Raw genomic sequence first — 54,814 nt, forward strand, 5'->3', positions numbered from 1 at the left:
GAACCGGTTGGTCGGCATCCTGCACGGCTGCCTCAAAACCGGCACCCTCTACGACGAGACGACCGCCTGGTCGCATCACGCCGAGAACGTCGCGGCTTGACATTTCAGCTCCTGGGATGTCTTTCAGCCTTTTACGCCGCCCGCGGTGAGCCCCGCGAGGATGTGCCGCTGGAACGCGAGGAACAGCGCGACCATCGGCAGGCTCGCCAGCACGAGGCCGGCGAGCAGGAGGTTGATCGGGGTGTCGGGGGCGAAGCGCTGCAGTGCCACGCTGAGCGTCTGCTTCGCCGGGTCGGGGAACACGAGCAGCGGCCAGATGAAGTCCTTCCAGGCCGCGACGACCGCGAAGATCGAGACGACGGCGAGGATGGGCCGCGAGATCGGCAGGATGACGCGGGTGAGGGTGGTCCACGTGCTCGCGCCGTCGATCCTGGCCGCTTCCAGCAGTTCTTCCGGGATCTGGTCGAAGAACCGCTTGAGCAGGTAGACGTTGAGCGCGTTCGCCGCGAACGGAAGCCAGATGCCGGCCGGGTTGTTGAGCAGGCCGAGGTCGACGAGCGTGAGGTAGACGGGGACCAGCAAAGCCGTCGCGGGGAGCATCAGCGTGGCGAGCATCAGGCCGAGGATCAGCCTGCCGCCCCAGGGCTTCAGCTTGCTGAGCGCGTACGCCGCGGGCACGATCACAGCCATCTGCACGGCCCACGCGCCGATCGCGACGACGAACGTGTTGAGGAAGAAACGGCCGAGGTCCATGTAGTTCCAGGCGTCGGCGTACGCGCCGGGTTCCCACGTCTCCGGCAGGATCGTCGGAGGTTGCCGCGCCAGTTCCGCCGGTGGCTTGAACGCGCCGAGCAGCACCCAGAAGAGCGGGAGCAGGAACGCCGCGGTGAACAGGACCAGCGTGCCGGCGAGGACGACCCAGTAGGCGGGGCCGCTTCCCTTCGTGAGAGTCCTCATGCGTCGGCCTTCCTGGTGAGCTTGAGGTAGAGGAAGGAGAAGACGCTCAGCACGGCGAAGAGGATCAGGCTCATCGCGCTCGCGGTGCCGAAGTCGTTGTAGTAGAAGGCGTACCGGTAGAGCAGGAGCAGCACGGTGACCGTCGACTCCTCCGGTCCGCCGCCGGTCATGACGAACGGCTCGGTGAAGATCTGCATCGTCGCGACGACCTGCAACAGCAGGAGCATCAGGATCACGAACTTGGTCTGCGGGATCGTGACGTGCCAGATCTTCTTGAGGATGCCCGCGCCGTCGAGGTCCGCGGCCTCGTACAGCTCACCGGGGATGGTCTGCAGCGCGGCCAGGTAGATCAGCGTGGCAGAGCCCATGTTCGCCCACGTGATCACCAGGACGAGGCTGATCATGCTGGTGCTGCTGGAGTCCAGCCATTGTGACGTCGGCAGGCCGAGTCCTCTGAGGACCGAGTTGAACAGGCCGGGCCCGGGGTCGTAGAACCACTTCCACAGCAGGGCGGTCACGACCGGCGGCAGCATCACCGGCAGGTAGACCAGCAGCCGGAAGTAGCCCTTGGCGTGCCGCAGCTCGTTGAGCACCACGGCGGTGAAGAACGGGACGCCGAAACCGATCACCAGCGCCAGAACCGTGAAGTAGAAGGTGTTGCGCCACGCCACCGCGAACAGCGGGTCCGCGAAGAGCCTCTCGAAGTTCTCCCAGCCGACCCAGTCGGGGCTCGTGACGAAGTTGACCTGCTGGAAGCTCAGGACCACCCCGCGCACGACGGGCCACCAGGAGAACACCGCGAAGACGACCAATGCGGCACTCAGAAAGCCGTACGCGGTGACGTGGCGCCGCACTCACTTCACCTGCGCCAGCACAGCGTTGACCTTGGTCTCGGCGTCCTTGAGCAACACCGCGTGGTCAGCGTCCTTGTTCGTCAGCGTCGCCTGCACGACGGCGTCGAGAATCGCGTAAACCTGTTGCGCCTGCGGCGGTTCGAGCGTGCCCTTGGTCTTCTCCGAACCATCCACATAGGCCTGGAAGTTCTGCACCGGCATCGTGGCGTACTTGCCCTTGAGCTCTTCCTGCTTCTTCCGCGGCTCACCGGTCCAGATGTCGGCGATCGGCGGGATCGGCAGGCCCACGGGCTGCCCGCGGTCCTTGTAGCGCTGCAGGTTCTGCTCGAGCCGGTCGGGGTTCAGGTACTTCCACTGGATCCACTTCAGCCCGGCCTTGATCTTCTCGGGCGAGGCCTTGGGGTTGATCATGTACCCCTCGCCGCCGAGCAGCGTGCCCTTCTGCTCGGGGATCGCCGCCAGCCCGTAGTCCTCGTACTTCCCCTTGAACTGGTTGACGATCGCGGCGACGTTGTCCGGCGCGGCGAGGTACATGCCGAGCTGTCCCGCGCCCATCATGTTCTGCACGTCGCCGATCTCCAGGAGCTGCTTCTCGCCCATGGAGTTGTCGTCCCAGCGCATCTCCTTGAGGCGGCGCAGGACTTCCCTGCCCTTGTCGTTGTTGAAGTCGGCCTTGTAGGTGTCGCCGTCCTTGCGCGCGATGTCACCGCCGACGGACTTCATCCACGTGGTGAAGTGCCAGCCGCCCTGGTTGCTCTTGCTGTACTCGGCGAACCCGGTGACCCCGGCGTCCTTGAGCTTCTTGGCGGCCGCGCGGACCTCGTCCCAGGTCTTCGGCGGTGAGTTGGGGTCCAGGCCGGCCTTGGTGAAGTTGGCCCGGCTGTAGAGCAGGCCCATCGTGTAGTTGGCGGTGGGCAGCCCGTAGACCTTGCCGTCGGCCGTGAAGACGTCCTTGAGCTCCTGCTTGAGGTCGCCGTAGTGCGGCACGTCCTTGACGTAGCCGGTGAGATCGGCGGCCTGCTTCCTGGCGATGAGCGCCGCGGGATCGGTGAAGTAGACGTAGAACACGTCCTCCAATTGCCCGCCGGCGAGCTTGGCGGAGAACGTCTTCGGGTCCATGAACCCCTCGTGCGGCACGAGGTCGATGTCCGGGTTCTGCTTCTCGAACTCCGCCACGTCCTCGTCGAAGACCTTGCGGTCGAACGCCTGGGTCTGCGGTGGCTGGCCGTTCACGTTGACGACGACCTTGCCGCCCGGCTCGGTCGTGGAACCGCTCCCACAGCCAGCGACCAGGACACAGCCCAGCAGCACGGCAGCGGACTTCTTCATGGTGGGGCCGCCCTTCTCGCGAGCGCGTCGATGTGACGGCGACCATAAGTCGTCGTTACATCTCAACGCAATATCTAGATGAAAACTCGCAAGAAGCCGACTGCCCTCGCTACCGCGCCGGCGCGCTGGACGCCCTCACCACCAACTCGGGCTCGAACAACAACTCGTCCGGCGCCACGGCGTTGCCGGAGATCTGGTTGGCCAGCAACTCCACCGCAGCCCGCCCCATAGCCTCAATGGGTTGCCGCACAGTCGTAAGCGGCGGATCAGTGCAGGTCATGAAGGCCGAATCGTCGTACCCGATGATCGACACGTCCTTGGGTACGTCCAGGCCGGCCCGCCGGACCGCCCGAATTGCCCCCAACGCCAGCGGGTCACTCGCGCAGATGATCGCCGTAACCCCGCGCTGCACGAGCTTGGTCGCCGCCGCCTGCCCACCTTCAAGGCTGAACATGGCGTGCTCGACATCAGCCCCGCCACACTTCTCGATCGCCTGCAGCTTGCGCTGGCTCGGCACGTGGTCCGGCGGCCCGAGCACGACCCCGATCCGCTTGTGCCCCAGCGAGACCAGGTGCCCGTACGCCTGCTCCACCGCCACCGCGTCATCGCACGAAACCCGCGGAAACGCCAGGTCGTCGATGGCCGCGTTGACCAGCACCGCAGGCAGCTTCCGCGCCATCATCTGCTGGTAGTGCCCATGACTCGCGTCCTTCTGCGCGTACAGCCCACCCGCGAACACGATCCCCGAAACGTGCTGCTCAAGCAGCAGCTCCAGGTACTCCGCCTCGGTCACCCCACCTGCGGTCCGTGTGCAAAGCACGGGCGTGAACCCCCGCTGCGCCAGCGCGTTGCCCACGACATCCGCAAACGCGGGAAAGATCGGGTTCTGCAGCTCGGGCAACACCAGCCCGACAAGCCGCGCCCGCTCACCCCGCAGCTGCGTAGGCCGCTCGTATCCCAGCACGTCAAGCGCGGTGAGCACGGCACTGCGCGTGGCGTCCGAGACGCCGGGCTTGCCGTTCAGCACCCGGCTGACGGTGGCCTCGCTGACCCCGACCTTGGCCGCGACCTCGGCCAGCCTCCGTTGCGTCATGACGCAAGTGTACGCAAGTTCTTGCGCTGGCTTGCGTACCGGATCGCCGGAACGACTTGAACAGTTCGCCCCGCGACAATGGACAGCCGCCGAAGGGGAGGGGAGGCCCTTGCGTTCCCGCGTGCTGATCTACTTCGTCACCCTCCTCGCCACCATCGCCCTGATCAACACCCCGGTACCCCGCATCGTCGTGTCCGCGGTCCTCACCCCCGAGGCGGGTGAGGCGGTGGCCCGCAGCCTCACCTCCATCACCAAGGACCTCGTCCTGGTTCTGCTCATCTCGCTCTACTTCGAGTGGGTCCGCACGAGAGAGCAGGGCGAACTGCTGCGAGGCATCGACCGCAAGCTGGACCTGATGCAGGAAGACGCGCGAACCGCGACCGCACCGGCCATCCGCAAGCTCGTGCTGGACACGACGCCGCCGGAGGAGCTCGTGCGGACCGCGCTCGACCGCCACATCCCGCACTCGGCCGACAAGTCCTCGTTCGTGTCGATGCTTCTCTCCGCGAGCCGACCCCACCACGACGTTTCCGTGACCCTGCGGGTCGATCGTGTGGAGGAAGGCGTGCTGCACGTCAGCTCGCGGTACGAGCTGATGATGCCGCACGGCCCGGTCATGGTCGCCGCGACCTCATCGCCGGTGCACGCGGCGGCGCTCGCCTCTTCGAGTCCAGAGCTGTTCGAGGTCGTCACGTTGCCGAGGTCGACGCCCTTCGAGGAAGCCGTGAGGATCTTCGGGGAACGGCTCGAGTGCTACGTGGAGCCGGCGCAGGGAGCTGTCAGGAGAGCGCACTTCCGCAAGGTGCCGTCCAGTGCGCTGCGCAAACACATCTCGTTGCCGATCGGGATGGTGCCCTCCGACGTGTCTCTCTTCATCGCGGACCTCAGTCAGGAGAGCACGGAGATGGTTCATGTCCGCCACTACTACCGATGGACGCAAACCATTGGTGAGCACTTCCTCTTCTGGTCTGCCAGCAGACCGATGTTCGTGCGGACCATCACGATGGACCTCAGGGAGCTGGTGCAGGGAAACCAGCGGGAGGTGTTCGTCCAGCCCTTTCTCGACACCGTCGACTCCCTCGTGCTCGACGCCAAGGACGGCCATCTCATGCTGCGACTTGACCGTTGGCTCGTGCGGGGACAGGGCGTGGTCGCGATCTGGTGACCTAGTTCTGGGCTTCCCGCCACAACAACGCCACCCCGTGCCCGGGAAGCAACCACGACTGGACGTCCAGGTCGCCGAGCTCCCCGGCTTCCAGCCACTGTGCGGAAGTCGTCGCGGACCGGAAGGTGAAGGGCATGACCCGGAACTCGTGCCTGGGGGAGTGATCGACCGCCAGGCCGGTGGCGTCGAAGCTGATCTTGTCCACAAAGGATGGATAGGGCGACTGCCAGTAGCAGAAGCCGTCGTTGGCGCGCTGCAAAGTGCGCGACCACACGGTGAGCCCGCAGATCGCGCGGACCACGTGGTCGTCGGCGATGCCGCTGAGGTCGCATTCGAAGATCCGCAGATCGCTCATGTGGTCGAGCGGGCTGAGCTTGCGCATCGGGCCCGTGGACTCGCGGAAGAACGTCAGGTAGTTGGCCCACTGGTCGAACTTCACCTCGACCGGTGGGATCTGGCTCGGCTCTGCCGAGCGGCGCTGGCCCTCGTGGTCGATGTAGTCGATGGCGATCTGGGTGGAGTGGCGGAGGTCGTCGACCGAGTCGAGGAACAGCGACGAGTCCGGGATGAAGTAGGACTCGAAGAGGGGATAGCGGCATGCGGCGCTGATGGTGTCGCGCAGCAGGGCGTTCGAGGTGGCGAAGATGACGAAGCGGTCGACGGGAACGCTGTTCCGGAACTGGTACCGCTGTGTCGTCATGAAGTGGTAGGTCTTCGTGTCGATGCCTTGCAGTTCGAGCTTCACCGTGGTGCTGGTGCTGATCGTCAGGTCGTCACCGCGCGGTCGCATGCCGTCGCCGCCGAGGACACCTGCCACCACGTCGTCGTTCGCGGTGTTCGGGCCGTAGACCGACGAGAGGAACGTGCGCAGCACCTCGGAAGGCAGCAGGTGTTCGACGATTCCCGGCCCGGAGATCCGCCCGATCTCCGCGACAAGGCGCTTGTGCAGGAACAACTCGTACGAACCGAGCAGGAAGCCCGCCAACGCCGGCAACGGCCACAGCACCACCAGAACGTCGTGCAACACGCTTCGCGACGTGGGTTGCCACAGCAGTACAACGGTCAGATCAACAGCTGCGGCGACCAGCAGCAGGATCGCGACGACCAGCGCTTGTTTGTGCCTGCGCGCCGCCACCACCTGGTCGCCGCCCCCTCAACTCCACCGACTGTCCATACATGGTGGGAGTGATGCCGGATCAGCGCCAGACCCTTTCGGTGCATGCCGTATCAGCGGGTCTTGTTCCAGATCGGGTTGTCCGACACCCCCACGTAGGTGCTGAGGGTGGCTCTCTGCTGGGACTCGTCGGTGGCGAGGTCGTTGTACAGGCCCAGCAAATGCGTGGTCATGGCGCTTTTCGCGCCCACCTCGTCGTGCCTGCGCAGGAACCAGATCACCTGCTCGTGTTCGTTCGCTGAACGGTTGTGCACCTCTCGGGACGGATGCGAGTGCCGCTTGCAGTCCTGCAGACCCGGCACGAGTACCTGGTACATGTTCTCCAGCAGCTCGTTGTGCGACGCGCGAACCAGAGCCGAGTGGAACTCCTCGTCCGACTCGATCACTTCCTGCATGTCGTCGACGGGTGCGCGCTGGTAGCGGCGGTTCAGCTTGGCCAGCTCGTCCAGCTCACCGTCGCCGGCGCGAACCGCGGCCAGGCTCGCGGCCGTGGTCTCCAGTGCGATCCGCACTTCCAGCAGGTCGGTCTGGGAGAACTGGCGGGCGGCGAGCCTGCCCTCGAGGTGCTCCTCGACGGCTGCCAGGTCGGTGCGGCGCACGTACCAGCCGAGGCCGCGGCGCACCTCGACGATGCCCTGCAGCTGCAGTCGCTGCAGAGCTGTACGCAGCGAGGACCGGGCGACATCCAGTTTGCGGGCCAGCTCCGGTTCGGTGGGGAGGCGGTCACCCGCCTTGAGGGTGCCGCCGATGATCTGCTCTCGGAGCTTCTGCTCGATCAGCTCCGGCAGAGGCCGTCGCGAATCGGGCGAGAGCGACCAGCTCTCTCCGAGATGTGCGTCGTCGGCGGGCATTGGATCAGTTTAGGCCTATCGCAGTCTGGTTGCAACTTGTCTGGCAACCTGGCTACCGTTGACAGACAACCTACAACGCGGGATTCTTTTCTCAGGCGAGACGCCTGGGACCGCCCACACCCGGGAGTCCGTACTCGCCTAGTCGGGAGGGAACGAGATGTCTGCAGGGAGTGCACTCGGAATCGCCGCCGCCGTCGCAGTTGCCGTCACCGCGATCGGCTGGCGCACCGTACTCACGATGATCGCGGTCTCGGTCGTCGCGCTTGCCGTCGTCGGCTTCGTGAACGTCACCAGCATCATGTTCGGCTGATGAACAGACCCAGCAACAACCCGGTGCCCGGCCCGCGTCCCGCCCGACGCAGGCCGGGCACCGGTCTTTTTGGGGGTGTTTCTCGGCTGTACGGGCCGGCGAGCGCTATGGTTCCGCGCCTCCACCGCGTCGGGTTACGTGAACACGGGGTCTTCGATGTTGGCTTCAGCTACGCACGTTTTGCACGCACGCCTCGCGCCGGCCGAAGCGCTGGTCGACGAACGGCGCACGCTCTACCGGCTGGCGGTCGGTCTGTTCGCACCGGGCACGAGGTTGTCCGACAACCTCGCCGACCATCCGATCGTCCGCTACGAGATCGGCCGGGCGCTGGCAGGACATGATGGTCTGGATCCCGCGCGATTGCGCGAGGCCGCCGAGATGCGAGTGCGCGACGTGGGCGTCGCGATAGCGGCGGATGCGCGCGCCGCCGACGTGCTCGAGGCACCGCTGCGGATCGTCGCCCCGCCCGGCACGTCGCCCCGGCCGCTCACGGAGGCCGATGGCGAGCGCTTCGACACGGCTGTCGGCGTGGTGGCGGACGGTGTCCGCCTGCTCAGGCGGCTCGCGCCCGCGATGGCCGACGACCTGCTCGCCCACGTCTCGATGCTGGCCGTGCTCAAGGCGGAGACGTCCGGCGGTGTCGTGTCGGCGTCGTCGCGCTACGTCCCCGGTGTCGTGCTGATCGACGAGCCGTCTGCCCCGATCGAGGTGGCAGAGGCGCTCGTGCACGAGGGCGCACACGAGAAGTTCTTCGACCTGGCGATCACGCGTGAGTTCCTCGACGCGAGCGCCGAGGACGCGGAGTACTTCGAGACGTCGTGGTCACACGCCCGGTGGCCGTTGGAGCAGACGTTCGCGGCCTGGCACGCCTACAGCTGCCTCGCCCAGTTCTACCTCCTGCGCGGAACCGAGCAGCTCGGTCCGCACTCCCTGCTGCCCAAGGCGCGGGAGCGAGCCGCGGAGATCGGTGACTGGCTGCTCGCTCACGAGGGCGATCTGCGTGCGGACGCGCGCTGGCTTCTGCGCGCGCTAACAGGTGAACCTGCTGTTGAGGTAGAAGAACAGCCGTTGAAGGATGTGGCAGTATCTCGCGAGATTTCCAAGGGTGACTGTTTCAGTGTTCTGCCGGACGTGACCTGCCAACGGGCGCGGAGTGGGCGCGTTGTGGTGGGGCGAGCGACGCAACCGCCCACCATCTTCTGGCTCGCCCCGGACGCAAGCTGGGTTGTCGATCGACTGCGTCACGATGGAACGCCGATATCGTTCGAGCTCATGCTGTCGGATGCGATCAAGGAATGGGCGGTGGATCCTGCAACGGCGGGGCAACGACTTGGGGTCGCGCTCGATTCGCTCCTCATGAGCTCGATCATCCAATCCAATTCGTGAGAGCAAATTCCACGTCAAGAGGCAACTGATGACGATCTCGCACCAGCCGTTCCGTCAGCCGCGGCGCTCGCAGGCCGCGGGCGGGCCGCTCCCGCAGCTGCCGACGGGCGTGGGATCGACGGCAGGCCGGCCGGTGGTTCCCGTTGACTGGTTCAGGCGTATGCCGAACGGCGGAACGATCTACCTCAAGCGTGCTGCGTTGATCTGAGTCGAACAGCCCCAACAGGCGTCGGACCTCGGCGCTTCGTTTGCTATGCCCTGAAGGGGCCGCGCCTGGGACAAGCCGCGCCCGGATGATTTTACGGACCGAGCTAGCTCTGGTCGGAGAAGCTCTCGCTTGAATTGAGAGATCTGCTCAGGTCCGGCTATTCCTGGTGGCGTGGCCCCGTGTTGACGGTTTCGATGCAGTAAACATGCAGGTGAGGGCGTGTTGCGGCCCGATGTAGACTTCCGCATCCCGGTCGACCGGCTTGTGCATATGCCAGTCCGACATGATCGATATCGTTCGAGCATGTTTCAAGAAATCGGGCATCACTGGTTCGGCACCGTGCTGTGGGGAGTCGTGTCTGCGAATGCTCCGGTTGCCCATGCGCCCCTTCGAGCTCCGCTTGTCGAGAAGGAATCATGACCACTCCGAATCAGCCTGGTGTCAGGTGGTGTCCGCGATGAGCACTCATCAAGGAGGTCTCGATCATGAAGACGCCGGCGTGGGCTTCAGCATCCGCGTGGAGGCGCCGCACCGCGGCCTCCGCGACCGGGTCGACGAAGTTCTGGCGGACGAGCGCCGAGCGGACGCTCTGTGCTGGCTGGCGGGCGCCGAGGTCGTCCTCAGCTTCAAAGGAGCGCTGCGAGTCAAGCTGTACCTGTGCCGGAGATGGTCCGAGTGTCGACCCGGCAGGTCTTGACGATCTTGTTGGCAAGCCCGTTCTGGCCGTAGGAGTTCTCGGCTGAATGGGAAACCGGTTCAGTTTCTACTATTCCAGGCGCAGCGTGTCGCGCCTAGGATGGCCGTCGGGAACAGCGGTTCGCCTCATTGAGCCTCTGTCGCGGCCTCGCGCGTTCTCCGTCCTTTGTGGAGTCGACGGCCGAGCATCACGCTTCCGTGGTCTCGATGTGGTGAACGTGCAGCTGAGAGAGCTTGCGGTCCGATGTAGACTGCCGCATCCCGGATGGCCGGGACACGTGCTGACTCATCAGTTGCACGGCCGGTGGGCGGGACTCGATATCTTCGACTCGACGCACACGCGGGCCTTGCTCTGGTGCAGTGCGCCACCATTAATGACCACTATCGTTCGAGCACGCACCTTCAGGCATCCGGGAATGGCAGGTCGTCGGCGCCGTGTTGTGGGGAGTCGAGACCGCGAGAATGCTCCGGTTGCCCGTGCGTTCCCTCGAGCTCCCCACGTCGAGAAGGAACCATGACCACCCCGAACCAGCCCATTCGCCGGCCGCTGTCCCCTCAGGATGCCGGCGTCGTTGTTCCCCACCTCCCCACCGGTGTGGGTCCGGTGATCGGTCAGCCGGTCACCTCCGTTGACTGGTTCCGGCGCATGCCGAACGGCGGCACGGTGTTCCTGCGACCTGCCGAGGTCGAGCAGAACGACTGAGTCTCGTTCTCCTGTGTTGCCGAAGGGGCCGGTTCGCCGGCCCCTTCGGCGTTTGGTCGTTCGGGCATGCAACTTCACAGGCGTATAACAACTAGGCCACAGGGCGTACCGAACACCCCTTGATCCCCCGTTAGGGGGACATCGATGGTCTTAGATCGCGGCATCCCGCCGATACCCCAACGGAGTAACACCATGCGCCTGACGCCCCTGAGAAGAGCCGGCCTGCTCGCTGCCGCCGCTGTGGCCGCTGTGGCCACGCTCGCCCTGACGAGCACCGCTTCCGCTCAAGGACCCACCACGGACGACGAGCGCGCGACTCCGTTCACCAAGAACGTCGACATCAACCACCCCGAGGCCTGCACCGTTGGCGGGCTGACCGGGGAGACGATCCACCCCAACAAGTTCACCTACACCGGTGGCGACAACGAGCTGCACCTCAACATCACGGGTGTGCCTGAGGGCATCACGGTCACGGGTGTGGTCGTCAAGGGCGGGCCCAACTTCAACGTCTACCTCGCCGACAAGCTCGGCGCGCTGCCGTGGAACAAGCTGCGCGCGCCGTTCAACGAGGGTGGTCAGCAGCCGGCGATCAGCCACTGGTACGGCTGCGGCGTCAAGAAGGACACGACGACCACCACGACGACGACGACCACCACCACGACCACCAAGACGACGACTTCGAGCTCGACGACGTCCTCCAGCCCTGCCGAGACGACGACGACCTCCTCGGAGGCCCCGGCCACCACGACCACCACGGTCGCTGCGGCCGCGCCCGCGGGCAACGACCTGGCGTCGACCGGTTTCGGTTCCGCCTGGCTGGTCGGGCTCGGTGCGGCGCTGCTGGCCGCCGGTGCCGCCGTGCTGCTGGTGCTGCGCAGGCGCCGCGCCTAAGAGTTCTCAATCAGCACGCCCCAGAGCGTGCCGAAGTTGACGCGGATTTCGACGTGGAACTCCACGTCCTCCGGAGCCGCCCCGCCGCCGTAGATCTCCACGGCGCGCTGGGCGGCTTCCGGGCCTTTGGCGCCCGCCAGGCAGGCCAGGTCCCATGCGACGGGGCCGCGCCAGGTGTCCTCGAAGTCGTTCCACACCGGGCCGGACGGCGTCATCAGCACGTTGCCGTGGTGCGGGTCGCCGTGCAGCGGTTGGACGTCGCGGTGGTGCGCGTCCCAGCGCGTCAGCAGCTCGGTGTGGCGTTCGCGGAACGGTTCCAGGCCGGGCACGCCCAGGCCCTCCAGGTACGCGAGTGCGTGCTCCGTGTCGTCCAGAGGGCCGCGCGTAGGCAGTGGGCCGTCGTACAGCCGTAGCTCGGCGTGCAGCTCAGGCAGCAGCTTGAGGACGTCCAGGCGGGTCAGCTCCGCCGAAGGGTCGTGCGGGACGTAGGTGCTGAACGCCAGCACGAAGCCATCCCACTCATGAGGCCCGGCAGGCAGTTCGGCGGACGGCGTCACAACGGGGACGCCGCGTGAGGCCAGGAACGCCGACACGGACAGGTCGCGGGCGAAGTGGTCGGCAACGGACGGGCGCACCAGGGCCGTGCGCGCGGCGATCCTGGCCACGACCGGGGCCGGGCGGAGGTGCACGATGATGTTGCTGCCGTCTTTCAACACGGTCGGGTCCGTGCAGGCCACGCCGTGAGTGGCGGCCAACGACACGGCGGCGCGCACGGCCGCTGAGGTGCTCATGTCCCGAGGGTCACATCAACCCTGGGGGAGCAGCGACTCCATTTCCGCGATCTCCTTCTCCTGCGCGGTGATCACGTCCTGCGCCAGCTTGCGGGTCTCGGGGTCCGTGCCGGCGGACAGGTGCTTGCGGGCCATCTCCACGGCGCCGCGGTGGTGCTGGATCATCAGCGAGAGCCACTGGCGGTCGAACTCCGTGCCCTCCAGGTCGGAGAGGTTGCCCAGCTCGACCATGCCGTGGTTCTCCGGGTGGTCGTGTGAGGAATGGCTCTCCGCCTTGACGGGTGCGCTCCACTCGCGCAGCCAGCCGTTCATGCGGTCGATCTCGGGCTGCTGCGCCTTCGAGATGCGTGCCGCCAGGTTGATCACGTGGGGGTTCTCGGTGCGGGAGGCGACCAGTTCGGACATCTCCAGCGCCTGCTCGTGGTGCGGGACCATGCCCTGGGCGAACGCGACGTCCGCGGAGTTGTGCGTGGCGGGGGAGCCACAGGCGGTCAGCAGGACCGCGGCGAGAGCGACCATTCGGAGCACGGCGGCAGGATACGTGTGACCTGCGCTACGCCGCTGGCCACCGGCCATGGCCCACCCGAATGGAGCTGATCGGCTCCGTCTAATATCCGGTGAGTTTCCCGAACGACTGGTCCCACCAAGGCCTGGAGGCACCGTGACGGCCGTAGCCCCGCAGCCGATCGCAACGCGTCCTTATCCGACGCGCACTGCGGTCAAGGGGTCCTTCCTGCTGCGGATGTTCCGCACCACGGACCACAAGCAAATCGGCATCATGTACCTGGTCACCTCGTTCGCCTTCTTCATGGTCGGCGGCGCGATGGCCATGCTGATGCGGACCGAGCTGGCCCGGCCTGGCATGCAGTTCCTGAGCCAGGAGCAGTTCAACCAGCTGTTCACGATGCACGGCACCGTGATGCTGCTGCTGTACGCGACCCCGATCGTCTTCGGTTTCGCGAACTTCGTGCTCCCGCTGCAGATCGGCTCGCCCGACGTGGCGTTCCCCCGGCTCAACGCGTTCTCGTACTGGCTGTACCTCTTCGGCGGCCTGATCGTGATGGCGGGCTTCATCACCCCCGGTGGTGCGGCTGACTTCGGCTGGTTCGCCTACACGCCGCTGAGCAACGCCATCCACTCGCCGGGTGTCGGCGCCGACCTGTGGATCTCCGGCCTGGTGGTCGGTGGTCTCGGCACCATCCTCGGCGCGGTGAACATGATCACCACCGTGGTCTGCCTGCGCGCGCCCGGCATGACGATGTTCCGGATGCCGATCTTCACCTGGAACATCCTGGTGACGTCGGTGCTGGTGCTGCTCGCGTTCCCGATCCTCACCGCGGCGCTGCTCGGCCTGCTCGCCGACCGCCACCTCGGCGCCCACGTGTTCGACCCGGCCAACGGCGGCGTGATCCTGTGGCAGCACCTCTTCTGGTTCTTCGGTCACCCCGAGGTCTACATCGTCGCGCTGCCGTTCTTCGGCATCGTGTCGGAGATCTTCCCGGTGTTCAGCCGCAAGCCGATCTTCGGTTACAACGGCCTGGTCTACGCGACGCTCGGCATCGCGGCCCTGTCCGTCGCCGTGTGGGCGCACCACATGTACGCGACCGGCGCGGTGCTGCTGCCGTTCTTCGCCTTCATGACGTTCCTCATCGCGGTCCCGACCGGTGTGAAGTTCTTCAACTGGATCGGCACGATGTGGAAGGGCCAGCTGACGTTCGAGACGCCCATGCTCTTCAGCATCGGCTTCATCGTCACGTTCCTCTTCGGTGGTCTGTCCGGCATCCTGCTGGCCGCGCCCGCGATCGACTTCCACGTGTCGGACACGTACTTCGTCGTCGCGCACTTCCACTACGTGCTCTACGGCACGATCGTGTTCGCGACCTTCGCCGGCATCTACTTCTGGTTCCCGAAGATCACCGGCCGGTTCATGGACGAGCCGCTCGGCAAGCTGCACTTCTGGACGACGTTCATCGGCTTCCACGCGACGTTCCTCGTCCAGCACTGGCTGGGCAACGAGGGCATGCCGCGCCGGTACGCCGACTACCTCGCCTCCGACGGCTTCACGACGCTCAACGTGATCTCGACGATCGGTGCCTACATCCTGGGCGCGTCGACGCTGCCGTTCATCTGGAACGTCTTCCGGTCCTACCGCTTCGGTGAGGTCGTCACGGCGGACGACCCGTGGGGCTACGGCAACTCGCTCGAGTGGGCCACCTCGTCCCCGCCGCCGCGGCACAACTTCACCGAGCTGCCCCGGATCCGTTCCGAGCGCCCGGCGTTCGAGCTGCACTACCCGCACATGATCGAGCGCATCCGGAACGAGGGTCACGTGACCTTCACCGGCAAGACGATCCCGCACAAGGACGCGAAGCCCGCTCCGTCGGAGCTCGCGGCGTCCGCGATCAAGTCGGGGACGGCCTCCGAAAAGGACGACTCGGACCACAAGTAACCTGCACTTCACAGGTTCAACGACGAGCCCCGGCTGCTGCGACGCGGTCGGGGCTCGCCGCGTTCTACGAGGAGACGACGACGTGAAAACGCCCGTGCTCATCACCGTGACCGGTCCGGACAAGCCCGGCGTCTCCTCCGTGCTCTTCGCCGTGCTGACCAGGCACGGCGTTGAGGTGCTCGACGTGGAGCAGGTCGTGATCCGGGGACGGCTGGTGCTCGGCGCGCTGGTCTCGACCGACCACGACCCGGAGGGCCTGCAGGAGTCCGTCGAGCAGGCCATGGCCACCGTCTCGATGCACGTCGAGATCGAGATCGGCGCCGACTCGAAGCGCACGGCGCGCCTGGAGTCGTCGCACGTGCTGATCGTGCTGGGCCGTCCGGTGACCGCGAAGGCGTTCACCGAGGTCGCGCGCCGGCTCGCGTCGCTCGGCGTCAACATCGACGCGATCCGCGGCGTGGCCGACTACCCCGTCACAGGCCTTGAACTGCGCGTTTCAGTCGCCGACGACACGCTGGAGAACGACGCGGAGCTGCGGTCGGCGCTCGCGGACGTGTCGGTCCGGGTGGGCCTCGACATCGCGGTCGAGCGGGCGGGCCTGACCCGCCGGGCGAAGCGCCTGGTCGTGTTCGACGTCGACTCCACGCTCATCCAGGGCGAGGTCATCGAGATGCTGGCCGCGCACGTCGGGTGCGAGGAGCAGGTGCGCGAGATCACCGACGCGGCGATGCGCGGCGAGCTCGACTTCGCCGAGTCGCTGCGGCGCCGGGTCGCCCTGCTGGAAGGCCTGGACGCGAAGGTGCTGGACGAGGTCGGGGCGTCGCTGGAGCTCACGCCCGGTGCGCGCACGACGGTCCGGACGCTGAAGCGCCTCGGTTTCTACACCGGTGTCGTGTCCGGCGGCTTCACGTCGGTGATCACGGGCCTCGCCGACGAGCTCCAGCTGGACTTCTGCGCGGCGAACACCCTGGAGATCGTGGACGGCAAGCTCACCGGCCGCGTCGTCGGCGACATCGTGGACCGGCCGGGCAAGGCGGTGGCGCTGCGCCGCTTCGCCGAGGAGGTCGGTGTGTCGCTGGCGCAGTGCGTGGCGGTCGGCGACGGCGCGAACGACATCGACATGCTCAGCGCGGCGGGCCTCGGCATCGCGTTCAACGCCAAGCCGGCGCTGCGCGAGGTGGCCGACACCGCGCTGTCGCACCCGTTCCTGGACGCGGTGCTGTTCATCCTCGGCGTCACGAGGGCCGAGGTGGAGGCCGCGGACGCCGCGGACGGCCTGGAGCTGACCCGGCCGTGATGATCCTCGACCTGATCGCCTCCCGGAACTACGCGGAGGAGTCCGAGGTCCGCGCGATGCCGATGGTGTTGCGCATCGAACGGACGTCGCCACCCTCCAGGACGGCGTTGCTCGAAGCCGCGGCCGCTTCGGCGGTCGCGGTGTGTCTCGACCCACGCGCCGACGTCGGCGGTGAGTGGCACGAGGCCGTGCGCGCGTGGGTGTCCGGGCGCATTCGCAAGGTGTCTCGGCGGGCCCGTGGCGTGCAGTGGGACGCGGTACAGGAGCTGCCGGGCGTGACGATCACCGTGGACGGCGCGTCGGTCCGCTCGCTGCTGCCCGTGCTGGTGTCCGAGACGCCGCGCGAGGTCGCGAAACTGCAGATCTCCGGCTCTGACCTGCCCGAGGACGAGCCGGGGCCGGTGCCGGAGGGTGCCCGGCTGCTGTACGTGAACCCGCGCGTCGAGATGTCCGCCGGCAAGCTCGCGGCTCAAGTGGGGCACGCGTCGATGCTGCTGGCGCCGCGGCTGTCGGAGGACGAGCTGAAGGCGTGGGCATCGCTGGACTACCGGTGCGCTGTGCGGACGCCGTCCGTGGCCGAGTGGGACGCGCTGGTGCACACCGGTGACGTCGTCGCGGTGCGGGACGCCGGTTTCACCGAGGTCGAGCCGGGCACGACGACCGTGCTCGCTGTTTAAGACCGGTCTTTTCGGGTAAATCCGCCCTTCGTGGGCTTACTCGACGTGCTCGACGCGCGGCTCGGTGACGGGCTGGAGAACGTGCTTTGCTCCCACCACGCCCGAAGACTTCGGAAGCTGGGCTGGGGAGAGGTCCTGGACGGCAACGGCACGGGGTGGTTCACCCCTCGCCGGACCGTCCAGCACGGCAACAAGATCGAGATCCTGATCGATGGCGCCACCGCGTTTCCCGCTGTGGCGGAAGCGATCGAGAACGCCCAGAAGTACGTCCACATAGCGAACTGGCACGCCTCCCCGGACTTCCAGCTGACCCGCGAGCCGGGCGCGCCGCAGTTGCGCGAGCTGCTCTCGGCCGCGGCGGAACGGGTTCCGGTGCGCGTGCTGCTGTGGGCGGGCCCGCCGTTCCCGTTCTTCGAGCCGACGCGCAAGCGGGCCGCGGCGGCGCAGAAGGCGTTCCTGGAGTGCGGTGCCGTCCGATGTGAGCTCGACGCCCGCGAACGAACCCTGCACTGCCACCACGAGAAGATCGTGATCGTCGACGACGTGGCGTTCGTCGGCGGTCTCGACATGACGGCGGTGGAAGGCGACCGGCACGACTCGCCGGAGCACCCACCGCGTGACCTCGGCTGGCACGACCACGTGGCCCGGATGGAGGGACCGGTGGTGGCCGAGGTGGCGGCTCACTTCGCCGCGCGGTGGCTCGAGATCGCGGGGGAGACCCTGCCCGCTCCCGAGGTGCCGCCGGAGGCCGGATCGTCGTCGGTGCAGCTGGTGCGGACGATCCCCGAGCGGACCTACGGCTTCGCTCCGCACGGCGACTTCACCCTGCTCGACTCGTACCTGCGGGCGCTGCGCTCGGCCAAGTCGCTGATCTACGTGGAGAACCAGTTCCTGTGGTCACCGGAGATCACCGAGGTGCTGATCGAGAAGCTGCGGAACCCGCCGACGCCGGAGTTCCGGATGGTGCTGTTGCTGCCGCAGAAACCCAGCAACGGCGCCGACACCACCCGCGGGCAGCTCGGCCGGTTGATCGACGTGGACACCGAGAAGCGGCTCGTCGCGGCAACGCTCGTCTCGCACGGTGACGCGCCGGTCTACGTGCACGCCAAGCTGTCCATTGTGGATGACCAGTGGCTCTCCATCGGGTCGGCGAACCTCAACGAGCACTCTTTGTTCAACGACACCGAGGTCAACGTGGTGACCGATGACGCAGAGGTGGCGCGTTCGACGCGGCTGCGGTTGTGGGCGGAGCACCTGGGCGCCGACGTGTCGGGTCCGGTGGACGACGTCGTGGACAAGGTCTGGCGGCCCGCTTTGAAGGGGCCCTCGCGGGTGATGGAGCTGCCAGGGGTGTCACGGCGCGCAGGAAGGCTGCAAGGACCGTTACGCGGATTGCTGGTCGACGGCTGATCTCTGGGTCTAGTTTGGCGACGTGGCCAACGAGGTGACGATCCCGCTGCTGCCGTGCGCCTCCATCGACGAGGTCGCCGAGTTCTACGTCATGCTCGGGTTCACCGTCACGTATCGGCAGTACCGGCCGAACGCGTACCTCACCGTGCGGCGTGAGGAGATCAACCTCCACTTCTTCGGCATCCCGGGCTACGAACCGGAACGCTCGTACAGCTCGTGCCTGATCCAGGCGGAGGACCCGCGCGAGCTGTACGAGGCGTTCGCGCACGGTATGCGCGCGGTGTACGGGAAGGTGCTGCTCACCGGCATCCCGCGGATGACGCGCCCGCGCCGGGACGGGTTCCTGGTGGTCGACCCCGGTGGCAACTGGGTCAGGGTCGTGCCGGCGGTGCGGGAGCGGGAGCAGACGCGCAACGGGCTGACGCGGGCGTTGCGCAACGCCGTGACGCTGGCCGGGTCGCACGGGGCGGAGCGGCAGGCGTTGAAGATCCTCGAAGGGGCGTTGGCGCGTGAGGTGCACGCCTCGGAGGAGGAGCGGGCGTCGGCGCTGGAGTTCCGCGCCGAACTGATGGAACGGCTCGGACTGCGTTCCTAGGCCGGTTGCTTGATGCTTTCGATGATCCGGGCGAAGCCCTCCTTGCCGTGGCCCGCGTCGATCTGTCGCTGGATGAGCTGCTGGACCATGCCGATCACCTCGGTGCTGATGCCCTGGTCGGCGCTGGCGGCAACGATGTGGGTCAGATCGGAGAACTCCAGGCTCTGTTGCCCCTCGACGGTGTAGTCCCCGCCGTCGATGACCGCGGCGTACCCCTCGAAGCCACCGGTCATCGCGGTCAGCCACGGCGCGGCGGCCTTGCCGAACTCGGTCGCCGTGATGCCTGCCGGGGCGACCATGGCGGCGCCGTGCAGGAAGCCGGCGAACATGACGTACATGCCGGAGAGCAGGGCGAGGTCGTACAGGGACGCGAGCCCGGCGTCCTCACCGAAGTAGGTGCTGGTTCCCCACAGGTCGAGCAACGCCCTGTGCTCGTGGAAGACCTCGGCCGATCCGCTGTAGAGGATCGACGACTCCGGCCGGCCGATCATGTGCGGCACGGCCATGATGCCGCCGTCCAGATACGCGATCCCGGCGTCGGCCGCCCAGACGGCCGACTGGCGGGACTGGGCCGGGGTCGTCGTGGTCACGTTGATCAGGGCTCGTCCGGCGAGGTCGCCGGCGAGCGGATCGAGCACCTCGTGCACCGATGCGTCGTCCAGCAGGCAGGCGATCACCACCTGGCTGTCCCGGACCGCGTCGCCGGCCGTGGCCGCGGCCTTGCCGCCGAGCGCGACGAGACCGTCCGCCTTGCCCGGTGAACGGTTCCAGACCGTGGTCGGGTAGCCCGCCTCGATCAGTGCGGCGGCGAGGGCGCTCCCCATCGCTCCCAGCCCGAGAACGCTCACCTGGACGCTGTTTTCCACTGCCATTTTCCGGATTCCCTCTCGTGTTGATCGTTCGTTGGAATCCTCTGCGGTGCGGATGACGTTGACCAGTACGGACTATTTAGTGGGGTACTCACTCGCGAGTAAGCGGCTCTTGGGGGTTCGGATGGCAGCACGACGTGGTCCCTACATCTGCGGCATCGACGCCGCGATGGACGTGGTCTCCGGCAAGTGGAAGTCGTTGATCCTGTGGGAGTTGCACCACCACGGCACCCGCCGGTTCGCCGAGCTTCGGCGCGGTCTGCCGGGCGTCAGCGAGAAGATGCTGATCCAGCATCTGCGGGAGATGGAGGAAGACGGCCTCGTGCACCGCGAGGTGTACGCCGAGGTGCCGCCGAAGGTCGAGTACTCCCTGACGGAGCACGGGGTCTCGCTCAACGCCGCTCTGGCCGCACTGGGGGCGTGGGGCTCCGAACGCATCCGGCGGATCGGGGCGGAGAAGGTCCTCGTGGACGTTGCCACGGCTTAATCTATATAGGTAGTATTGGTGGCGTGGAGCCACTGCAACGCATCGGCAAGGCCACCGTCGACGTGCTCGAGGTGCTGCTCGGCACCGACGAGCCGCGCTGGGGCTTGGAGATCATCAAGCTCACCGGTCGGCCGTCGGGCAGCGTCTACCCGTTGCTGGATCGGCTGGAGCGGGCCGGCTGGGTCACGTCGTCGTGGGATGACGACGCGGAACGGCGTGGGCCGCGGCGGCGGATGTACCGGCTGACGCCGGAAGGTGCTGCCGAGGCTCGGCGGGTCGTCGCGCGGGCCGCTCCGGCGCCGCGTCTGGTGCCGAGGGCGGCGCAATGAGGGCGGCACTGGCGTTGGTGCGGTTCGCGGCGGCGGTCGTTGGTGATGACCGCTATCGCGAGCAGTGGGAAGCGGATGTTGTTGGGGCGCACGAACTCGGCATGTCGCCGTTGAGGATGGCGTTCGGAGCTCTGCGCGCTGTTGTCGCCATACCGTCGAAAGGGGTTGCTGTGGCTGGAATTGGGCCGTTGGGCATCGCGTTGAAGCACGCGCAGACGCCGCGTGGGCGAGTGCTCGCGATCGCCGTGGTGTCGGCGTTGTTGTTGCTCGGCGGAGTCGCGATGCTGTTCGCATGAGCAAATAGCTCGGTGTCGTTTCGGCGGAGGCGGGCTTAGCTTCAGGCGGTGGCGAACGAACTGACGATTCCGGCCCTGCCCTGTCCCGACATCGACGAGATCGCGTCGTTCTACGAGATGCTCGGCTTCGAGATCACCTATCGGCAGACGCGGCCGAACCCGTACGTCGCGGTGCGGCGTGAAGACATCAATCTGCACTTCTTCGGCATGGACGGCTACGACCCGGCGCAGTCGTACAGCACGTGCCTGATCATCGTGCCGGACACGAGCGAGCTGTTCGAGGCGTTCGCGGCGGGAATGCGTGCTGTGCACGGGAAGTTGCTCATCTCCGGCATTCCGCGGATGACCCGGCCCCGGTTGCGCAACGACAGGTACACCGGGTTCACGGTCATCGATCCCGGTGGTAACTGGATCCGGATCAACCGCGCGACCCAGGAACCCGAGGCGACGACCAAACTGGCCAAGGCCATGGAGGACGCCGCCCGGCAGGCGGACGCGCGCGGCAACGAACGCCAGGCGTTGAAGATCCTCGAAGGTGCTCTCAAACGCGCTGACGGTTCCGAGGCGGAACTGCAGGAAGCCCAGCAGTTCCGCGAGGAGCTGATCGAACGGGTCAACGCGTCTGTTTCTAACGAGTCTGGGCCGCGTCCAGGCGCTTGAGTGCGGCGCGGACCACCTCGGGGTCGTACGTTGTCCAGAACGGGGGGAGTGAGGCCCTGAGGAAGCCGCCGTAGCGGGCCGTGGCCAGCCTGGGATCCAGGATGGCCACCACGCCCTTGTCCGACATCGACCGCAGCAACCGGCCGGCTCCCTGGGCGAGCAGCAGGGCCGCGTGGGTCGCCGCGACCGTCAGGAAGCCGTTGCCTCCGCGCGAGTTGATGGCTTTCTGGCGCGCGGAGGCCAGCGGGTCGTCCGGGCGCGGGAACGGGATCCTGTCCATGATCACGAGCTGCAGCGACGGGCCGGGCACGTCCACGCCCTGCCACAACGACAGCGTGCCGAACAGGCACGTGCGCTCGTCCTCGGAGAACTTCTTGACCAGCAGGCCCGTCGCGTCGTCGCCCTGGCACAGGATCGGGAAGTCGAGCTTGTCCCGCAACGCGTCCGTGGCCGCCTTGGCCGCCCGCGTCGACGAGAACAGGCCGAGTGCCCTGCCTCCCGCCGCGTTCACCAGTCCCTCGATCTCGTCGAGGTACTCGGGCGGCAGCCCGTCACGGCCCGGCTGCGGCAGATGCCGTGCCACGTAGAGGATTCCGCTCGTGCCGTGCTGGAACGGCGACCCGACGTCGAGCCCCGTCCACTTCGGACCCTCGACGTCCTTGATCTCCTTGTCCGTCGCCGCGCCCTCGATCTTGCGCACCTGCTCCGACGGCGGCAGCCCCCACTGGCGCGCCATCGTGTCGAAGGCGCCGCCCAGCGTGAGCGTCGCGGACGTCAGCACCGTGGTGCGCTTGGCGAACAGCCGCTCCCTGAGCAGCCCGCCCACCCCGAGCGGCGCGACGCGCAACACCGGCGCCTTCTGGTTGAAGTCGCCCGACACCCAGACGACGTCGCGCTCCTCGCCGAACGCCTCAAGGATCCGCACCGCGCAGTCGTGCACCTCTTCGAGCAACGACAACGCGAGCTTGCGCGCCGTCGCACCCTCCACGTCCTCCTTGCGTTCCGGCCCCATCGCCGACACGCAGTTGTGCGCCGCGTCGCGCGTGGCCGCCAGCGCCCCGGCGAGCGCTCTCGGCAGCGTGTCGAGGCGGCCGGACGGCATGTCCTCCAGGATCATCGCGAGCCCGTCGCTCGCCTCGGCCAGCCGGTCCGCGATGTCCTGGTCGATCAGCCGGCCGCACCGGCGCGCGGCCATCGCCACGGACGCCCCGCTCAGCTCCTCCGTCGCCACCGACGTGACGCGGTCGACGAGGTCGTGCGCCTCGTCGATCACCACCACGTCGTGGTCCGGCAGAACCTGGTAGCCCTCCAACGCGTCGATGGCGAGCATCGCGTGGTTCGTGACCACCACATCGGCCTTGCCCGCCTGCGCACGCGCCCGTTCCGCGAAGCAGTCGGCGCCGATCGGGCACTTCGACACGCCCAGGCACTCGCGCGCCGTGACGGACACCTGCCGCCAGGCCTGTTCGCTGACACCGGGCACGAGCTCGTCCCGGTCGCCGGTCTCGGTGTCCGACGACCACTCGTGCAGCCGCTTCACCTCACGCCCGAGCCGTGACACGGCGAACGGGTCGAACAGCCCGGCATCCTCCGGCTCGTCCGGCGCGCCGTTGTGCACGCGGTGCATGCACAGGTAGTTCCTGCGGCCCTTGAGGATCGCGTACGTGGGCTCGCGGCCGAGCTCCTTCTTGAGCGCCTTGGCGAGGCGCGGCAGATCCCGGTCGACCAGCTGCCGCTGCAGGGCGATCGTGGCAGTGGAGACCACCACCGTCTCGTCCTCCGCCACGGCGTGCCTGATCGACGGCACCAGGTACGCGAGCGACTTGCCGGTGCCCGTCCCCGCCTGGACCGCGAGGTGCTCACCGGTGCGGATCGACCGGTCGACGGCCTCGGCCATCTCCACCTGGCCGGGGCGCTCGGCACCACCGACGGCGTTGACGGCTGTCTCGAGCAGGCTCAGGGTGGGGGGAACTTCAGGCACGGGACAGACCGTACCCGGCAGGTCCGACAGTCCCCGTCAGGCATCGCTGACTTCAGTCGCCGCCACCGCCGCCGCATCCACCACCGCAGCCGCTACCACCGCTGTCGCCGCCGCACGAGCTCGACGAACAACCGCTCCCGCAACTGCTGCTCGACGACGTCTCACGCGCGGGCAGCAGCCCTGCCATCGCGGGCGTCAGCCCGACCAGCCCGGCGACCGCGACCCGGCCGATCCTGCCGCGCAGGCCGAGCACCGCGACCGCGTTCAGCGGGTCGTGCGGGGAGACGTGCCGCCCCGCCCGGTTCACCAGCTGGTAGCCGGCCCTGGTGCGCAGCCGGCCGGGATCGCGCGCTTTCAGCACCGACGCCCACACGATCAGCGCCGCCCCGGCGGCGAAGAAGGCCCAGCGCGGGACTTCGGCGAGCCGCGGCACCACGTCGGTCAGGAACCCGGTGATCTCCGGGAAGACGAGGTCGGCGAACCCCAGCAGCACGAGACCGATCCCAAGCAGGAACAGCCACGGGTACAGCCGGGGCCGCCACGAGCGCCGGCGCCGCAGCAGCCCCCGGTCCGCCAGGTGGGCGCGCAGGCCCGCGGCCTCGGCCGAGACCGCGGCATCGCGCAGGACCTCCTCCAGGTACCGGCGGCCCCGCAGTCCGTTCAGGATCTGCGCCTCCAGCGGTGTCGCCGGGCGGCGGCCTGGCAGGTGGACGGCGGTCACCACGCCCTCGCGGGAGATCCGCACCAGGCCGGCGTGCAGCAGCCTGGCCAGCGCGACCTCGGCGGCGCGCGCGGGACCGCCGGCGAGACAGCCCAGCTCTTCCGGGGTATGCGTTGTCACGCGGATTTCTCGGCTGCGGACCTCACGTCGTTACGCCGTGGAGGATCCGGCCGAACAGCGCGAACCCGCATACGGCTACTGGACCGAATCAGGTCCGCAGACGCTTGTGTTCCGACAAGAAGCGACGGAGAGTGACGCGGCTCACAATGCACCAAAAGGAGGCACTTGTGTCCTCTCTCCGCCGCAGACCGGTACTCCTCGCAGCGCTCTCCGCGCTGATCCTCATCACCCCCGCCGCCGTCGCCCACGAGGCGGGCGGCTCCACCTCGACCGACGGAGGCATCGACCACGCTGAAGCCACCCACGGCCACCACCAGCACGGAGGTGACCACGGGCACCTGCCCGCGAGCAAAGCCAACGTCAAGGTCGTCGGCAAGGCCGCGATCAACCAGGACACCGAAGGCCGCGTCGCCGACGTCGGGGTCCACAACGGCTACGCCTACCTCGCGGCGTTCCGGGACCCCAACTGTCAGAAGGGCGGCGTGTACGTCTTCGACATCAGGGACCCCGCCAAACCCAAGCAGATCAACTTCATCCGCACCGGCCAGGACAGCTACGTCGGTGAGGGCTCCCAGGTCGTCCGCATCGACACGCCCAAGTTCACCGGCGACGTCCTCGCGTTCAACAACGAGATCTGCGGTACCCACCTCAACACCACCACCGTCGGCGGCGCCACCCTCGTCGACGTCACCAACCCCAAGGTGCACAAGTACCTCGCGCAGGGCTTCGGCGACTTCGCTCCCGTGAGCCGCAACGCCGCCGGACTCGCGCACGAGGTGCACAGCGTCTTCATCTGGGACGCGGGCGACAAGGCCTACGCGGTGCTCGTCGACGACGAGGAGTTCGCCGACGTCGACATCTTCGACATCACCGACCCGCGCGCGCCCGTGATGATCGCGGAGTACGACCTGTTCGAGCGGTTCCCGCAGATCCTCCAGGCGGCACCGGCGAACCTGGTCGAGGTCTTCCACCACGACATGATCGTGAAGGAGATCGCGGGCAGGCAGGTCATGCTGATCTCCTACTGGGACGCCGGCTACGTGAAGCTCGACGTCACCAACCCGCTGAACCCCGTCTACCTCGGTGACACCGACTTCGCGAACCCCGACCCCGAACTGCTCGAGTCGGCAGGCATCGTCGCCGCACCGGAAGGCAACGCGCACCAGTCCGAGTTCACGAAGAACAACGACTACGTCATCGCCGCGGACGAGGACTTCGGTCCGTACGCGCTGAAGGCCTTCACCGATGACGGCACGAGCTTCGGCGCCAACCAGGGCGACCTGACGCCGCAGCTGGCCGCGGGCCAGACCCTGTCCGGTACCGGGATCTACGTCGGCCGAGCGTGCGACGTGGACACCGCGGTGCCCGCCGCGCCCGCTGCCGGCACCGGCCAGATCGCCGTCGTCACCCGCGGCGCGTGCACGTTCACCGAGAAGCTCGCGAACGTGGTGGCCGCCGGTGGCTACGAGGCGGCCGTCGTGGTCAACCGCGAAGGCGAGTGCGGCGCGTTCGGCATGACGCTCGAGGGCACGTTGCCCGCGTTCTCCGTCGACCGCAGGACCGGCTTCGGCTTCTTCGACAAGGAGGGCGAGTACGACGAGGCCCAGTGCCTCGCCGGCGGCGACACGGAGCAGGGCAGCCTGATCCCCGGCCTCGCCATCGGTGCCACGGGTGACGTCATCACCTTCAGCTCGTCGTTCGACGGGTGGGGCTACGTGCACCTGTACCGCAACAACGACGGGAAGATGGCCGAGCTCGACACCTACGCCATCCCCGAGGCGCACGACCCGGCGAAGGCGTCCGGGCACGGCGACCTGTCGGTGCACGAGGTCGCGACCTCACCGACCCGCAACGACCTCGCGTACCTGTCCTACTACTCGGGCGGTCTCCGCGTCACGAAGATCGTGAACGACAGCCTGGTCGAGGTCGGCCACTTCATCGACGAGGGCGGGAACAACTTCTGGGGCGTCCAGGTGTTCTCGCACAACGGGAGGGAGTACGTCGCGGCCAGCGATCGCGACTACGGCCTGTACATCTTCGAGTACACGGGCAACTAGTTCATCCGCTTGACGAGAGCCCAGGCGGTGGGCAGCACGCCCGCCGCCAGGGCGATCTTCACGGCGTCGCCGATCAGGAACGGCAGCACACCGACGGCGACGGCCTTGCCCAGGCCCATCCCGGCTGCGGCCATCAGCCACGGCACACCGACGCTGTAGATCACCAGGTTGCCGAGCACCATGGTGCCGACCGTGCGCAACGGCGTGCGGTCGCCGCCGTGCTTGGCCAGCGCGCCGACGAGAGCACCCGCGAACACGAAGCCCACGACGTAGCCGAGTGAGACGGGCGCACCCGACGTACCGCCCTGGAACCACGGCACCCCGGCGACCCCCGCGATCAGGTACAGGAGCATCGAGGTCGCGCCGCGCTGCCAGCCGAGAGCGGCACCGACGAGCAACGCCGCGAACGTCTGGCCGGTCAGCGGCACCGGGCTGCCCGGAATCGGCAGGGCCACCTGCGCGGCGAGGCCGGTGATCGCGGCACCTGCCACCACCAGGGTCAGGTCGCGGACGAGTGCGCCCGGCACGAAGTCGGCGAGCACGGTGCGACGGGGCGCGAGTGCGAGAGCCACAGTTCCCTCCCTGGCGGATAGGCGAGTGAACTGAGGTTAACCAGGGCGGCTCGAGAACGTCTTTGTCTGATGTCCACAAAGTGACAGGTCACACATCGAGGGCGACCTTGCCCGCCGCTCGCTCGGTGTTGCGGCGGGTCTTGGTCCAGCCGTTGTTGCCGCGCACCAAGCGGAACAGCGCGCGCCACGACGTGATGTAGAAGGTGTAGATGTACAGCGCGTAGCCGAACCCGTACCCAATGGACTTCCAGAAGCCCACGGGCACACAGCGTGCGCGATACACCGGTCCCCACAGGACGAACGGCAACAGGCCGAACGCGCCGTACACGGTGAAGAGGATCCACGCGCCGTCGAAGAACCACGCCACGACTTCGCCAGGTGAGACGGCGAACCGGTAAGCCATGAGGGCCATCGGGATCGGGTAGATCAGGGTGCCGAGCAACTGCATCCACGGCTGCGCGAGGTAGTACATCATCTCGGCGGCACCGAGAGTCGTCAGGTGCTCCGAGTCCCAGATCCGGCGCAGATAACGCATGCACTGCATGGTTCCCTGGCCCCAGCGCGTGCGTTGGGCGAGGAAGCGCCGCAACGAGTACAGCGCCTCCTGGTTCACGTGCGTGTCGAGCGTGAACCCGGTGTGCCAGCCCGCGGTCAGCAGGTGCACGCCGAGCTCGAAGTCCTCCAGCAACGATCCGCGCCACGGGCTGCCGGTCGGCCCGGCGATCGAGTCCAAAGCGGACAGACGGGTGAACTGGCCGTTGCCGCCCATGGAGATCGTGCCGGTGGCGCCGCGCGACATCTGGATCGCCGCGATGGCCGTGCGGAACTCCAGGTCCTGCATCCGCACGAGTCCGGCGCCGAACGTCCTGCGCCACCACGACACTCCGGGCTGCCGCTGCCCGGCGTTGATCATCCGCACGTCCACCTGCACGGCACCGATCCGCGGGTTGCCGAAGAGGTGTTGTGCCGCGCAGACCTCCAGGCAGTTCGGCGCCGGGCGGCCGTCCGCGTCGACCACCACGATGATCGCGCGGTCCGTGTCCGCGCGTCGGCCCATCCACAGCTTCAGCGTGCGGTAGGCGTCGTTCAACGCGTTGCCCTTGCCGGTGCGGGCATATGGGCGTTGGCGCCGCACCAGATGGATGTGCGGATCGCGGACACCGCCGTTGCGCCGCAACGCCCGCACGACACCAGCGGTGCGGTCGTCGGAGTCGTCGTCGATGACCCACACGTGCGCGATGGGGAACATCGTCCGCAGGTACCTGATCGTGTCGCCGATGACGGCCTCTTCGTCGCGGCACGGCACGAAGAAGTGCCACTCCAACGAGTTCGGCACGCCGACGGGGGCGGGTTTGCGCCGCAGGTACGGCACCACGATCACGAACACGTACGTCACGAAGGCGACGCTCATCGTCAGAGCGAGCGCCTGGGTGAACCCGAGAACGAGGTCGAGGCTCACCTGCGGGTGGCCAGCCAGACGAACGCCACGAGTGCGGCCGCGCCACCGAAGACGCTGACCATCGAGCCGAGCAGCGTGTGTCCCCAGTAGTAGCCGGTGTCGACGCCCAGCCAGTTCACCAGGCCCACGAGCGTGAGCACGCGGAACTGGTTGACGACCACGACCGCCAGCCCGGCGATGCCCAGGGCGAGCAGCACGCGGTGCTGGATGCGCGGGCGCAGCGCGATCATGACGGCGCCCACCACGATCAGTGGCAGCAGCAGGAACGCGGACGTGCACTCCGGCGTCATCCGCAGGCCCAGCGGCGTGTCCGAACCCAGCCCGAAGTACACGGTCTGGCGGTCGGGAACCACGTCCACCCCGTACGAGCTGATGACGCCGAGGATCGCGCCGGACAGCGAGATCTCCGCCGTGCGGTACAGGCGGTGTGCGAACACGAGTCCCGCGGCAGCGGCGAGCAGGACGACCACCGTCACCCGGCTCGGGAATGCGGTGCGGCGCACGGCAAGCGTCACCCGAGGATCCTTTCCACCGATTGAGGGAGCGCCCAGACGGGCTACCTGACGTTCCATCGGTCGACGCAACGTCAGCCCGCACCCCCGGATCGGGTGACGCCGTAACCGGAAATTGATCAAAAAACCCACGATGAGTGGCGTTCGTTGGGCGAGTTGGGTGGTCGTGTCGCCCGATACGGGGAGTAACCCTCAGTTCCCTCGAAAGAAAGCCGATGCCGGTAATTGCCCCCGGAAAGCGTGAACCAGATTGGTTCGACCGTGCCCTGGGGCCGGAGAATAACGGAAGGAGTTTCATGCGTGTCCGAATGACGGGACTGGCCGGAGTGGTTGCGATCGCAGCTCTCTTGGCCGGTGCCGCGCCTGCTTCGGCCGCTCCGGGGGACGCCTCGGCCTACGGTGCCAAGCTCAGCGTGACGCTGCTCGGCAACCCCGCGGTCAACGCGGAACCGTTCGCCGCCGCCAACGCGAACGGGCCGACGCAGAACACGTTCGCCGGCGTCGACCTCACCGGGATCCTGAAGACCGGTGTCATCAACGCCTCCGCGTCGCGGGACGACAAGTCCGGTGGCGTGTACTCGCGGGCGAGCACCGCGGACGTCCGGGTCGACCTGCTCTCCAAGGTCACCGGCAAGATCTCCGCCGAGCTGGTCGAGGCGGAGTGCACGGCGACCCAGAAGGGTCTGGCCGGCAAGTCCAAGCTCGCGGGCGTCAACCTCGGCAAGCTCGGCCAGGTCAACGCCGACCCGGCGGCCAACACGGTTCTCGACGTGCAGCTGGCCGGCATCAAGATCGCTGAAGTGATCTTCAACGAGCAGATCAAGAACAACGACGGCAGCCTCACCGTGAACGCGATTCACATCAAGCTGCTGCAGGGCAAGCTCGGGTCCATCGGCACCGGTGACGTGATCATCTCGTCCGCCACGTGCGGTCCCGCCGGCCTGCCCATCCCGATGGCGTCGGGTGCGGGCCTGTGGATCGGCCTCGGCCTGCTCGGTGTCGTCGCCGCTCCGGTCGCTTTCGTGGCGCTGCGCCGCCGCGCGTCGCTCAAGTCCCAGCCTCACTTCGGGCAGGCCTAGAGGAGCGGCAGATGTACAAGGTCCCCGGTACCGGCGTCGGTGTCGGCACGGGCGTCGGAGCCCTCGCGGTCACCGGCGCGGACGTGACGTGGTGGATCGTCGCGGGAATCGTTCTTCTGGTCGCGGGTGCGTTCCTCATGCACTCGACGCGCAGGAAGCGCCGTGCCGTCCCCGTCAAGGCCAGACCGAACCGAGCTGGCTGACACGGTCCGCCTGGGGTTGCCCCCGCTCCCAGGCGGACCACCCGGTCTCCCCGAGAGAGGACAACGGTGAGCAAAGAAGTTCTGCTGGTGGCGGGTACCCGGCCGGAGGCCGTCAAGATCGCCCCCGTCGCCATCGCGTTGAGGGGGCACCCCGGCCTCCGTCCCACTATCGTCCACAGTGGACAGCACGCCGGCATGGTCGAGCAGGCGCTCAGCGCGTTCGACCTGGTGCCCGACGTGCGGCTGAACGTGCCCAGGGTCAACGGAACCCAGGCCGAGCTGGTCTCCCGGTTGCTGCCCGAATTCGACGCCGTGCTCGAGGAACGCGACCCGGCGGTCACGCTCGTGCAGGGCGACACCACCACGACCCTGGCCGCGGCGCTCGCCTCCTTCTGGCGCGGAATCCCCGTGGCGCACCTCGAAGCCGGTCTGCGGACCGGTGACCTCTACGGCCCGTTCCCCGAGGAGGGGAACCGGCAGATGATCTCCCGCATCACCTCGCTGCACCTCGCGCCGACCGACGACGCCGCCAACGCGCTGAACGTGGAGTCCCTGCCGGACAGCCACATCGTCGTCACCGGCAACACCGTCGTGGACGCCGTACAGCGCGTCGCGGCCGCCGACCTCCCCGCGTCCAGCCCCGATCTCGTCGCCCTGGAACGCACCCTGGACGCCACCGGTGGCCGGCTCATGCTCGTCACGGTGCACCGCCGCGAGTCGTGGGGCCGCCCGCTGATGCGCGTGCTGAACGCCGTGCGCGCCATCGCCGACCGCCACCCCGACGTGCACGTGCTGATCCCCGCGCACCCGAACCCCGGTGTGCGCGAACAGGTCGTGTCGTTGCTGGGCGGCCACGAACGCGTCGTCATCACCGACCCGCTGGACTACCCGGACCTGGTGCGCGTGCTGCGGCGCGCGGCCCTCGTGCTGACCGACTCCGGTGGCATCCAGGAGGAAGCGCCCACGTTCGGCGTGCCGGTGCTGGTGCTGCGGGAGACCACCGAACGCATGCTCGCCGTCGACGCCGGGTGCGCCTGGCTCGTCGGCACGGACACCACCCGCATCCTCGCCGAAGCGGGATGGGTGCTCGGCTCCCGGCTGCGGCTTCCGCTGGGGCGCAACCCGTTCGGCGACGGGCGTGCCGCCGTGCGGGTGTGCTCCGCGTTGGAGAGGCTGGCGGGCCTGCCGACTGCTCTGCCGCGCCGGGAGCCGTTCGCCACGCTCGTCGGTGTGAGGTGAGCCGGCGCGAGTGAGATTGCCGTCAATTCGAGTGGCGAAAGCGGGTGATCCTCAGCTTAATCGTGACTTCCTTTGGTGACGAACAGCTCGCCTGTCGCCCGGTCGTGTAATTGCTAATTCACGAACGAGTGACATGGGGTGCCGAGTTGTTATCTGCACCGCGCATCACAACCATTATCAGGTGCATAGAACAAGAGCCAAGGGGAGAGGGCGAACAGTGCACAAGAGTTTGATCGCAGGAGCCGTGATCGCCATGGCCCTGGCGAACGCGGCCCCTGCGTTCGCGAGCAACCCGCCGGGCACCGCGTCCGCCGGTTCCGCCGACTTCGCCAAGGCGGACCAGACCTTCAAGGTCGAACCGCTCGCCGTGTGCGACGTGAACCCGGACCAGGCGGGCACCGTGACCGGGTCCAGCCCGGCAGTGAGCAGGAGCGGGCTCAAGATCGGTGAGACCAGCTCGGCGTGCACGACCGAGGTCGTGAACCCGGACGAGTTCATCACCAAGACCAGGTCCGTGGCCACGGGCAAGGCGTTCGAGCTGTCCGCGCTCGTCGCCGCGAAGGGCCCGCGGCTCAAGATCGGTGAGTGGAAGATCACCTGCGAGGCCACCGACGCCGGCACCAGTGCCGGGTGGGAGCTCAAGGGGATGTCCGGCTGGACCGGGCTGCCGCAGCAGATCCCGTCCGGCTACGTGCACGACATCAAGGCGGGCAACGGAACCGTGCTCGCCAGGGCCAAGTTCACCGACACGGTGTTCCCGGTGCCGAACGACGGCAGCCTCAGCATGACGCTGCTGAAGATCACGTTCGAGCCGTCGTCCGGTTACACCGGAAGCATCACCATCGGCACCACGGCCTGCACACCCACGCCTTAGGCGACAAGCACACCCGCGGCGCGCAGCTCGGTCAGAGCGGCGTCGCGGGTGTTCTCGGCAACGGCGGCGGTGAGGCCGGCGAGCACCGTCGTGCGGAACCCGTTGCGCTGGGCGTCGAGCGCCGTCGCGCGGACGCAGTGGTCGGTCGCGATGCCGACGACGTCCACATCGGTCACGCCCCTGTCGGTCAACCACCCCGCGAGGTCGTTCTCCGCCTCGAAACCCGAGTAGGCGGCGGCGAAACGGCCCTTGGAGAAGACCTGCTCGACGGACGACACGTCCAGTTCCGGGTGGAACGACGCGCCGGGCGTTCCCGCGACGCAGTGCGCGGGCCAGGTGTCGACGTAGTCCGGGGTCTCGGAGAAGTGCGAGCCCGGATCCACGTGGTAGTCGCGCGTCGCCACGACGTGGTCGTACGACGACGAGGCGATGTGCTGCGAGATGGCCGCCGCGACGGCCGCACCACCGGCGACGGCGAGCGAACCGCCCTCGCAGAAGTCGTTCTGCACGTCGACGACGATCAGTGCCTTGGTCATCGGGACTCCTCCAGGTAGACCGTCGGGATCGCGGGCTCGCCGCGCGAGAGCTTGAGGCCTTCCCACGGCACGCTCACCAGTGCCGCGCGCAGACGTTCGCGGCTCTGCTCCAGCGTGGGGACCTCGGGGGTGACCTGTCCAGCGCGCATCAGCGGGATCTGCACGAGCTTGTCGAACTTGCCGAGCTCGGGCTCGGCGGACGCCTGGAACACGACCTCTTCCAGTGCGGTGCCGGTGTCCTTGTGCCGCCGCAACGCCTTCTTCCAGCCGCCGCGCGACTGCTTCGACGTGCTGCGCTTCTCGACGTGCCTGCCGTCGACCTCGACCAGCTTGTAGACCATGCCCGCGGTCGGTGCGCCGGAACCGGTCACCACCGACGTGCCGACGCCGTACGCGTCCACCGGTTCGGCGCGCAGGGCGGCGATCGAGTACTCGTCGAGGTCGCCCGACACGACGATCCGGGTGTTGCGCGCGCCCAGCGAGTCGAGCTGGTCACGTGCCTGCCTGGCCAGCACGCCCAGGTCGCCCGAGTCGATCCGGATCGCGCCCAGGTCGGGACCGGCGACGGCGACGGCGCTCTTGATGCCCTCGGTGATGTCGTAGGTGTCGACCAGCAACGTGGTGCCGGCGCCCAGCGCCTCGATCTGGCTGCGGAACGCCTCTTCCTCGCTGTCGTGCAGCAATGTGAACGCGTGCGCGCACGTGCCCGCCGTCGGGATGCCGTGACGGCGGCCCGCTTCCAGGTTCGAGGTCGCCGTGAAGCCCGCGAGGTAGGCCGCGCGGGCACACGCCACGGCGGCTTCCTCGTGCGTGCGCCGCGAGCCCATCTCGATCATGCGGCGGCCGTTCGCCGCGGTGACCATGCGGGCAGCGGCGGACGCGATGGCGCTGTCGTGGTTGAGGATCGAGAGCGCGAGCGTCTCCAGCACGACGCCTTCCGCGAAGGACGCCCGCACCGTCAGCACCGGCGAGCCGGGGAAGTACAGCTCGCCTTCCGGATAGCCGTCGATCTCCCCGGAGAACCGGTAGTTCGCGAGCCAGTCCAAGGTCGCGTCGTCGACCACGGCGTTGCGGCGCAGCTGGTCGATCTCCTCCTCGCCGAAGCGGAAGTTCTCGATCGCGTCCAAAAGACGGTTCACCCCCGCGACGACGCCGTAGCGGCGGCCGTCCGGGAGCCTGCGGGCGAAGACCTCGAACACGCACGGACGGTCACCGGTCCCGTCACGCAGCGCGGCCGCGAGCATTGTGAGCTCGTAGTGGTCGGTCAGCAACGCCGTCGAGTTCATGGTCGCCAACCCTAAGGTCGCATCCGGTTTAGCCGCATGCGGTCTCCGCCACTGCGGCGAACATGACACCATTGGCGGTATGACCACGCCCGTCGAACAGGAACGGACGCAGCCAGAGGCCATCGGCGAGGAGATCGCCGCGGAGGACAGGCCTTGGCAGACCGTGGTCTGGAACGACCCGGTCAACCTCATGTCGTACGTGACGTACGTCTTCCAGAAGCTGTTCGGCTTCAGCAGGGACAAAGCGACCAAGCTGATGCTCGACGTGCACCACAAGGGCAAGGCGATCGTGACATCGGGCACGAAGGACAAGGTGGAGGCCGACGTGGCGAAGCTCCACGCGGCGGGGCTCTGGGCGACCATGCAGCGGGCCTCGTGAAGCGGTGGATCCGCGACGGTGACGTCGTCATCGGCAGGCTCGACCGCCAGGAAGCGGCGGTCGTCCGCGGTCTGGTCAGCCAGATCCAGGACATGCTGCTCGCTCGCGCCGAGGAGACGCCGCAGGACGAGCTCGCCGAGCTGACCGGCATCAGAACAGGCCCGTCGGAAGCGCCGGATGATCCGATCCTGGGCAGGCTTCTGCCTGATTTTCATCGGTTGGACGACGACGCACCGGACCCGGACGAGGTCAACTCGGCGGCGGCGCTGCGGTCGTTGCACGAGCCGGAGCTTCTGGACCACAAGACGGGTGCGGCCGAGATCGTGCTGCAGACCTGCTCGCCCGACGGCGGCGAGATCCGGCTCTCCATCGGTGAGGCCGAAGCGTGGCTCGCGTCGCTGAACGACGTGCGCCTCGCACTGGGCACCGCGCTGGACGTCACCGAGGACATGCCGGACGAGCTGCCGCCGGAGGACCCCAGATCGCCTCACCTCGGCGTCTACCACTGGCTGACCTGGGTGCAGGACACCCTGGTCGACGCGATGATGCCGTGATCCCCGGCGTCCTCGTCGGGCACCACCACCGGATCGAAGCCGGCTGGGCCACCGGCACCACCGTCGTACTGGTGCCCGCCGGTGCGGTCGGCGCGGTCGACGGTCGCGGCGGTGCGCCGGGAACCCGCGAGACGGACCTGCTGGACCCTGCGAACCTCGTGCAACAGGTGCACGCCGTCTGCCTTTCCGGCGGTTCGGCGTACGGGCTGGCGGCCGCGGACGGTGTGATGCGCTGGCTGGCGGAACGGTCGATCGGCTTTCCCGTCGGCCCGCAGCCGCACCACGTGGTGCCGATCGTGCCGGGTGCGGTGATCTTCGACCTGCCGATGTCGTCGTGGGGCAACAGACCGGATTCATCGTTCGGCTATGCGGCTTGCGAGGCGGCTGCCGAGGAGTTCGCGCTCGGCTGCGTCGGTGCGGGTGCCGGTGCCCGGGTCGGGTCGTTGAAGGGCGGCATCGGGTCGGCGTCGACGACGGTCGGTGCGCATCGGATCGGTGCCCTGGCCGTGGTGAACGCGGCCGGCGAGGTCGTGGACCGCGCGACGGGCCTGCCGTGGCTGCCGTCGCTCGGCACCAGCGCTGTCGCGTTGCCCGAGCGCAAACCCGAGGGCCTCAACACCACGATCGGCGTGGTCGCGGTGGACGCGGCACTGTCCAAAGCGGAGTGTCAGCGGCTGGCGATGGCCGCGCAGGACGGTCTGGCGCGCGCGGTGCGGCCCGCCCACTCCATGTTCGACGGTGACACGGTGTTCGCGCTGGCCACGGGTGCCGTGCCGCTGGCCGAGCCGCGTCCGTTCGCATTGGACGCTCTCTGCGCGGCGGCAGCGGAGATGTTCGCGGAGGCCGTGGTGTCCGGTGCCCGCGAAGCCACGTCGCTGAACGAGGTAAAGGCGTTCAGCGACCTCTGAGTGGGTAGCCGTCGGGTATGACCGATGTGATTGACCAGGCTGCCGGTGTCGTCGCCGAGCTCGTACCGCCACCCGTCCGTCGTCATCCGCTGCACGGCCGCAACACGGCGTTGCTGCGCGTGGCCATCGGCGCCACCGCGGCGGCAACGGCGGTGGAGCTGGCCGAATGGCCCACTCTCTCCGAGGAGCAACGCCGCGGTGGTGTGCTGCGGCTCTGCGGGCTCGCCGCCGCCACGTGGTGCCTGGTCAGGGCGCTGCGTTGTCGATGAACGCCTTGAAGTTGCCGAGGTTGCGCTCGGCCTGCTCGCGCAACGACTTCTCCAGCACCCTCCGGCCGAGCTTCAGCAGGCCGGAGAGCTGGAACTCGTTGTCGCTCACCAGCTTCGTGCGCTGATCGTCGATCCTGGTGTACCGGTTGGTGATGGTGTGCACCATGCCGCGCGTTTCGTAGCGCGAGGTCCGTTCGTCGGCGGTCGCGGCCAGCACCGTCTCTTCGAGCGTGAACTTGCGGTACGTCAGCGTCGCCGTCGACCCGGCCGCGCCGGGCGTCTCGCTGTGCTGGGTGATGCTGAGCAGATCCGGCTGCCACTGGTGCACGTGGGCGGGGTCGGAGGTGAGCACCCGCACCCGTTCGATCGGCTTGTTCAGCACGATCTCGCTGGTGAACCTCATCGGACCACCTTCACCCATTCTCCGGCGATCTGCTCCGCCAGCTCGTGCGCCGCCGCCAGGTCCTCCTGCGCCGATGCCGCGATCCAGTCGACCGCGCGGCCGTCCGGCAGGTCTCCTGCGAGGTACTTCTCCAGCGCCACGAGTCCCAGCTCCCACCCGGCGCCGGTACCGGGGACGAACTCGCCGGGCATGGGGGAGTGGGTCAGCGTGAGGATCGTGGAGTCGCCGTCCGGGTCGAGCCGCACGAGCACGTCGGTGCTCATCTCGCCGATCTCCCAGGTGAGGCCGATCTCGCTGGGCCTGTCGCAGCGGACGATCTCACCACCCGCGTTGCCCTCCAGCTGGTACCGGCCGCCGACGCGCAGGTCTCCCGAGATGGGCAGGAACCAGCGCACCAGGCGTGCGGGATCGGTGATCGCCTCCCAGACGTCCTCACGCTCGGCCTTGTAGTGCCGCCGGATGACGAGCTTCTCGCCCTCATAGCTGCGGTCGGTCATGGTCTGCCTCCTCCTGGAGCCTGCGCTCACGCTTGCCGCGGGCCAGTTCGGTCGCGAGCGCGTCGAGGTGCGGTTCCCAGAACCGCCGGAAGTGGTCGAGCCACGCGTCGATCTCCCGCAGCGGGTCGGGCGCCACGGCGTAGACCCGGCGGTTGCCCTCGGGTCTGACCTGGACGAACCCGTTCGAACGCAGCACTTTCAGGTGCTGCGAGACCGCGGACTGGGTGATCCCGAACTCGGCCTGCACCGCTGCGCCGACGTCGCCCGCCGCCCGCTCGCCACCGGCGAGGAGCTCCAGGATCCGCCTGCGCACCGGGTCTCCGAGGACGTCGAACGCGTGCACGACAGCGACTGTAGTAGCTGTGGCTAATATTAGCCAGTACTAAAACAAGCAGCGTGCCGCGGTTATCTCGCATACCGAGACAAGTCCCGCCAGCCCGTAGGATTGACAACGTGCTGGTGATTCGCCGTGACCTGGTGGACGCGATGGTGGCCCACGCGCGTCGCGATCATCCCGACGAGGCGTGCGGGCAGATCGCGGGGCCCGAGGGCTCTGATCGCCCTGAGCGCCTCATCGAGATGGAGAACGCGGAGCGCTCGCCCACGTTCTACCGGTTCGACGCAGCTGAGCAGCTCAAGGTGTACCGCGAGATGCAGGCCAACGACGAGGAAGCGGTGGTCATCTACCACTCGCACACCGCGACAGAGGCCTATCCGTCTCGCACGGACATCAAGTTCGCGAACGAGCCTCAGGCACACTACGTGCTGATCTCCACGCGTGATCCGATCGAGTACGAGCTGCGGTCGTACCGCATCGTCGACGGTGTCGTGACCGAGGAACCGGTCAAGATCATCGAGTCCTGAGTTACGTTTCCCCGGAGGTAGAACCATCATGGCCGTCACCGTGTCGATCCCGACCATCCTGCGCACCCACACCGGGGGCGAGAAGTCGGTTTCCGCCAACGGCGCGACGCTCGCCGAGGTCATCGACGACCTGGAGAACAACCACGGCGGCCTCAAGGCCCGCCTGGTCAAGGAAGGCGCGCTGCACCGCTTCGTCAACGTCTACGTCAACGACGAGGACGTGCGCTTCGCCGGTGGCCTCGAGGCCCAGGTGAAGGACGGCGACAACGTCACCATCCTCCCGGCCGTCGCGGGCGGCTGATCTCCGCCATGGCCCGCTACGACTCGCTCCTGGACGCGCTCGGCGGGACACCGCTGGTGGGGCTGCCGCGGCTGTCGCCGTCGGAGAACGTGCGCATCTGGGCGAAGCTCGAGGACCGCAACCCGACCGGCTCGATCAAGGACCGGCCCGCGCTGGCCATGATCGAGGCGGCGGAGCGGGACGGCGTGCTGCGTCCCGGCGCCACGATCCTGGAGCCGACCTCCGGCAACACCGGCATCTCGCTCGCCATGGCCGCGAAGCTCAAGGGCTACGGCCTGGTGTGCGTGATGCCGGAGAACACCTCGACCGAGCGTCGCCAGCTGCTGCAGGCCTACGGCGCGCGCATCGTGTTCTCCCCGGCCGCCGGCGGGTCGAACCAGGCTGTGGCGACGGCCAAGGAGCTCGCCAAGCAGAACCCGGACTGGATCATGCTCTACCAGTACGGGAACCCGGCGAACGCGGAGGCGCACTTCCGCGGCACCGGCCCGGAGATCCTGGCCGACCTGCCGACGATCACGCACTTCGTCGCCGGGCTGGGCACCACCGGCACGCTGGTCGGTGTCGGCAGGTACCTGCGGGAGGCCAAGCCGGACGTGCAGGTCATCGCCGCCGAGCCGCGGTACGGCGAGCTCGTCTACGGGTTGCGGAACCTCGACGAGGGCTTCGTGCCGGAGCTGTACGACGAGTCGGTGCTGACCGGGCGGTACTCGGTCGGTTCCTACGACGCGTTGCGCCGCACCCGCCAGCTGCTGGAGACCGAGGGCATCTTCGCCGGCATCTCGACGGGGGCCATCCTGCACGCCGCATTGGCTGTCGCGCAGAAGGCCGAGGTCGCCGGGAAGAGCGCCGACATCGTGTTCATCGTCGCGGACGCGGGGTGGAAGTACCTGTCCACCGGTGCCTACGCCGGCACGCTGGACGAAGCGGCCGCCAAGCTCGACGGCCACCTCTGGGCCTGAGCAGGGCGGACGTGTCCAACGCGTCCGCCCTTGCCCGCTATCCTGCGGCGGTGACGGTCACCGCTGACGATCTTGACGCGGCTGTCTCCTGCCTGGCCGGCACACTCGGTCCCGCGACCGGCCGGGACTGGGTGACCCTCCCCGGCACAGGAGAGTGGAACTGCCGGCAGACCGCCGAACACGTCGGCGACTGCCTGTTGTCCTATGCAGCGCAACTCGTCGCCCGGCCTGATGCCCGCTACGTGCGCTTCCTCGCTGTTGCGGACAAGGAGGCGAGCCCGGCCGAAGTGCTGGAGTTCGCGGTGACCGGTGGCAGGATCCTCGCCTCGGTGGTGCGGACAACGGCGCCGTCCGTGCGTGCCTACCACCCCACCGGCATGGCCGGCCCCGCGCACTTCGCCGGCATGGGCTGCGTCGAAGCACTGGTGCACGGCGAGGACATCGCCCGCGGCCTCGGTCTTCGGCTCGACCCGCCACGCGACGTCTGTGCTCGCGTGCTCGCGAGGATGTTCCCCCACGGCGACCTCGACGTGGATCCCTGGACCGGCCTGCTCTGGGCCACCAACCGCACCAGCCTGCCCGGCCGTGAGCCGCAGACCGGCTGGCGCTGGCAGGGCCCGCCGGCAGAGCCCGAAACCGTCAGACCCGCTGAGTGCGTTGTGACGCAGGGGTTCCCAGCTCAGGGGACGCCTGCGTCAGCCTGCGAAGGCCGTTCCAGGCACCCCGGCACCGACGCCCGGCAGCACCAGCACCGAGCCGTTGAGCTGCCGGTCCATCAACGTCTGATCCGACAGGCCGACCCGCGCCGACGTGACGTAGAGGTCGGTGAAGTCCTCGCCGCCGAAGCAGCACGCCGTCGGCTGGTCGACCGGCAGTTCGATCTCCCGGTCCAGCTCACCGGCAGGCGTGTAGCGGCGCACTGCGTGCCCGCCCCACAGCGCGACCCACACGCACCCGTCGGCGTCGACGCACAGCCCGTCCGGCCAGCCGTCGGTGTTGCCGACGTGCGTCAGCGGACGGCGGTTCGCGACGGTGCCGGAGGCGTTGTCGAAGTCGAACACGTCGATCCGGCGGGTCGGGGTGTCGATGTAGTACATCAGCGTGCCGTCGGGGCTCCAGCCGACGCCGTTGCTGGTGTTCACCTTGTCCACCATGACCTTCGCGGCGCCCTCGCCGGTGATCCTGGCGAGCCAGCCCTCGTCGGAGGCCTGGTCGTAGCGCATCGTGCCGGCCCACAGACGACCCGACGGGTCGATGCCCGCGTCGTTGCCGCGCACGCCGTCGCGCGCCCAGTAGACGAGCCACGACTTGGTGCCGTCGCGGTCGATCAACGCGATGCCGTCGCGGAGGTTGCAGACGATGCCGCCCTGGGCCCGCGGCTTGGCGGCGCCCACGTGCTGGGGCACCACGAGCACGGCGTCGTCGTCCCGCGCCGGGGCGTAGCGGTGGACCTCGGAGGCCAGGATGTCCACCCACAGCAGGGTGGAACTGCTGTGGTCCCATGTCGGCCCCTCGCCGAGCTGGGCCGATGCGCGCACCGCTACTTCGATCGACACCTGATCAGCTTATGGGCACGTACTCTGGAAACGTGGACCGCACCGCCCTAGCGAAACGGGTCATCCCGCCGCACCCCGTGCTGTCGCTGTTCGTCGTGGCCGGGTTCGTCGGCTTCCTCTACGTCGTCGAGGCGTTCGACATGGCGACCGGCGGCTCGCTGGAGGGCGACGGCGTGCGGCCGCGCGACTTCGGCGAGTGGGACAACCTCCTGTGGATGCCGCTGATCCACGGTGACTGGAGCCACCTCACCGGCAACGCGGTTCCGTTGCTGCTGCTCGGGTTCCTCGCGACCTCCGGTGGGCTCAAGCAGTTCTTCCAGATCACCGCGGTCATCTGGCTGTCGTCGGCGCTCGGCGTGTGGGTGTTCGGCAGCCCCGGCAGCCACATCGGCGCGTCCGGGCTGGTGTTCGGGTTCCTGGCGTTCCTGCTGGTGCGCGGGCTCTTCGCGCGGTCGTGGCTGCAGCTGGTGATCGCGGTCGGCGTGTTCGCCCTGTACGGCGCCGCGTTGTGGGGCGTGCTGCCCGGTCAGCCAGGGGTGTCGTGGGAAGGCCACCTGTTCGGCGCAATCGGCGGCGTTCTCGCCGCGTGGGGTGTGTCTCGTGACAACCGCCGCAGGAGCGCACCGGCTACATTCACCGCGTGACGATCGGGATCATGGACTCGGGCGTCGGCGGCCTCACGGTCGCCCGAGCGATCATGGACCAGCTGCCCGGCGAGTCGATCCACTACATCGGCGACACGGCGAACGGTCCGTACGGGCCGCTCCCGATCGCGCAGGCGCGCAAGCACGCCCTGGAGATCTGCGACCGGCTGGTCGACGAGGGCTCGAAGATGCTCGTGATCGCGTGCAACACCGCGTCCGCCGCCTGCTTCCGCGACGCGCGTGAGCGCTACGACGTGCCGGTGGTCGAGGTGATCCTGCCCGCGGTGCGGCGCGCGGTGACGACCACTCACAACGGCCGGATCGGCGTGATCGCCACGGTCGGCACGATCAACTCGCACGCCTACCAGGACGCGTTCCAGGCGGCGCGGGACGTGACGGTGACGGCAGCGGCGTGCCCCCGGTTCGTCGACTTCGTCGAGCGCGGCATCACGTCCGGGCGGCAGGTGCTCGGGCTGGCGCAGGCGTACCTGGAACCGTTGCAGCGCGCCGAGGTCGACACCGTCGTGCTGGGCTGCACGCACTACCCGTTGCTGACCGGCGTGATCCAGATCGTCATGGGCGAGGCCGTGACACTGGTGTCGAGCGCCGAGGAGACGGTGAAGGACGTCGTGCGGCTGCTGACCGAGCGCGACGAGTTCGCCTCCGACCCACCCGTCCACCGGGTGACGTGCACTGGTCCACCCGAGCGGTTCGCGAAGCTCGCGGCCCGGTTCCTGCCTACCTTCGAACAATGGGGCTGACGTGCTGCTGACCGTGCTCGGCTGCTCCGGCAGCATTCCCGGACCCGGCGCGGCGGCGTCGGGCTACCTGCTCGAGGCCGACGGGTTCACGCTGGTGCTCGAGTTCGGCAACGGGGTGCTGTCGCGGTTCCAGGAGGAGCGGCCGCTGTTCTCGATGGACGCGCTGGTGCTGTCGCACCTGCACCCCGACCACTGCATCGACGTGTCCTCGCTGTACGTGGCGCGGAAGTACCACCCGCAACCGCCTGCCTCGGTGCTGCCGGTCTACGCGCCTTCCGAGGCTCCCACGCGCTTCGCCGCGGCCTACGCGCCCGACGCGGCTGAACGTTCGTCGCTGGACCTCTCGGACGTCTTCAGCTTCCACGGCCTCGGTTCTCCAGTCCGGATCGGACCGTTCACTGTGGACTCGGCTGTGGTGGCGCACCCTTGCGAGGCTTACGGGTTCCGGATCTCGTACGGCGGGGTGTCGCTGGCCTACACCGGCGACAGCGGCCCGTGCGACGCGCTGAACACGCTGGCCTCCGGCGTCGACGTGCTCCTGAGCGAGGCGAGCTGGACCCACGCCCCCGACCGGCAGCCGGACCTGCACCTGTCCGGGCGTGAAGCGGGCGAACTGGCCGCGCGGGCGGGCGCCGGACGGCTGCTGATCACGCACGTGCCGCCGTGGACGTCGCGCGAGGACGTGCTGGAGGAGGCCCGATCCGTGTTCGGCGGGCCGTGTGAGCTGGTCGTGCAGGGCGGCCGGTACGAGGTGGGGGAGAGCACATGATCGAGCTGGAGAGAGTCGGAGAGCACGAGTTCATGGCCACGAACGGGCGTGGCGCGTCCGTCCGGATCGGCCGCAAGGGCCAGGAGGGCTCGTTCAGCCCGGTCGAGCTGCTGGTGGCGGCCGCGGCGGGCTGCGCGATGGTGACGTCGGAAACCCTGATCCTGCGCCGCACCGGCGGCGACCAGCTGACGGCGACCGCGGACGCGGTGCAGTCCGAGAGCGGCAACGAGGTGATCTCCATCCCTGTGACGCTCTCGTACGACCTGTCCGCCGTGGACGATCCCGAGGCGCTCGAAACCCTCGTCCGGCGCGCCGTGGAACAACTCTGCACGGTCACGCGGACGCTCAAGCAGTCGGCAACGGCGCCCCTTCAGCTCCCGACGCCGCTCCACACGGCCGTCGACCCGCTGTGACCGGCGCGGATCGTCTGCACGGTGGTACCGACCGCCAGCAGCACGACCAGCACCGACACGACGACTGAGATCACCCGCCACGTCTTCGTGGTGGGTGCCTCCGCCTGCCGCTCCCGGTCGGCGAGCCGCCCGGCCACGAGCAGCGCGATCACCGCGACGCCGAAGCCGAGAGCGATGGGAAGCAGCGTCGTGCCGAGGTCGGCATGGGTCTGGATGGCGGGGTTCTGCACGCCGTTGCGCTCCAGGGCCGCCTGCAGGTCCTCACCGGCCTGTTTGGCCATCGGGACCGCCGCGACACCGGCGAGGGTGACCCCGAGAACCGGCCACGCGTACTTGCGCCGCCAGCCCGGGACCAGCGCGATCGCGATCGAGCAGACCGCCGCGAGGGGCAGCAGCACGACCACCGCGTGCACGAACAACGGGTGAAGCGGAATACCGTCGATCGTCAGCATGTCTCTCCCTACGCCGTGGCGCTCCGCAGGGTTCATTAGGGTAGGCGGCGTGGTGCGAAGCGACGGCCGAAACGACGACGTGTTGCGTGACATCCGGATCACGCGTGGATATCAGACCTGGCCCGCGGGCTCGGTCCTGATCGAGTTCGGGAACACCCGCGTGCTGTGCGCCGCGAGTGTCACCGAAGGCGTCCCCCGCTGGCGGCAGGGCTCCGGCCTCGGCTGGGTGACCGCCGAGTACGCGATGCTCCCCTCAGCCACGCACAGCCGCAGCGACCGCGAGTCCGTGAAGGGCCGCATCGGCGGCCGCACCCACGAGATCTCCCGCCTCATCGGCCGGTCTCTGCGCGCCTGCATCGACCTGGCGGCGCTGGGCGAGAACACCATCGTCATCGACTGCGACGTCATCCAGGCCGACGGCGGCACCCGCACCGCCGCGATCACGGGTGCCTACGTGGCCCTGGCCGACGCCGTGACGTACCTGGGCGCCGCGGGCCGCCTGGCCGACCCGTCGCCGCTGTCCTGCGCGGTGTCCGCCGTGTCGGTCGGTGTCGTGGACGGCCGGGTGCGTCTCGACCTGCCCTACGAGGAGGACTCGCGGGCCGAGGTCGACATGAACGTCGTCGCCACCGACGCCGGCACGCTGATCGAGGTGCAGGGCACCGGTGAGGGCGCGACCTTCGCCCGGTCCACTTTGGACCGCATGCTGGACGTGGCGCTGCTCGGGTGCGCCGAGCTGAACCGCCTCCAGGCCGCCGCGCTGGCTCAGCCCTACCCCGGCGTGCTGCCCGAGCCCAAGGCGGGCAGGCGATGAAGCTGTTGCTGGCCTCGCGCAACGCCAAGAAGCTTCGCGAACTGCAGCGCATCGTGGCCGCCGAGGGCCTGGTGGGCATCGAGGTGCTGTCCTTGTCGGACGTGCCCGAGTTCCCAGAGGCGCCCGAGACCGCGCCCGACTTCGAGGGCAACGCACTGGCCAAGGCCCGTGACGCCGCCGCCGCGACCGGTTTGGTGTCCGTTGCGGACGACTCCGGGCTCGCGGTCGACGAGCTGAACGGCATGCCGGGTGTGCTGTCCGCCCGGTGGTCCGGGAAGCACGGCGACGACGACGCCAACCTGGACCTGCTGCTCGGCCAGCTCGGTGACGTGCCGGACGAGCGCCGTGGTGCCGCCTTCGTGTCGGTGGTCGCTCTCGTTGTGCCCGGCGGCGAGGAGGTCGTCGTGCGTGGCGAGTGGCGCGGGACGTTGCTGCGGGAGCGGCGCGGTACCAACGGGTTCGGCTACGACCCGATCTTCGTGCCCGAGGGGTACGAGATCACGTCGGCCGAGATGACCGCCGAGCAGAAGGACGCGGAGTCGCACCGGGGTCGCGCCCTCAAGCTGCTGGTCCCGCACCTACGCAAGCTGGTCTAGCCGACCCAGTTGATCATCACATCGGCCCCGAGTCCTCGAGCCCGATGTGGCGCTGCTCCCGGTTCAGTCGAGCCGCAAAGACTTTCCCGCGATTGCGCGCAGGTCGATAGTGGCGTTGCTTCGAAGGCAGAGAGTGCCGACGCCGGATAGTTCGGGTAGCTCGCCGAGATCGTTGCCCGCCTTCATGTTGACGATCTGAAGGTCTCCACAGGCGGGAGTCTGGCGAGTGCGTCAAAGGCTCGGTGGCGGCGCGCATCGCCACCGACTGACCGAGCTGGGAGACGGCGGCGATCTCGAAGTGCACCCAAACGAGATTAGACGGTGGCCGCCTGCGCGTGGGACGCAACGGACACAACGCAGACGCCGGCCGCGATCAGCGCCATGCCGGCGAGCATGGCGAGGTTCAGCGGGTCGGCGAACAGCACGCGGCTCGTCAGCGCCACCAGGGCGATGCCGGCGCCCGCCCAGATCGCGTAGGTGATGGCGACCGGCAGGCCCATCCGGATCACCACCGACTCCAGGTAGAGGGCGGTCAGGAAGCCTGCGCCCAGACCTATGACCGGCCACGGTTTTGTGAAGCCGTCGGAGTACTTGAGACAAAGGGTTGCGAAAACCTCCGCGCCCACGGCGACGGTCAGCAATATCCACTTGAGCATTGAATTTTCCCAGCACGAAATGCACGCAGCGCAGGGCATACGTGTTTGTAGACGAACGGAGGACGGGGCTTAAAAGCCCAGGTCAACCGCCGCGCGTGGGGAAGTGGACACGCAGAACGAAATCAGACGGGATGTCGGGGCCGCGAGGTGCCGTCAAGCGACACACGGTGTATCACCCTCACCGGAACAGGGGCGGCTTTGTTGCACGCCCTCCACCCGACCATACCTCAGAAAGGGGTCGCCGCCGCAACCACAACGGCGGCGACCGGAGAAAATCAGGCGGGGAGTTCGCGCAGCAGCTTCGCGACGTGGCCGGTGGCGCGCACGTTGTACATGGCCTTGACGATCTTGCCGTCGGGGCCGACGAGGAACGTCGAGCGGATCACGCCCTGGACGGTGCGGCCGTAGTTCTGCTTCTCGCCGAAGGCGCCCCACTCGACCAGGACCTCCTTGTCCGGGTCGCCGAGCAGCGGGAAGGTCAGGCCCTCGGCGTCGCGGAACTTGGCCAGCTTCTCCTGCTTGTCGGGGGAGATGCCGACCACGGCGTAGCCGAGGTCGTTCAGCTGGGCGAGGCTGTCGCGGAAGTCGCACGCCTGCTTGGTGCAGCCCGGCGTGCTCGCGGCCGGGTAGAAGTACACGACCACGGACTTGCCGAGGTAGTCGGACAGGGACACCGGCTTGCCCTCGCTGTCGGGCAGCGTGAAGGCGGGCGCGGTGTCTCCAGGTTCGAGACGACTGGTCATGCCGGAAAGACTAGTGCCGTGACAGCCAGCCTTCGCCGCGTCTTCACCGCTCAGCGGCCGTCTGACCGCCGAACACGGGGCAAAGGCCGACTACCGCGGCACTAGGCCTGGCCCTCGAAGACGGTCGCCGCGTCCTGGCCCTGTCCACCGGGTTGGATGGTCAGCTGCATCTGCACCGGCAGTTCGGACACCGCGAACGCCAGCTGGATCTGGGTGTCGCGGCCCGGCGGGAGCTCGGCCACCGCCGCGGCCAGGCCGTTGAGGCCCTGCACGGAGTCGACCAGCTCGGAGGCCGGGTTGCCGTCGGCCGTGGCGCGCACGGCCAGCTGGGACGGGCGGTAGGAGGCCTTGGAGCCGTTGTAGACCGTGATCGTGAAGACCGCGGTGCGCTTGGCGGGTGGGATGGCCGTCGCGGACGGCGCCAGCGAGCGGGGTGCGGACACGACGACGGAGAGACCTGAGGCCCACACGCGCTGCGTGCCGAACGCGGCGGCGCCGGATGCGCTGGGCGTCTCGGCTCGCTGTTCCACCGTCAGGCTCTCGTTCGGGGTGACGGCGACACTGGGGCCCGCACATCCCGCCACGGCCAGCAGCAGGCACAGGCCCGCGGCCGATTTGGCGAACTTCACGAACTCCCCTTTCCCACCCCGGCGGTGGGTGTTGACGACTCCCGTCAACTGTGACGGTGTCGCAGGGGTGGCGGGGACCGAAAAGAGGCCTTGAAGCGGACCTGGTGCCAGGCCGTGGCCGTCTCGTGATGGGCGGCGTGGGCGGCGCCACACAGTGCGCCTGCCCCACGCCGTCACTTGGTGAAGCTAGGGAGCGCGTCGGGGGGCGTGCGCGCTCACACCGATCATCGCGCAGGGTGTGTCTGGCGCTACAAGCGGAGCCGTTTATCACCCGTTCAGACCAGCGTCAGTCGTACGAAACGTGAAGCTCACGCCTGGCCGACTCACGTATGTGCCGCTGAACGGTCGAGCGACGGCGTCCGTTCGGCCACCTCGCTGAGCAATTCGAACGAACGGAGACGGTCCTCATGGCCGTGCACGATGGTCGTCACCATGAGCTCGTCGGCGGCCGTCGACTCCATCAACTCGTCGAGTCCGGCGCGGACCGTTTCGGGGGAGCCGATGATCTGGGTGGACATGCGGTCCTCGATCACCAGCTCGTCGATCTCGGTGTAGGGGAAGGCCGCGGCCTCCTCCGGCGTCGACAGCGGTCCTGGACGGCCCTGGCGCAGCCGCACGAACGAGAGCGCCCCCGGACCGGCGATCCAGCGGGCGTGCTCGTCGGTGTCCGCGACGATCACCGAGGCGCACACCATCGCGTACGGCTCCGACAGCACCTCGGACGGACGGAAGTGCTTCCGGTACAGCTCCAGCGCCGGCAACGTGTTCTGCGCGCTGAAGTGGTGGGCGAACGCGAACGGCAGGCCCAGCAGCCCCGCGGCCTGCGCGCTGTAGCCGGACGAGCCGAGCAGCCAGATCGGCGGCTTGTTGCCCGCGGCGGGCACGGCGTTGAGCTCGGCGGTGCCCTCGAAGTACTTGATGAGCTCGGTCAGCTCCTGCGGGAAGTTCTCCGCGGACAGCCCTGCCTCGGTGCGCCGCAGCGCCCGTGCCGTCTTCTGGTCCGTGCCGGGCGCGCGGCCGATGCCGAGGTCGATGCGGCCGGGGTGCAGCGCTTCGAGCATCCCGAACTGCTCCGCGACCACGAGCGGCGCGTGGTTGGGCAGCATCACGCCGCCGGAGCCGACGCGGATCGTCGACGTGGCGTCGGCGATGTGCCCGATCAGCACGGCGGGCGCGGAGGACGCGATGCCGGGCATGTTGTGGTGCTCCGCGAACCAGTAGCGGTGGTAGCCGAGCCGTTCTGCCTGCTGAGCGAGTTCCCTGGAGTTCCGCAGCGCGGTCGTCGCGTCCGATCCCGATGTGATCGGGGCGAGGTCGAGAACGGAAAGAGGGATCTCACTCAGTCGGCTCATATATCGATCAACACCGATACTTGGTGACTTCTTCCGTGACGCGGGTAACTCGTTTCGCGGCCTGTTCGTACGTCGTGCCCTCGGGATGCAGGGTCAGGACGGCGACGATGCTGAACAGGCACGTCCCCGAGGTGTGCATGGCCGGCGACTTCAGGTCCAGGTCCCACTGCACGCGCGGGCGCGGCCTGTCGACGCACGGCTTCACCGGGTCGCCGAAACCGGACCAGCCCTGCTTGAACGCGGGCCTCCAGGTGGCGGAGGGCAGCCCGAACGACTGGTCGAAACCGTCCGAGGCGCACTTCTCCGCCCTCTGCAGGTGTCCCATGATCGTGCGCCGGACCTTCGGCTTCGCGTCCTCGAGCACGTACCTGTAGATCTTCACGACGTCGTAGGCGCTCACGGCCGTGTAGCCCCACATGCCGCGCCTCTCCGGCGGTCGCGTGTCCTTGAGCCCGAGGCGTTCGGCCGTGCGGACGACGACCTGCTCCCAGCCGTTCTCCACCCACAGCTCGCTCGCCGCGTAGTCGTCGCTCGCGCGCAACATCGGCTCGATCCGCGGGTCGTCGCCACGCGTCTCCAGCTGTTCGATGGCGATCAGGATCTTCACCAGCGAGGCGGATCTGATCGGCTTGTGCACGTCCCGGCCGGTCAGCGTGTGCGTGATCCGGTCGTAGACCGCGTAGGACGCTGTTGTCGTGGGAACCGGCGTCGCGAGCAAGGCCATCGTCAGAAGTAGGTGCACGATCGTGGACGCTATCGGCGAATGATCCGTGGGTCACACCCTGAGAAGGACCGGCGCCCGCTTTCGGTTGACCTTGGTGTGACGGATGTGGTGGTGATCGGCGCCGGACAGGCGGGCCTGTCCGCGTCCTACTTCCTGCGTCGGCGCAACGTCGACCACGTCGTGCTGGACGCGAACGACGCTCCCGGCGGCGCGTGGCTGCACCGCTGGCCGAGCCTGCGCATGCGCACCGTGCACGGCATCCACGAGCTGCCCGGCATGCCGTTCGAGCAGCCCTCGCCGGACGAGCGGGCCAACGAGGCGATTCCGTCCTACTTCGCCCGCTACGAACAGCTCTTCGACCTGCCGGTGATCCGCCCGGTGAACGTGACGCAGGTGGTCGACGACGGCGCGCTGCTGAAGGTCGAGACCACCGACGGCGTGTGGACCACGCGCGGCCTGATCAACGCGACCGGCACGTGGCGCCGCCCGTTCTGGCCGTACTACCCGGGCCAGGAGACGTTCCGGGGCCGTCAGCTGCACACCGCCGACTACCAGGGACCCGGGGAGTTCGCGGGCAGGCGGGTCGTGGTGGTGGGCGGTGGTGCCTCCGCCACCCAGCTGCTCATGGACCTCGCCCCGCTGGCCGCCGATACGCGCTGGGTCACGCGGCACGAACCGGTGTGGCGCGAAGGCCCGTTCACCGAGGACTACGGCCGCTGGGTCGTCGGCATGGTCGACGAACGCGTCCGCAAGGGGCTGATCCCGCGCAGCGTCGTGAGCGTGACCGGACTGGCGCTCAACGAGCAGACGCGCGCCGCCATCGCGTCCGGGGTGCTGGACCGCAAGCCCATGTTCGACCGGATCACGCCGACCGGTGTCGCGTGGGGCTCAGAGCACTACGACGCCGACATCATCCTGTGGGCCACCGGATTCCGGCACGATCTCGACCACCTCGCGCCGCTGCACCTCCGTGCGCCTGGTGGTGGCATCCGGGTCGACGGCACCCGTGTGGTGTCAGATCCGCGCATCCACCTCGTGGGCTACGGGCCGTCGGCGAGCACCATCGGGGCTAACCGAGCTGGTCGGAGTGCTGTTCGCGAGCTGATGCGGCATCTCGACGGCGCGAAAGCCGCGTGACCACGAAGATCCCCAGCGCGACGACCGCCAGGCCCAGCACGACCTTCGAGCCGATTCCGACGTACTGCTCGACCAGGTGCCAGTTGTCGCCCAGGAGGTAGCCCGCGAGGATCAGGGCGGTGTTCCACAACAGGCTGCCCGCCGCGGTGTAGGCGAGGAACGGGCCCATCCGCATCCGTTCGATGCCGGCCGGGATCGAGATCAGGCTGCGGAACACCGGGATCATCCGGCCGAAGAACACGGCGCGGTAGCCGTTGCGCAGGAACCACGCCTCGGTCCTGTCCACGTCGGACACCCGCACCAGCGGCATGCGCGTCGCGATGCGCCGGACGCGGTCCCGGCCGAGCATGGCGCCGATCCAGTACAGCACCAGCGCGCCCGCGACGGAGCCGAAGGTGGTCCAGAGGATCGCGTCGAACAACCCCATCTTGCCCTGGGCCGCGGTGAAACCGGCCAGCGGCAGGAAGACCTCGCTGGGCAGTGGCGGGAACAGGTTCTCCAGCGCGATGGCCAAGGCCGCTCCAGGTGCGCCGGCCGTCTGCATCAGGTCGGTGACCCAGTTGACCAAGTTCATGCGATCCAAGTTACGGACGCCCAACTGAGACGACATCGGGGTGATCCGCAGAGTCGGGGTGGGGGTAGCCCCACCCCGACTCCGGGAAAACCCTTGCTACGAGCAGCGAATCCTTGCGTCGGCCCAGGAAGCGTGGTCGTTCTGGGTGCCGTCGCCGCCGTCGAGAACGCGCAGGGTGAGAGTGCTCACGCCAGTCACGTCCACGGACAGGTCTCGTGCCGGGGTGCGCACGCCGAGCACGCCGGTGTCGGCCAGCACCACGCCGTCGCCGAGAACCTGGAACGACACCGTGCCGCCGGCGCGTTGCCTGGCCACGTCCAGACCCGCCTCGTCGTCCACGCCCACCGAAGCGGCGAAGCCGCTGCAGCGCGAGCCCAACGAGTAAGTGATCTCTGACGACGCGTGCGTGCCGAGTCCCTTGCCGAACGTCGTGCGGCGGATGGCGATGCCGCGGCCGTCACCAGCAGCAGTGCCGCCGTTGGTGATGTCCTTCTCGACCGGCCCGTCACCACCGGTGGCGGACGCCCACTGCCGGTCCGAAAGGTACGTCCAGCCGTCCGGAAGCGGCCGGACCAGATGCACCCGAGCGGTCTGCTCGGCCTCCACGCCCCGGTTGAAGGACGCGACCACCGGGATGTCGAAGTAGCCGTAGGACGAGGGCTGCGCGGGCGGCACGACGGTCCACGAGCCGGACAACGCCTGGCCGGGCCGCACGACACGGGCCGAGACCGCAGGCCCCTGCACCGACCACCCGGCGGGCACGCGCGGTGCCAGCACGACGTTTCGCACGTCCTCACGCGACGTGAACAGCCCGGTCACCGTGAAACCACGCGCTGAGGCCGAAACCGAAGCGGAGGGCACCGTGGAAACCGGCCGCTCACACGTGCGCGACCCCGCCCGGCAGGCGATGGCCGCGAAACCGCCGTTGGCAGCCACGTCCAGCGTCAGCACGTCTCCTGACCGCACGGTCCGTGACTCGCGCACCAGACCGGCGGGACCGTCCCGCGTGATCTCCACCAGCCAGCGCCCGGACGGCAGCGTGAAAGGCACCGAAACCGTGCGAGCGGCACCCGAGTAGCCGCCACCGATGAACCACCGATCACCGGACCGCCGCGCGAACACCGAGTGGTCGGCAGGACGGCCGGACAACAACCGGGTCTCGTCCCACGCGGTCGGCACCTGGTCGACGAACCGCTCGGCGACGGGCCGCGCCGCGTAGTCCTCCGGACGCCCGGCCAGGTTCGCGAGACCCGACTCGTAGATCACGGTCAGAGCCAGCTCGTGTGCGTCGGACGTCGTGCGGGACGGACGGTGCCAAGCCAACGGCGTGTAGTCCATGCCACCGACGACACCGCGTGTGAACGGCAAAGCAGTCAGGTGTGTCCCCGTGAGACCCGAGGACTTCTCGCCACCGTGCACAGCTTCCATCGTCATGACGTGCGGCCATGTGCGGTGAATGCCGTGCGGGATCGTCGAGCCGTGGAAGTTGACCAGCAACTTGTGGGCGGCCGTCTCCGCGAGAATCCGGTCGTACCAGCGGTAGCGGTCCTGGCCGTCGGAGTCCATGAAGTCGATCTTCACGCCCGCGATGCCCCACTTCTCGAACAGTGCCAGCCTGGCAGCGCTCTCAGCGGGCGTGTCGAGCTCGTCGTAGTGGATCCACAGATGGATCTTCACGCCACGAGCGCGCGCGTAGGAGACCAGGGACGGGATCCACGAAGTCTGTTCCCACGTCGGGTCGTAGTCCCAGTTCGGGTCGAAGTACCAGCCTGCGTCCACCAGCGCGTACGGCCAGCCGTGCTGAGCCGCGTAGTCCACGTACCGCTTCTGCATCGCGAGGCTCTGCCCGGCTTCCCGGCCGCCGGCGAGCCAGCTCCAGAACACCTTGCCGGGCTTGATCCACGACGTGTCGCGCACCTGGGAACGCGGTGCCAGGTCGTCCACGAACGTCGACGTGGACACGTCAGCCAGCGACCCGATGACCGCGGTGCGCCACGGCGACTGCCACGGTCCGTCGACGAGCACCTGCGCGTCCCAGTACTTGATCGAATAGACGCCGGCACCCGCGGTGTGCGCGAGCCGCGCGCCCGAGTGGCGACCGTCCACGGCGGACTCCGTGAGCAGCGAGTACACCCCGTTCGTCTCGAACAGCGCCGGATGCAGGTACTCCGCGGTCTCCGCGGTGGCCGCACCGGTTTCCACGAACGGGTTCTCGTAGTCACGCCGGTACTTCGCGATCCACGCCGTGGAGGACGACGGCACCACGAACGCCGACGTCTCGCGCAGCACGTTGCCCAGCCCGGCCGGCAGCTCGTACCGGTACGCGACGCCGTCCCGCGCCGTGCGTACGACAAGATCAAGACGGGCCGCGCCGGCGAACGAGTAGCGCTCTTCCTTGTGGGTCACCATGCGCTGCCGTTGCTTGCCCGACGACGCGGTGTAGTGCTCGACCACGCGCCGCTCGGAACGGCCGGTCAACTTCAGTCCACCGGAAAGATCCGCTCTTTCCGTCACCAGGCCCAGTGGGCTCGGCTCCAGCACGGTGGTGCCGCCTCGGGTCACCGACAGCGTCGGCACGCCGTTCGCCAGCTGGACGACCGCCTTCGGCCAAACGTCGGTTTTTGCTGATGCCACTGGGCTTGTGAGGCCTCCTGCCAGTGCAATGACCAGTGCTCCCGCCGCGCGCCGTCGCACGGTAGACAACCGCATGTCCAGTCCTCCCACAACCTCGGTCGCGGCGGCGACAGATCCGATGTATACGCGCTCAAGAGCAATTGGTCCACAACGTTCCGGAAAGGCCTTTCTGCCCTGTAATCGTTTGACTACGATGCGTCCGATGGCCGAACAGGTGGGGATGTGTGCGACCTGCGGCGCCGCGACCGCCACCTCCCGGCGCCGACACGCGCGGTACTGCTCGAACGCCTGCCGTCAGCGGGCCTACCGGCAACGCGCGAACGAGCCGGTCACCGCACTGGACAGCTTCATCGGCCGGGACGACGAGCTCGACCGCCTCACGAGGTTCACCGACGCCCGCGTGCTGACCCTCGTCGGTCCGGCGGGAGTCGGGAAGACCAGGCTGGCCAAGGAGTTCACCGGTGGCCGTGCCGGAGTGGAATGGGTCGAGCTCGCCTCGGTCTCCAGCCAGGTGGCGCTGGCGTGCGCGACTGCTCTGGGCATCGGCGAGGTCACTCGCGAACCCGTGCTGAGCACCCTCGTGCACGCGCTGGCGAGCCGGACGATGGTGCTGGTGCTGGACAACTGCGAGCACGTCGCGGCGGAGTGCGCGGCGCTGCTGGAGCCGCTGCTGCTCGGCTGCCCCGGAATCCGGGTCGTCGCGACGAGCCGCGAACCGCTGCGGGTGCCGGGCGAGGTGCTGTTCCCGGTGCAGCCGTTGCAGATCACCTGCGCGGTGGAGCTGTTCGCCGACCGCGCGCGGGCCAGCCAGCTCGGCCTGCGGCTCGACGACCGGGCCGCGCTGACCACGTTGTGCGCGCGCCTGGACCGCCTGCCGCTCGCCATCGAGCTCGCCGCACGGCTCGTCACGGTGCTGCCGGTGCCGGAACTGCTGGCGCGTCTGGACGACCGGCTGGAGCTGCTCAACCGAGGCAACCGCACGGCCGCCGAACGCCACCAGAGCCTGCGCGCCGCGATCGAGTGGAGCTACGACCACCTCAGCGCCGAGGAGCAGCACGCGTTCCGCTGCCTCTCGCCGTTGCCGGGTGGCTTCGGGCTGGACGTCGCGGT

The 54,814-nt window shown here is 68.4% G+C and carries 63 protein-coding genes (1 of these 63 cut by a window edge); 35 read left to right on the forward strand and 28 right to left on the reverse strand.

Annotation, left to right across the window (positions count from 1 at the left end; translation table 11 throughout):
• Positions 1-123 precede the first annotated feature (123 nt).
• From ABFX45_RS35580 to ABFX45_RS35595, 4 genes are all read right to left on the reverse strand, one after another.
• On the reverse strand, positions 124-957 hold the full coding sequence (locus ABFX45_RS35580) for a carbohydrate ABC transporter permease (protein ID WP_109640010.1): 834 nt from the start codon (positions 955-957) through the stop codon (positions 124-126).
• Positions 954-1,811 carry a carbohydrate ABC transporter permease gene (locus tag ABFX45_RS35585; RefSeq protein WP_346134902.1) on the reverse strand — a complete coding sequence of 286 codons (858 nt, stop codon included), beginning with the start codon at positions 1,809-1,811 and terminating at the stop codon, positions 954-956. The genes ABFX45_RS35580 and ABFX45_RS35585 overlap by 4 nt, the downstream gene beginning before the upstream one ends.
• Positions 1,812-3,140, reverse strand: coding sequence for an ABC transporter substrate-binding protein (locus ABFX45_RS35590; RefSeq protein WP_346134903.1), 1,329 nt, complete (start codon positions 3,138-3,140; stop codon positions 1,812-1,814).
• Between the two features lie 109 nt (positions 3,141-3,249).
• Entirely contained in the window at positions 3,250-4,233 is a 984-nt protein-coding gene (locus tag ABFX45_RS35595) for a LacI family DNA-binding transcriptional regulator (RefSeq protein WP_346134905.1), read from the reverse strand.
• A gap of 121 nt (positions 4,234-4,354) precedes the next feature.
• Here ABFX45_RS35595 and ABFX45_RS35600 point away from each other — a divergent pair, with 121 nt between their 5' ends.
• A complete protein-coding gene (locus ABFX45_RS35600) occupies positions 4,355-5,398 on the forward strand; it encodes a hypothetical protein (protein ID WP_346134907.1) in 1,044 nt (347 codons plus the stop codon).
• Position 5,399: 1 nt separating this feature from the next.
• Here ABFX45_RS35600 and ABFX45_RS35605 read toward each other — a convergent pair whose 3' ends face one another.
• A complete protein-coding gene (locus ABFX45_RS35605) occupies positions 5,400-6,533 on the reverse strand; it encodes a hypothetical protein (RefSeq protein WP_346134909.1) in 1,134 nt (377 codons plus the stop codon).
• 92 nt (positions 6,534-6,625) lie between these two features.
• On the reverse strand, positions 6,626-7,423 hold the full coding sequence (locus tag ABFX45_RS35610; protein ID WP_112228556.1) for a FadR/GntR family transcriptional regulator: 798 nt from the start codon (positions 7,421-7,423) through the stop codon (positions 6,626-6,628).
• Between the two features lie 157 nt (positions 7,424-7,580).
• Between ABFX45_RS35610 and ABFX45_RS35615 the strand changes: the two genes are divergently transcribed.
• The 5 genes from ABFX45_RS35615 to ABFX45_RS35635 all read left to right on the forward strand — a co-directional run bounded on the left by ABFX45_RS35615 (position 7,581) and on the right by ABFX45_RS35635 (position 11,617).
• Entirely contained in the window at positions 7,581-7,733 is a 153-nt protein-coding gene (locus ABFX45_RS35615) for a hypothetical protein (protein WP_170166570.1), read from the forward strand.
• Between the two features lie 156 nt (positions 7,734-7,889).
• Positions 7,890-9,119, forward strand: a complete 1,230-nt coding sequence (locus ABFX45_RS35620; RefSeq protein WP_346134912.1) for an aKG-HExxH-type peptide beta-hydroxylase — start codon at positions 7,890-7,892, stop codon at positions 9,117-9,119.
• 665 nt (positions 9,120-9,784) lie between these two features.
• Positions 9,785-10,024 carry a hypothetical protein gene (locus ABFX45_RS35625; protein ID WP_346134914.1) on the forward strand — a complete coding sequence of 80 codons (240 nt, stop codon included), beginning with the start codon at positions 9,785-9,787 and terminating at the stop codon, positions 10,022-10,024.
• Between the two features lie 513 nt (positions 10,025-10,537).
• Positions 10,538-10,726: a hypothetical protein gene (locus tag ABFX45_RS35630; RefSeq protein WP_146771857.1), complete on the forward strand. Its 189-nt coding sequence runs from the start codon at positions 10,538-10,540 to the stop codon at positions 10,724-10,726.
• A gap of 192 nt (positions 10,727-10,918) precedes the next feature.
• A complete protein-coding gene (locus ABFX45_RS35635; RefSeq protein WP_146231766.1) occupies positions 10,919-11,617 on the forward strand; it encodes an LPXTG cell wall anchor domain-containing protein in 699 nt (232 codons plus the stop codon).
• On the opposite strand, the gene ABFX45_RS35640 is transcribed toward ABFX45_RS35635, so the two are convergent.
• Complete coding sequence (locus ABFX45_RS35640) at positions 11,614-12,408, reverse strand: phosphotransferase (RefSeq protein WP_346134917.1); 795 nt, start codon at positions 12,406-12,408, stop codon at positions 11,614-11,616. The two genes, ABFX45_RS35635 and ABFX45_RS35640, sit on opposite strands and share 4 nt — an antisense overlap.
• Before the next feature lie 15 nt (positions 12,409-12,423).
• On the reverse strand, positions 12,424-12,927 hold the full coding sequence (locus ABFX45_RS35645; protein ID WP_346135026.1) for a DUF305 domain-containing protein: 504 nt from the start codon (positions 12,925-12,927) through the stop codon (positions 12,424-12,426).
• Between the two features lie 142 nt (positions 12,928-13,069).
• On the opposite strand from ABFX45_RS35645, the gene ctaD reads away from it, so the two are divergent.
• From ctaD to ABFX45_RS35670, 5 genes are all read left to right on the forward strand, one after another.
• Entirely contained in the window at positions 13,070-14,857 is a 1,788-nt protein-coding gene (gene ctaD, locus ABFX45_RS35650; protein ID WP_109640017.1) for an aa3-type cytochrome oxidase subunit I, read from the forward strand.
• Positions 14,858-14,939: 82 nt separating this feature from the next.
• The gene (gene serB, locus ABFX45_RS35655) at positions 14,940-16,154 is read left to right on the forward strand and encodes a phosphoserine phosphatase SerB (RefSeq protein ID WP_109640018.1); all 1,215 of its coding nucleotides are present in this window, start codon (positions 14,940-14,942) and stop codon (positions 16,152-16,154) included.
• Positions 16,154-16,831 (forward strand): peptidyl-tRNA hydrolase, encoded by a 678-nt coding sequence (locus tag ABFX45_RS35660; RefSeq protein WP_109640099.1) that lies wholly within the window; start codon positions 16,154-16,156, stop codon positions 16,829-16,831. The genes serB and ABFX45_RS35660 overlap by 1 nt, the downstream gene beginning before the upstream one ends.
• A gap of 30 nt (positions 16,832-16,861) precedes the next feature.
• Entirely contained in the window at positions 16,862-18,241 is a 1,380-nt protein-coding gene (locus ABFX45_RS35665; RefSeq protein ID WP_109640019.1) for a phospholipase D-like domain-containing protein, read from the forward strand.
• Positions 18,242-18,263: 22 nt separating this feature from the next.
• Positions 18,264-18,836 (forward strand): bleomycin resistance protein, encoded by a 573-nt coding sequence (locus tag ABFX45_RS35670; protein WP_109640020.1) that lies wholly within the window; start codon positions 18,264-18,266, stop codon positions 18,834-18,836.
• Here ABFX45_RS35670 and ABFX45_RS35675 read toward each other — a convergent pair.
• Positions 18,833-19,708, reverse strand: a complete 876-nt coding sequence (locus tag ABFX45_RS35675) for an NAD(P)-dependent oxidoreductase (protein ID WP_346134921.1) — start codon at positions 19,706-19,708, stop codon at positions 18,833-18,835. The two genes, ABFX45_RS35670 and ABFX45_RS35675, sit on opposite strands and share 4 nt — an antisense overlap.
• A gap of 121 nt (positions 19,709-19,829) precedes the next feature.
• Here ABFX45_RS35675 and ABFX45_RS35680 point away from each other — a divergent pair, with 121 nt between their 5' ends.
• Genes ABFX45_RS35680 through ABFX45_RS35695 form a run of 4 tightly spaced genes read left to right on the forward strand, consistent with a single transcriptional unit; the run spans position 19,830 to position 21,477 of the window.
• Positions 19,830-20,192 carry a winged helix-turn-helix transcriptional regulator gene (locus tag ABFX45_RS35680; protein ID WP_346134923.1) on the forward strand — a complete coding sequence of 121 codons (363 nt, stop codon included), beginning with the start codon at positions 19,830-19,832 and terminating at the stop codon, positions 20,190-20,192.
• Between the two features lie 23 nt (positions 20,193-20,215).
• Positions 20,216-20,521: a helix-turn-helix transcriptional regulator gene (locus ABFX45_RS35685; protein WP_112228545.1), complete on the forward strand. Its 306-nt coding sequence runs from the start codon at positions 20,216-20,218 to the stop codon at positions 20,519-20,521.
• A complete protein-coding gene (locus ABFX45_RS35690) occupies positions 20,518-20,817 on the forward strand; it encodes a hypothetical protein (RefSeq protein ID WP_346134925.1) in 300 nt (99 codons plus the stop codon). Before ABFX45_RS35685 ends, ABFX45_RS35690 begins: the two co-directional genes overlap by 4 nt.
• 48 nt (positions 20,818-20,865) lie before the next feature.
• Positions 20,866-21,477 carry a VOC family protein gene (locus ABFX45_RS35695; protein ID WP_112228543.1) on the forward strand — a complete coding sequence of 204 codons (612 nt, stop codon included), beginning with the start codon at positions 20,866-20,868 and terminating at the stop codon, positions 21,475-21,477.
• Here ABFX45_RS35695 and ABFX45_RS35700 read toward each other — a convergent pair.
• Complete coding sequence (locus ABFX45_RS35700; protein WP_346134928.1) at positions 21,446-23,458, reverse strand: ATP-dependent DNA helicase; 2,013 nt, start codon at positions 23,456-23,458, stop codon at positions 21,446-21,448. The genes ABFX45_RS35695 and ABFX45_RS35700 overlap by 32 nt on opposite strands.
• 52 nt (positions 23,459-23,510) lie before the next feature.
• Entirely contained in the window at positions 23,511-24,299 is a 789-nt protein-coding gene (locus ABFX45_RS35705; protein WP_170155185.1) for a TIGR04222 domain-containing membrane protein, read from the reverse strand.
• Between the two features lie 167 nt (positions 24,300-24,466).
• On the opposite strand from ABFX45_RS35705, the gene ABFX45_RS35710 reads away from it, so the two are divergent.
• The gene (locus ABFX45_RS35710) at positions 24,467-26,356 is read left to right on the forward strand and encodes a PA domain-containing protein (RefSeq protein ID WP_346134930.1); all 1,890 of its coding nucleotides are present in this window, start codon (positions 24,467-24,469) and stop codon (positions 26,354-26,356) included.
• On the opposite strand, the gene ABFX45_RS35715 is transcribed toward ABFX45_RS35710, so the two are convergent.
• From ABFX45_RS35715 to xrtP, 3 genes are all read right to left on the reverse strand, one after another.
• A complete protein-coding gene (locus ABFX45_RS35715) occupies positions 26,353-26,928 on the reverse strand; it encodes a biotin transporter BioY (RefSeq protein WP_233440060.1) in 576 nt (191 codons plus the stop codon). The two genes, ABFX45_RS35710 and ABFX45_RS35715, sit on opposite strands and share 4 nt — an antisense overlap.
• A gap of 88 nt (positions 26,929-27,016) precedes the next feature.
• Positions 27,017-28,387 (reverse strand): XrtP-associated glycosyltransferase, encoded by a 1,371-nt coding sequence (locus ABFX45_RS35720; protein WP_487047092.1) that lies wholly within the window; start codon positions 28,385-28,387, stop codon positions 27,017-27,019.
• Positions 28,384-28,902, reverse strand: coding sequence for an exosortase P (gene xrtP / locus ABFX45_RS35725; protein ID WP_407656995.1), 519 nt, complete (start codon positions 28,900-28,902; stop codon positions 28,384-28,386). The genes ABFX45_RS35720 and xrtP overlap by 4 nt, the downstream gene beginning before the upstream one ends.
• 293 nt (positions 28,903-29,195) lie before the next feature.
• Between xrtP and ABFX45_RS35730 the strand changes: the two genes are divergently transcribed.
• The 4 genes from ABFX45_RS35730 to ABFX45_RS35745 all read left to right on the forward strand — a co-directional run bounded on the left by ABFX45_RS35730 (position 29,196) and on the right by ABFX45_RS35745 (position 32,294).
• Complete coding sequence (locus ABFX45_RS35730) at positions 29,196-29,978, forward strand: choice-of-anchor protein CoaP (protein ID WP_109640029.1); 783 nt, start codon at positions 29,196-29,198, stop codon at positions 29,976-29,978.
• Between the two features lie 11 nt (positions 29,979-29,989).
• Positions 29,990-30,181 carry an LPXTG cell wall anchor domain-containing protein gene (locus tag ABFX45_RS35735; protein WP_109640030.1) on the forward strand — a complete coding sequence of 64 codons (192 nt, stop codon included), beginning with the start codon at positions 29,990-29,992 and terminating at the stop codon, positions 30,179-30,181.
• 66 nt (positions 30,182-30,247) lie between these two features.
• On the forward strand, positions 30,248-31,420 hold the full coding sequence (wecB, locus tag ABFX45_RS35740) for a non-hydrolyzing UDP-N-acetylglucosamine 2-epimerase (protein ID WP_109640031.1): 1,173 nt from the start codon (positions 30,248-30,250) through the stop codon (positions 31,418-31,420).
• Between the two features lie 244 nt (positions 31,421-31,664).
• The gene (locus ABFX45_RS35745; RefSeq protein WP_346134933.1) at positions 31,665-32,294 is read left to right on the forward strand and encodes a hypothetical protein; all 630 of its coding nucleotides are present in this window, start codon (positions 31,665-31,667) and stop codon (positions 32,292-32,294) included.
• On the opposite strand, the gene ABFX45_RS35750 is transcribed toward ABFX45_RS35745, so the two are convergent.
• Together ABFX45_RS35750 and ABFX45_RS35755 are read right to left on the reverse strand one after the other, a co-directional pair.
• Positions 32,291-32,830: an isochorismatase family protein gene (locus ABFX45_RS35750; protein ID WP_109640032.1), complete on the reverse strand. Its 540-nt coding sequence runs from the start codon at positions 32,828-32,830 to the stop codon at positions 32,291-32,293. The genes ABFX45_RS35745 and ABFX45_RS35750 overlap by 4 nt on opposite strands.
• Positions 32,827-34,116 (reverse strand): nicotinate phosphoribosyltransferase, encoded by a 1,290-nt coding sequence (locus ABFX45_RS35755; protein WP_109640033.1) that lies wholly within the window; start codon positions 34,114-34,116, stop codon positions 32,827-32,829. The genes ABFX45_RS35750 and ABFX45_RS35755 overlap by 4 nt, the downstream gene beginning before the upstream one ends.
• A 79-nt stretch (positions 34,117-34,195) precedes the next feature.
• Between ABFX45_RS35755 and clpS the strand changes: the two genes are divergently transcribed.
• The 4 genes from clpS to ABFX45_RS35775 are packed head-to-tail and all read left to right on the forward strand — an operon-like array spanning position 34,196 to position 36,226.
• Positions 34,196-34,495: an ATP-dependent Clp protease adapter ClpS gene (gene clpS, locus ABFX45_RS35760; protein ID WP_109640034.1), complete on the forward strand. Its 300-nt coding sequence runs from the start codon at positions 34,196-34,198 to the stop codon at positions 34,493-34,495.
• Positions 34,492-35,049: a DUF2017 domain-containing protein gene (locus ABFX45_RS35765; RefSeq protein ID WP_211337595.1), complete on the forward strand. Its 558-nt coding sequence runs from the start codon at positions 34,492-34,494 to the stop codon at positions 35,047-35,049. Before clpS ends, ABFX45_RS35765 begins: the two co-directional genes overlap by 4 nt.
• Positions 35,046-35,957 (forward strand): P1 family peptidase, encoded by a 912-nt coding sequence (locus ABFX45_RS35770; RefSeq protein ID WP_346134936.1) that lies wholly within the window; start codon positions 35,046-35,048, stop codon positions 35,955-35,957. Before ABFX45_RS35765 ends, ABFX45_RS35770 begins: the two co-directional genes overlap by 4 nt.
• Before the next feature lie 17 nt (positions 35,958-35,974).
• Entirely contained in the window at positions 35,975-36,226 is a 252-nt protein-coding gene (locus tag ABFX45_RS35775) for a hypothetical protein (protein ID WP_346134937.1), read from the forward strand.
• Here the strand turns inward: ABFX45_RS35775 and ABFX45_RS35780 are convergent.
• From ABFX45_RS35780 to ABFX45_RS35790, 3 genes are read right to left on the reverse strand one after another with little or no spacing between them, the layout of a single operon-like run.
• Positions 36,204-36,629, reverse strand: coding sequence for an SRPBCC family protein (locus ABFX45_RS35780; protein WP_170155186.1), 426 nt, complete (start codon positions 36,627-36,629; stop codon positions 36,204-36,206). The genes ABFX45_RS35775 and ABFX45_RS35780 overlap by 23 nt on opposite strands.
• Positions 36,626-37,126, reverse strand: coding sequence for an SRPBCC family protein (locus tag ABFX45_RS35785; RefSeq protein WP_109640038.1), 501 nt, complete (start codon positions 37,124-37,126; stop codon positions 36,626-36,628). Before ABFX45_RS35785 ends, ABFX45_RS35780 begins: the two co-directional genes overlap by 4 nt.
• Positions 37,107-37,469 carry an ArsR/SmtB family transcription factor gene (locus ABFX45_RS35790; protein WP_109640039.1) on the reverse strand — a complete coding sequence of 121 codons (363 nt, stop codon included), beginning with the start codon at positions 37,467-37,469 and terminating at the stop codon, positions 37,107-37,109. The genes ABFX45_RS35785 and ABFX45_RS35790 overlap by 20 nt, the downstream gene beginning before the upstream one ends.
• Positions 37,470-37,579: 110 nt before the next feature.
• Here ABFX45_RS35790 and ABFX45_RS35795 point away from each other — a divergent pair, with 110 nt between their 5' ends.
• The 3 genes from ABFX45_RS35795 to ABFX45_RS35805 are packed head-to-tail and all read left to right on the forward strand — an operon-like array spanning position 37,580 to position 39,250.
• Positions 37,580-37,990, forward strand: a complete 411-nt coding sequence (locus tag ABFX45_RS35795; RefSeq protein ID WP_109640040.1) for a M67 family metallopeptidase — start codon at positions 37,580-37,582, stop codon at positions 37,988-37,990.
• 28 nt (positions 37,991-38,018) lie between these two features.
• On the forward strand, positions 38,019-38,291 hold the full coding sequence (locus ABFX45_RS35800) for a MoaD family protein (protein ID WP_109640041.1): 273 nt from the start codon (positions 38,019-38,021) through the stop codon (positions 38,289-38,291).
• An 8-nt stretch (positions 38,292-38,299) separates the two neighbouring features.
• Entirely contained in the window at positions 38,300-39,250 is a 951-nt protein-coding gene (locus ABFX45_RS35805) for a PLP-dependent cysteine synthase family protein (protein WP_109640042.1), read from the forward strand.
• A gap of 695 nt (positions 39,251-39,945) precedes the next feature.
• On the opposite strand, the gene ABFX45_RS35810 is transcribed toward ABFX45_RS35805, so the two are convergent.
• Entirely contained in the window at positions 39,946-40,806 is an 861-nt protein-coding gene (locus ABFX45_RS35810; RefSeq protein WP_109640043.1) for an SMP-30/gluconolactonase/LRE family protein, read from the reverse strand.
• A 32-nt stretch (positions 40,807-40,838) separates the two neighbouring features.
• On the opposite strand from ABFX45_RS35810, the gene ABFX45_RS35815 reads away from it, so the two are divergent.
• Genes ABFX45_RS35815 through ABFX45_RS35830 form a run of 4 tightly spaced genes read left to right on the forward strand, consistent with a single transcriptional unit; the run spans position 40,839 to position 43,393 of the window.
• Positions 40,839-41,450 (forward strand): rhomboid family intramembrane serine protease, encoded by a 612-nt coding sequence (locus ABFX45_RS35815; RefSeq protein WP_233440062.1) that lies wholly within the window; start codon positions 40,839-40,841, stop codon positions 41,448-41,450.
• Positions 41,451-41,461: 11 nt separating this feature from the next.
• Positions 41,462-42,211: a glutamate racemase gene (gene murI / locus ABFX45_RS35820; RefSeq protein WP_109640106.1), complete on the forward strand. Its 750-nt coding sequence runs from the start codon at positions 41,462-41,464 to the stop codon at positions 42,209-42,211.
• Between the two features lies 1 nt (position 42,212).
• Positions 42,213-42,980 carry an MBL fold metallo-hydrolase gene (locus ABFX45_RS35825; RefSeq protein WP_109640045.1) on the forward strand — a complete coding sequence of 256 codons (768 nt, stop codon included), beginning with the start codon at positions 42,213-42,215 and terminating at the stop codon, positions 42,978-42,980.
• Positions 42,977-43,393, forward strand: coding sequence for an OsmC family protein (locus ABFX45_RS35830; RefSeq protein WP_109640046.1), 417 nt, complete (start codon positions 42,977-42,979; stop codon positions 43,391-43,393). The genes ABFX45_RS35825 and ABFX45_RS35830 overlap by 4 nt, the downstream gene beginning before the upstream one ends.
• Here ABFX45_RS35830 and ABFX45_RS35835 read toward each other — a convergent pair.
• A complete protein-coding gene (locus tag ABFX45_RS35835; RefSeq protein WP_233440063.1) occupies positions 43,351-43,845 on the reverse strand; it encodes a DUF2231 domain-containing protein in 495 nt (164 codons plus the stop codon). The genes ABFX45_RS35830 and ABFX45_RS35835 overlap by 43 nt on opposite strands.
• Before the next feature lie 49 nt (positions 43,846-43,894).
• On the opposite strand from ABFX45_RS35835, the gene rph reads away from it, so the two are divergent.
• Both rph and rdgB read left to right on the forward strand, forming a co-directional pair.
• Complete coding sequence (gene rph, locus ABFX45_RS35840) at positions 43,895-44,659, forward strand: ribonuclease PH (protein WP_109640048.1); 765 nt, start codon at positions 43,895-43,897, stop codon at positions 44,657-44,659.
• On the forward strand, positions 44,656-45,255 hold the full coding sequence (gene rdgB / locus ABFX45_RS35845; protein ID WP_346134943.1) for an RdgB/HAM1 family non-canonical purine NTP pyrophosphatase: 600 nt from the start codon (positions 44,656-44,658) through the stop codon (positions 45,253-45,255). The genes rph and rdgB overlap by 4 nt, the downstream gene beginning before the upstream one ends.
• A 314-nt stretch (positions 45,256-45,569) precedes the next feature.
• Here rdgB and ABFX45_RS35850 read toward each other — a convergent pair whose 3' ends face one another.
• The 5 genes from ABFX45_RS35850 to ABFX45_RS35870 all read right to left on the reverse strand — a co-directional run bounded on the left by ABFX45_RS35850 (position 45,570) and on the right by ABFX45_RS35870 (position 49,377).
• Positions 45,570-45,911 carry a DMT family transporter gene (locus ABFX45_RS35850; protein WP_109640050.1) on the reverse strand — a complete coding sequence of 114 codons (342 nt, stop codon included), beginning with the start codon at positions 45,909-45,911 and terminating at the stop codon, positions 45,570-45,572.
• A 275-nt stretch (positions 45,912-46,186) separates the two neighbouring features.
• Positions 46,187-46,654 carry a thioredoxin-dependent thiol peroxidase gene (gene bcp, locus ABFX45_RS35855; RefSeq protein ID WP_109640051.1) on the reverse strand — a complete coding sequence of 156 codons (468 nt, stop codon included), beginning with the start codon at positions 46,652-46,654 and terminating at the stop codon, positions 46,187-46,189.
• 101 nt (positions 46,655-46,755) lie between these two features.
• A complete protein-coding gene (locus ABFX45_RS35860) occupies positions 46,756-47,283 on the reverse strand; it encodes a hypothetical protein (RefSeq protein ID WP_109640052.1) in 528 nt (175 codons plus the stop codon).
• A 323-nt stretch (positions 47,284-47,606) separates the two neighbouring features.
• Positions 47,607-48,635, reverse strand: a complete 1,029-nt coding sequence (locus ABFX45_RS35865) for an LLM class flavin-dependent oxidoreductase (protein ID WP_109640053.1) — start codon at positions 48,633-48,635, stop codon at positions 47,607-47,609.
• 7 nt (positions 48,636-48,642) lie between these two features.
• Positions 48,643-49,377, reverse strand: a complete 735-nt coding sequence (locus ABFX45_RS35870) for a hypothetical protein (protein WP_233440064.1) — start codon at positions 49,375-49,377, stop codon at positions 48,643-48,645.
• A gap of 21 nt (positions 49,378-49,398) precedes the next feature.
• On the opposite strand from ABFX45_RS35870, the gene ABFX45_RS35875 reads away from it, so the two are divergent.
• Complete coding sequence (locus tag ABFX45_RS35875; protein WP_346134948.1) at positions 49,399-50,496, forward strand: NAD(P)-binding domain-containing protein; 1,098 nt, start codon at positions 49,399-49,401, stop codon at positions 50,494-50,496.
• Here ABFX45_RS35875 and ABFX45_RS35880 read toward each other — a convergent pair.
• Together ABFX45_RS35880 and ABFX45_RS35885 are read right to left on the reverse strand one after the other, a co-directional pair.
• On the reverse strand, positions 50,429-51,070 hold the full coding sequence (locus ABFX45_RS35880) for a DedA family protein (protein ID WP_233440065.1): 642 nt from the start codon (positions 51,068-51,070) through the stop codon (positions 50,429-50,431). The two genes, ABFX45_RS35875 and ABFX45_RS35880, sit on opposite strands and share 68 nt — an antisense overlap.
• Before the next feature lie 96 nt (positions 51,071-51,166).
• Positions 51,167-53,704, reverse strand: a complete 2,538-nt coding sequence (locus ABFX45_RS35885) for an NPCBM/NEW2 domain-containing protein (protein ID WP_346134950.1) — start codon at positions 53,702-53,704, stop codon at positions 51,167-51,169.
• A 202-nt stretch (positions 53,705-53,906) separates the two neighbouring features.
• Between ABFX45_RS35885 and ABFX45_RS35890 the strand changes: the two genes are divergently transcribed.
• A protein-coding gene (locus tag ABFX45_RS35890) for an ATP-binding protein (protein ID WP_109640057.1) crosses the window boundary here: on the forward strand, positions 53,907-54,814 show its 5' portion. 1,339 nt of this gene lie beyond the right edge of the window; only the first 908 of its 2,247 coding nucleotides appear in the window; its start codon is at positions 53,907-53,909; the stop codon falls past the right edge of the window.

Origin of the sequence: Lentzea roselyniae (assembly GCF_039537795.1) — a bacterium.
Taxonomy (GTDB): Bacteria; Actinomycetota; Actinomycetes; order Mycobacteriales; family Pseudonocardiaceae; genus Lentzea; species Lentzea atacamensis.

Excerpts from the sequence above, each read along its gene's own strand:
- ABFX45_RS35805 (WP_109640042.1), top strand. The coding sequence starts at position 38,300 with ATGGCCCGCTACGACTCGCTCCTGGACGCGCTCGGCGGGACACCGCTG.
- ABFX45_RS35875 (WP_346134948.1), top strand. The coding sequence starts at position 49,399 with ATGATCCGTGGGTCACACCCTGAGAAGGACCGGCGCCCGCTTTCGGTT.
- ABFX45_RS35590 (WP_346134903.1), bottom strand. The coding sequence starts at position 3,140 with ATGAAGAAGTCCGCTGCCGTGCTGCTGGGCTGTGTCCTGGTCGCTGGC.
- ABFX45_RS35625 (WP_346134914.1), top strand. The coding sequence starts at position 9,785 with ATGAGCACTCATCAAGGAGGTCTCGATCATGAAGACGCCGGCGTGGGC.
- ABFX45_RS35680 (WP_346134923.1), top strand. The coding sequence starts at position 19,830 with ATGGCAGCACGACGTGGTCCCTACATCTGCGGCATCGACGCCGCGATG.
- ABFX45_RS35630 (WP_146771857.1), top strand. The coding sequence starts at position 10,538 with ATGACCACCCCGAACCAGCCCATTCGCCGGCCGCTGTCCCCTCAGGAT.
- ABFX45_RS35735 (WP_109640030.1), top strand. The coding sequence starts at position 29,990 with ATGTACAAGGTCCCCGGTACCGGCGTCGGTGTCGGCACGGGCGTCGGA.
- ABFX45_RS35730 (WP_109640029.1), top strand. The coding sequence starts at position 29,196 with ATGCGTGTCCGAATGACGGGACTGGCCGGAGTGGTTGCGATCGCAGCT.
- ABFX45_RS35660 (WP_109640099.1), top strand. The coding sequence starts at position 16,154 with ATGATCCTCGACCTGATCGCCTCCCGGAACTACGCGGAGGAGTCCGAG.
- murI (WP_109640106.1), top strand. The coding sequence starts at position 41,462 with ATGGACTCGGGCGTCGGCGGCCTCACGGTCGCCCGAGCGATCATGGAC.
- ABFX45_RS35785 (WP_109640038.1), bottom strand. The coding sequence starts at position 37,126 with ATGACCGACCGCAGCTATGAGGGCGAGAAGCTCGTCATCCGGCGGCAC.
- ABFX45_RS35615 (WP_170166570.1), top strand. The coding sequence starts at position 7,581 with ATGTCTGCAGGGAGTGCACTCGGAATCGCCGCCGCCGTCGCAGTTGCC.
- ABFX45_RS35830 (WP_109640046.1), top strand. The coding sequence starts at position 42,977 with ATGATCGAGCTGGAGAGAGTCGGAGAGCACGAGTTCATGGCCACGAAC.
- ABFX45_RS35635 (WP_146231766.1), top strand. The coding sequence starts at position 10,919 with ATGCGCCTGACGCCCCTGAGAAGAGCCGGCCTGCTCGCTGCCGCCGCT.
- ABFX45_RS35835 (WP_233440063.1), bottom strand. The coding sequence starts at position 43,845 with ATGCTGACGATCGACGGTATTCCGCTTCACCCGTTGTTCGTGCACGCG.
- ABFX45_RS35690 (WP_346134925.1), top strand. The coding sequence starts at position 20,518 with ATGAGGGCGGCACTGGCGTTGGTGCGGTTCGCGGCGGCGGTCGTTGGT.
- ABFX45_RS35595 (WP_346134905.1), bottom strand. The coding sequence starts at position 4,233 with ATGACGCAACGGAGGCTGGCCGAGGTCGCGGCCAAGGTCGGGGTCAGC.
- ABFX45_RS35640 (WP_346134917.1), bottom strand. The coding sequence starts at position 12,408 with ATGAGCACCTCAGCGGCCGTGCGCGCCGCCGTGTCGTTGGCCGCCACT.
- ABFX45_RS35750 (WP_109640032.1), bottom strand. The coding sequence starts at position 32,830 with ATGACCAAGGCACTGATCGTCGTCGACGTGCAGAACGACTTCTGCGAG.
- ABFX45_RS35620 (WP_346134912.1), top strand. The coding sequence starts at position 7,890 with ATGTTGGCTTCAGCTACGCACGTTTTGCACGCACGCCTCGCGCCGGCC.
- ABFX45_RS35800 (WP_109640041.1), top strand. The coding sequence starts at position 38,019 with ATGGCCGTCACCGTGTCGATCCCGACCATCCTGCGCACCCACACCGGG.
- ABFX45_RS35775 (WP_346134937.1), top strand. The coding sequence starts at position 35,975 with ATGACCGATGTGATTGACCAGGCTGCCGGTGTCGTCGCCGAGCTCGTA.
- ABFX45_RS35850 (WP_109640050.1), bottom strand. The coding sequence starts at position 45,911 with ATGCTCAAGTGGATATTGCTGACCGTCGCCGTGGGCGCGGAGGTTTTC.
- ABFX45_RS35865 (WP_109640053.1), bottom strand. The coding sequence starts at position 48,635 with ATGAGCCGACTGAGTGAGATCCCTCTTTCCGTTCTCGACCTCGCCCCG.
- ABFX45_RS35675 (WP_346134921.1), bottom strand. The coding sequence starts at position 19,708 with ATGGCAGTGGAAAACAGCGTCCAGGTGAGCGTTCTCGGGCTGGGAGCG.
- bcp (WP_109640051.1), bottom strand. The coding sequence starts at position 46,654 with ATGACCAGTCGTCTCGAACCTGGAGACACCGCGCCCGCCTTCACGCTG.
- clpS (WP_109640034.1), top strand. The coding sequence starts at position 34,196 with ATGACCACGCCCGTCGAACAGGAACGGACGCAGCCAGAGGCCATCGGC.
- ABFX45_RS35780 (WP_170155186.1), bottom strand. The coding sequence starts at position 36,629 with ATGAGGTTCACCAGCGAGATCGTGCTGAACAAGCCGATCGAACGGGTG.
- rdgB (WP_346134943.1), top strand. The coding sequence starts at position 44,656 with ATGAAGCTGTTGCTGGCCTCGCGCAACGCCAAGAAGCTTCGCGAACTG.
- ABFX45_RS35880 (WP_233440065.1), bottom strand. The coding sequence starts at position 51,070 with ATGAACTTGGTCAACTGGGTCACCGACCTGATGCAGACGGCCGGCGCA.
- ABFX45_RS35645 (WP_346135026.1), bottom strand. The coding sequence starts at position 12,927 with ATGGTCGCTCTCGCCGCGGTCCTGCTGACCGCCTGTGGCTCCCCCGCC.
- ABFX45_RS35610 (WP_112228556.1), bottom strand. The coding sequence starts at position 7,423 with ATGCCCGCCGACGACGCACATCTCGGAGAGAGCTGGTCGCTCTCGCCC.
- ABFX45_RS35755 (WP_109640033.1), bottom strand. The coding sequence starts at position 34,116 with ATGAACTCGACGGCGTTGCTGACCGACCACTACGAGCTCACAATGCTC.
- ABFX45_RS35580 (WP_109640010.1), bottom strand. The coding sequence starts at position 957 with ATGAGGACTCTCACGAAGGGAAGCGGCCCCGCCTACTGGGTCGTCCTC.